A 56,820-nucleotide genomic window follows, 5' to 3' on the forward strand; every position below is an offset into this window, starting at 1 on the left:
TCTGTCGGGTGGCATTCGCCCTGATGAAAAATCAGAGCGAATACTTGTCAGCCTGAGAATTCAGGGTTGCGGGGCAACATAGAATCTCCCACAGGTACGGCGTGTACCGTGCGGCCTGCACTATCCCTGTAGGAGCGAGCCTGCTCGCGAAGAGGCCAGTCCAGTCAGCGCAAAGCCAGTAGACCCTGCACCAACGGTTCCAACTCCAGCGAGTTAACGGTTTTGACCTTGTCGATCATCGCCGCCGGCCAACTCTCAAGGCCCAGGCAGGCCCCGAGCATGGCGCCGAGAATCGCCGCGATGGTGTCGGTGTCGCCGCCAAGGCTGGCGGCCATGCACAGCGCTTCGAACGCGTTCATTTCACCGATAGCCACTTGCTGGGCCAGGGCAAACGAGACCACCACCGATTCCTGTGACGCCACCGAAGTGCCGATCACGTCGTACATCAAATCCGCCAGCAATGCCTTGTCGCTGTCGACACTGATGGTCCGCGCCCAGCTGATGCGCGAGGCGATGCGTCCGCCAGCCACCCAGTAACCGTGGCTTTCAGCTTGCTGAGCGATTTGCTGGCCGAGGTTCAACGCCTCGCCCAGGTCCATGCCGTTGATTCCGGCCGAAACCACCGCCGCCACCGCCGCCGCGCTGGAAATGCCCAGCGTGGTGTTGTGGGTGACTTGGCAAGCCTGCACGACAGCGTTGATGAAACGCTCAGGGTTGGCGACATCCGCCGCGATCCCCACCGGCGTGATGCGCATCGCCGCGCCATTGGTGGTGCCGTAGCGCCCCGCTTCTTCCGGCGAGTGGCCGGCGAGGATCATTTCGATGGCACGTTTGGTCGAAGGGCCGAGCAAGTCTTGCGACCCCTTGGCCTGCATGTCGGCTTCCCATTCGATCAACCGCTGGGCTAGCAGCGACGGTTCGATCCGGCCCTCGCCTTCAACCAGCAATTGGCCGACCAGAATCGCCTGTTCGGTGTCATCGGTGATCGAGCCTTTGAGCATGTTGGCGGCGATCGGTTGATCGGGACCTGCGTCTTCCAGATCAGTGATTTTGCCGAAGCGCACCTTGATCTCGGCGCGGCTCAGGGATTGGGTCGGCATGCCCAGCGCATCGCCCAGGGCCAGTCCGTAGAACGCGCCCAATGCACGATTGAGCGCGGTCACTTTGACTCTCCAAATTGCAGGTGCAGGCGAAAATGCACCGGGTCGAGCAGGCTTTCGACCTGTTCCATAAATCGGTTTTGCCGGTCGTAGGTGGTACGCAGGGCCTTGAGGAACACCGTGCCTTCCGGACGGCCGAGCAGTTTGGCGTCTTCGGCGTTCAAGGGTTCGGCGCCGATCCATTGATCGCCGCGCTCGCCGATATAGCCGTAGGCGGCCAGGGTAATGGTCAGGGAGTTGTCGATAAGGCCGACCCGCGGCAGGCTTTCCAGGCCTCCGGTGGCGGGCATCAATGAGCGTTCAAGGGAGACCAGCTTGCCTTCGTTGGAACGGCGGCGGCGGTCGAGGGTGATGAATTGGTCGGTGCCGAAACGCGGCAACAGGTCAGGACGGGTGACCGCCTCCAGCCGCAGCACTTCGGTATTGATCAGCGCCCCGCTGTCGGCCAGGGCCTGGGCCCAGCCGCTGCGTTGATCAAGCACCACGCCGTCGAAGGTGACGATGGAACCCACCCCGCTTTGCGTCGCGATGTAATTGCGCCGTTTCAATTCAGCCAGGGCTTCGCGCAGCGTGCCGCGGCTGACTTTGAATTCTTGAGCCAATTGATGCTCGCCCGGCAACAGAAAGCCGTCCTCCATGAGGCCGCTTTCGATGCGCCGGATGAGTTCGTCGACCACCCGTTGTTTCTTGTCAAATCGTACCTGTCTAATCATGTACAACGAAATACCTGAAACGGGGTTGGGCGGGCAAGGAATATTTCAGGGAAGTGACGGGAGGTGGGATGTTCGGAGGTGGGGTGTCAGGTGAATCCACCCCTCACCCCAACCCTCCCGAAACGTCGGACCGCCCCAGAGGGGAGAGGGGGAAAGGGAGCAGATCTTCAAGCCTTTCAAATCCTGAGTTCGACTTGCTATTTCAGGTCGCAGTAAATCCTCCAAACTCCTCGGTCAGCCCCTCTACCCCTTGGGGAGAGGGTTGGGGTGAGGGGTGGATCTTGATCTCAGCGCTGTTTCAGTCGGTCGATGACCACGGCCAACAGCAAAATCGAACCGCGAATCACGTACTGGTAGAAGGTATCGATATTCTTCAGGTTCATCGCATTCTCGATGATCGCCAGAATCAGCACCCCGGCAATCACATGCCGGATCATGCCGATCCCGCCGCTCAACGACACCCCGCCCAACACACAGGCAGAAATCACCGTCAACTCAAAACCCTGGCCAATCATCGGCTGGCCCGAAGTCATGCGCGAAGCCAGGATCACCCCGGCCAACGCCCCGATCAACCCGTGCACGGCAAAGATAATGATCTTGGTCCGGTCAACGTTTACCCCCGCCAGCAGCGCCGCTTCCTGGTTACCGCCGATGGCCATGGTGTTGCGCCCGTAGGTGGTGTAATTCAGCAGCCAGCCAAAAAACAGGAAGCAGACGATGGTGATCAGGATCGGCACCGGCACACCCAATAACTGGCCATTACCGAAGACAAAGAACTGCTCTTGCGACACGCCCACCGCTTTGCCGTTGGCGAAGATGTAAGCCAGGCCACGAACAATCTGCATGGTCGCCAGCGTGGTGATCAACGCATTGACCCGCAGCTTGGCGATCACGATGCCATTGATCAACCCGACGATCAGCCCCATGAACAGCGCCGCCACCACACCGAGAAACACGCTGTCGGTGTCGCGCATCACCACCGCTGCAACCACGCCGGCGCAGGCAATCACCGACCCCACCGACAAATCGAAGTGCCCGGACGCCAGGCAATACAACATGGTGCAAGCGGCAATCCCGGTCGTCGAAATCGCCAGGCCCAGGCCGCGCATGTTCAGCGGCGAGAGGAAGTTGTCGATCAGCAAGGTGCAGAGCACGAAGATCCCGACGGCCGCCAGCAGCATCACCCAGTCATCGAGAAAGCGCCGCAGGTCCAGAGGTTTGCGTTGGGTGGGCAAAGCATTGTTTTGAATTGTCATAGTCACCTCTCAGTTCGCCACGCCGTCAGCGCGTTGGCGCGGCAAAGCCAGTTGCAGCAGGTTGGATTCATTGGCCTCTGCGCGGGACAACTCGCCGCGCATCGCGCCTTCGCAGAGCACCAGGATGCGGTCGGAAATACCCATCACTTCCATCAGGTCGCTGGAGACCACGATCACCGCGATGCCGCTGGCGGCCAGGTTGTGGATGATCTGGTAGATCTCGGCTTTGGCGCCGATGTCGATGCCGCGAGTCGGCTCGTCGAGCAGCAGGACTTTCATCGGCATCGACAGCCAGCGGCCGAGAATGGCCTTCTGCTGATTGCCGCCGGACAGGTACATGATTTTCTGCGCCGCGTTGGGGGTCTTCACTTTCAGCGCCTTGATCTGCTTGTCGGCGTTGTCCTTCTCCCACAGGCCACGCAACAGGCAGCCGAAGGTGGAATGCGCGCCGCGGGCGCTGATGTTGATGTTCTCGGCGACGCTGGCAAGCGGCAGGATGCCCTCTTTCTTGCGGTCCTCGGGGCACAGCAGAATCCCGGCGGCAATCGCATCGCGGGGTGAACGCAACTTGAGTTCATGACCGCGCAACTCCAGGCGCCCGGCGGTGTTGCGCTCAAGGCCACTGAGCATGCGGAACAGCTCGGTGCGACCGGCACCGACCAAACCGAACAACCCAAGAATCTCGCCTTTGTGCACCTCGAAACTCACTGGCTCACGCAAACCCGGCCCCAGCAAACCGTCGACCTTGAGCGCCACCGCGCCACGCTGACGATGGCGGTAATCGTAGATGTCCTGAATGTCGCGACCGACCATGCAAGTCACCAACTGATCGTGAGTCAGTTCGCTCATGTCCTCGAAAGTACGCACAAAGCGACCGTCCTTGAACACCGTCACCGCGTTGCAGATGCGGAACACTTCTTCCATGCGGTGGGAGACGTAAAGCACCACTTTGCCTTCGTCCCGCAGGCGACCGATGATCGCCATCAAACGATCAATCTCCCGCGCCGACAGGCTGCTGGTCGGTTCGTCGAACGCGATCACATGCGCACCACGGGACAAGGCCTTGGCGATTTCCACCAGTTGCCGCTGGCCGAGGGACAAGCGCCCGACTTTCTCCTGCGGATCGATTTCATCGGCTAGGCCCTTGAGGCAGGCCAATGCCTGTTGCCGCAACGCGCCGCGATTGATCAGGCCGAAACTGGCCGGCAGATGCCCCAGGAACAGGTTCTCTGCCACGGTCATTTCCGGGACTAGGTGCAGCTCTTGATGGATCACGGCGACGCCACTGCCGATGCTGTCGGCGGTGGACTTGAAGACCATCGCTTGCTCGCCGATCTGCAGGTCGCCGCTGCTCGGGGTGTAAGCGCCGCCGAGGATTTTCAGCAGGGTCGATTTGCCGGCGCCGTTCTCGCCCATCAAGGCGTGAACCTGCCCCGGGTGGGCGACGAAGCTGATGCCATCCAGTGCCTTCACCCCGGGAAAGGTCTTGCCGATCCCGTTGAAGCGCAAGCTGCCGCCGGCATTGTGTTGTTGTGTTTTTGATTGCGCGTGCATAACCCACCTCTTCACACAGATCAGGCAGCCCCGTCGCCAGGGCCACCGATGAAATCAACCGTGCCTCAGTTCCAGAGGCCGATCTTTTCCAGTTCCTGCTTGAAGTTCTCGCGAGTGATCAGCGTCACGTCGTCCATCGCGGTGTACTTCGGCGGTTCTTTGCCGGTGGTGACCCACTCGTGCATCATGGCCGCGGTGTTGTAGCCCTCGATGTGTGGGCTCGGCAGCATCGAACCGAAGAAGCCGCTGTTGGCCTTCTTCAATTCGCCGATGGCGTCGGTGCCGTTGATGCCGATGCCGATCACATTGGCCGCGGCAAAACCGGCGCTCTCGGTGGCGCGCACGCCGCCCAGTACGGTGTTGTCGTTCATGCCGCCGATGATCAGGTTTTTCGCCGCGCTCGGCAGTTTCACCAGCGCCGAGTTGGTGGCGTCCATGCTGCCGGGTACGTCGAGGGTTTTCAGCGCCGAGAACAGAATGTGGTCTTTCGGCATGCCGGCGTCTTCCAGCGCTTTGACCGAACCGTCGGTGCGTTTCTTGCCGGTGTCGAGTTCGTTGAAGGTGTTGATCACCGCGTAGGTGTCTTTCCAGTCCCAGCCGCGTTTCTTCGCTTCGGTGGCCATGGCGCTGCCCTGCTTCTGGCCGACTTCGAACGCGGCCATGCCGAGGTACGGAACGTCTTCCATGAACTTGCCGCCGGCATCGACAAAGCGGTCATCGACAGCGATAACTTTCAAACCGTTGAGTTTGGCTTTGGCCATGATCGCCGGGCCGAGGGATACGTCTGGCGGGCAGATCACGAAGCCCTTGGCACCGTTGGCGGCGAGGCTGTCGATGGCCGAGAGGGTTTTCTCGCCGTCAGGCACGGCAATCTTGATGACGGTGAAGCCCTTCTCTTTCCCGGCCTTTTCGGCAAATGCCCATTCGGTCTGGAACCAGGGCTCTTCAGCCTGCTTGACCAGAAAGCCGATCTTCACTTCCTCGGCCGCCAGCAACGAACTGCTCAGGCTGACCGCGGTGACCGCCAAAGCGGCACAGCACAGGGAACGGATCCCACGACGACGATTCATAAGCTGACTCCTTGTTATTTTTTTGAGCGTTATTTGAAAGCCAATCAAACTGTGCAGCTAATAGTCATATCGTATGATGATTGAATTTCAGACGTAGTTCCGCGCCTGAAACCCGATTGACTCAGTCGTGATACATGACCGAGCGACCACCATCGATGGTGATGCACGAGGCATTGATGAACGGCGCTTCATCGCTGGCCAGGAAAACAGCGGTCATCGCCACTTCAATCGGCTGACCGATGCGACGTGGCGGATGCAGATCGAAAGCGCGCTGACGCTCGGCATACGGATCGGCAAAACCGTTCCAGTAATCGACGTTCAGTTGGGTTTCGATGTAACCCGGCGCGATGGCGTTGACGCGAATGCCCTTCGGCGCGTATTCGATGCCCAGGGCGCGGGTCAGGCCGAGCAAACCGTGCTTGGCCACCGGGTACGGGAAGCAACCGGGAATGATGTGAGTTGAATGGGTCGAGGCGATGTTGATGATGCTGCCGATGCCCTGCTCGATCATTTGCGGCAGCACCGCTTTGCAGCCATACCAGGCGCCGTCCAGATCGATGGCGAAGCAGCGGCGCCAGTCTTCCTCGGTCATTTCCAGTGGATCGCGGAACACATTGACCCCGGCGCAATTGACCAGCACATCGATGCGACCGTGCAGCTCGATCGCCAGTCTGGCCATGACGTGCAGGTCTTGCTGGTTGGAAACGTCTGTCTTGATTGCCTGAACGTCGAAGCCTTTGTCGCGCCAGTGAGCTGCGACTTTTTCGACTTTCTCTCCCTGGATATCGCTGATGATCAGCTTCGCCTGCTGGGAAGCAAAGGTCGCGACAATCGCCTCGCCAATACCCTGAGCGGCGCCGGTCAGCAGCACGACCTTGTTTTTCAGGCGCTCACCCTTCGGCGGTTCGGGCACCGGTGGCAAGGATAGAGGTTCAGCCATGGATCAAAACTCCTTTTTGAAGGCACGACAAAAACCGGGCATCTGTCGATGTCCGGTCAAAAGGCTTTTTGGAAAATCGCTGCATCACTTCACCTGTTTTGTTTTTTTAAGTGTGAGTGCGTGTAACTGATGGAGCCGACTATAAACCCGACCGCCAAATAATCTCAATATATAATTTTACATCCCATATTTTGGGATTTATCCCGCAAACCGAGTACAGGCCTTTCCGGGCACATCGACTTGAATCGACAACAACGCGCCGTCCAACGGATGGTTGAGCGGGCTCGCGGCGCTGGTGATGTACAGGGTTTTCAGGTCTTCCCCCCCGAATACGCAGCTGGTGGGGCGGCTGATGGGCAGCTCGATCACGCGATCAACCTGTCCGTCCGGGGTCAACCTGAACAGACAGCGGCCATCCCAGCGGGCGTTCCAGAGGTAACCTTCGGCATCCATCGCCGAGCCATCCGGCACGCCGCGTTCATGCGGTCCGAACCAGACCCGGGCCGGGTCGAGGTTGCCGTCGGTGCGGATGAAATACTGGTAGAGCGTGTTGTCGAGGCTGTCGGCGAAATACACGGTGGTCGCGTCGTCGCTCCACAGCAAGGTGTTCGGGATGCCCAATCCTAGAAGCAACGGCGTGACCCGAGCATCGCGATCGATGCGAAACAGGCCACCGGAACGCCGCACGATGGGCACGTCTTCTCCCTGCTCGCCGATGTTGTTCTGCATGGTGCCGAGCCAGAGCCGGCCCTGAGCATCGCAGCGGGCTTCATTGGCGCGATTGCCGGGTTGTGGATCGGCGACGCAGAGCAAAGTCAGGCGCGGTTCCAGGCCGGGGGAATCGAGATCGAGTCGATACACGCCGCTGTTCAACGTCACCAGCGCATCGCCGCTTTCGCAGGGGATGAAGGCAGACACATGCTCGGGCATCTGCCAGATCTGCACGTTGGCACCCATCAGCCGCAGCGCCTGCTGACCAGCGATATCAACCCAGTACAGCGCCTGGGTCGGCGCATCCCAGAAGGGGCCTTCACCCAGTCGTGCCCGGTGTTCGGTAACCGCAGTCCACGTCATGAAACCTCCTGCTTTCTTATTTGTTGTCAGCTGGCCTTCTTGTCGGCCATGACTTGCGGGTAGAAACGCTTGATGGCCAGGTCGGCGTTATCGATCAGGGTCATGCAGGCCCAGACACCCCGCGCGGCATCCCGGGCGGCGATGGCCTCGGCCATGTCTTTGTGTATCGGTAGCGTGCGGCGCAGTTCGTCCGGGTCGGCGGCGGACACTTCAAAAGACACCGCCAGCAGCGCGCCGAGGGCGGGGACCATTTGTTCGATGAATTGATTGTGACTGGCCGCGAGGATGCACTCGTGGAAGAACTGGTCGGCGCGGTTGTAATCAATGCCGCTGTCCACTGCCCGCTCCAATGCGTTGTAAGCCTGAAGGATGGCGTGAACCTGTTCGACGGTAGCGCGCTCACAAGCCCAGCGCACGGCCATGGGTTCGATGGTGCGGCGCAGGTCGAGCAAGTCGTCGACGAAGTTTTCCGGCAAGCCGCTGCGTGACAGCCAGCCTACGACTTGCGGATCGAAGAGGTTCCAGCGACGCACCGGCAACACTCGCGTGCCAACCTTCGGCCCGACTTCGAGCATGCCCTTGGCGACCAGGGTTTTGATGGCCTCGCGGATAACGGTGCGGCTGACACCGAGTTGCTCGCCCAGGTCGGCTTCGACCTTGAGCGTCTCGCCCGGTTTGACCTGCCCCGTGGCGATCCAGCAACCCAGCCAATCGACCGTCGACGCATGAAAACTGCTGGACATGGACACCTCGATTCAGGGACGGCCCAAAGCCGTTCGCGATGGATGCTTACGCTAATCATCATACTATTGGGTGTCAATTTGATTTTTCTGTCTGACGGCGTTCAGGCGAGCGATTTGAACGAACCTACGTTGTGACCTACGGTTAGCCGCGACAGATCAAGCGTAACTAAAGTCCGCTATCGACAGGTATAAGCATGAACATGGATGCGTCTACGCAATACCCGATTGTTTTGGTCCACGGCCTGTTTGGCTTCGATAAAATTGCCGGTTATCCCTACTTCTTCGAGATCAAGGAAGCGCTGGAACACGCTGGGGCCAAGGTGTTCGCCGTTAATATTCCATCTGTTAACGGAAACGAGGAGCGCGGTAAAAAACTGCTCGAACACGTCAATCGCATACTGCTGGAAACGGGAGCGGCCAAGGTCAACCTGATCGGCCACAGCCAAGGTCCATTGGCTGCACGCTACGTAGCGGCGCTACACCCGGAAAAGGTCGCGTCAGTCACTTCCGTCAGCTGCCCCAATCATGGCTCCGAGATTGCCGACCAATTGCATAAGGCGCTGACGCCTGGGGAGTTGCCCGAAGCGCTCGTACTGGTTCTGTTCAAAGCAGTCGGCACCTTGATTTCGTTGATCAGCGACCATCCGGAAAACCCTCAGGACGCTCAAGCGGCTTTCGAATCCCTGACCAGCGCAGGATTGGCCGCTTTCAATCTCAAGTACCCGCAAGGGCTACCGCAACATTGGGGCGGGGAAGGCAACGAAATTGAAAACGGCGTGTACTACTACTCCTGGAGCGGGATCCTGCAAAACTTTCAAAGTCTGCAACCGCTCGATCCGTCCCACTTGAGTTGTATCGTGCTGTCGAAGTTTTTTTATAAAGAGAAACACGCCAACGATGGGCTGGTCGGACAGTACAGCTCGCACCTGGGCAAAGTCATTCGTTCGGATTACCCGATGGACCATTTCGACGCAGTCAATCAAATGGCCGGGATCACGAGCTGGAACGTCAGCCCGGTCCACCTCTATCTTGAACATGCTGCCCGGCTCAAGGACAAAGGTTTGTAGGCAAAAAAATGGCCCGCTTGAATAGCGGGCCATTTTTCAGAACACAGCAACCTGGCGATTTACGGCTCAAGCCCGATGGGGAAGAACTCGCCAGCGCTCCACACGCCTAACCAGCGCTGCCCGTCGATCTCGCGGGTGACGGCCAGCTCCACCAGTTGGTAGAACACGTTGCGATGGATCAGGGCTTCAAGGTTGGTGCGCACATGCACGTAGGGCGCCGGCTCCTGCGTGACCGGGTCGATCACCACGCGCATGGGGTGTTCGGGGCCGGCCTCGGCGGTCTCGTCAACATTGGTGGTGAAGCGCAAGACCTGGGTTTCACCCTCGCCTTCAACCTCCACGGCAATCGCCACGAAGGGCGCGTCGTCGACCTTGATGCCAACCTTCTCGACCGGGGTGATGAGGAAGTAATCATCACCATCGCGACGAATGATGGTGGAGAACAGCTTGACCATCGGCTTGCGTCCGATCGGCGTGCCCAGGTAATACCAGGTGCCGTCACGGGCGATCCGCATGTCGATGTCGCCGCAGAAGTCGGGGTTCCACAGGTGAACCGGCGGCAAGCCTTTGGTTTTGGGGATTTGCCCCAACAGATCGTTGGCTTTTTGCGGGCCACTCATGGCGTTCTCCTTTTGAATTACTGGTCGCTGAGCCCCAGCAGGCTGCGCGCGTATTGTTCCAGCGGCGGGCCCATCAGGTCTTCTGGCTTTTTGTCGTGGAACGTCAGTAAACCGCCACGACCCTTGATGCGTGCAGTATCAATCAAATACTGGGTGCTGGTCTCGATCAACATGATTTGAATGACACCACCGTCGATACCGAGGCGATCCAGGGCTTCCTGATCGAGCCACTCGTCCGAGTTGCCGATACGGTCATCAGACTTGGCGAACCGGGTATAGAGCAGGTAATGGGCACCGGCGGCACGGGCTTCGCCCATGGCTTGATCAAGACCTTCCGGGGCACGGGCGCGGCGGACCATGGGGAAGTATTCGACAAAGCCATCGAAGGCGACTTCAGCAATCACGTTAGGTCGTGGGTAGACAGTACTGCCTGGCGGCACAAAAGCGCCCTGGGCGATATAGACGAATGAGTCCGGTTGAATGCGCAGGTTATTCACACGGCGGCTGTCGCTATGGTCGAGCAACCCCGCGTCGCTCATGTGGTAGCGAGTCCCTTCAGCCAGATCGCTGACATTCATGCAGCCACCAAGCGCCAAAACGGCCAGCAGCAAAACCAGGCTACGCATCCTACCCTCCAGAGGCCGGTGACGGAAAACCGGCGAATGGCCATGGGATGCAGCTTCCGCGCCAGCTCGGCGTGGCAGGATCGGAGTTTAGCCGCCGATGATTTTCATCACGGTAGCGCCACCGGAAAATGCCACTTCCTGCTTATCCCCCAAGGCTTTCACCAAGAGTCTTTGCAAGGCGGGCAACGCTTGATGACGGGGCTTGTCCAGCAGGTCGCCGACATAGTGGCGGTTGCTCGACGACAAACAGCCGTGCAGCCAGCCCGTGGAGGACAGACGCAGCCGCGAACAGGTGCGGCAGAAAGGAACGCTTTCGTTGGCGATAACGCCGAAGTAGCCCTGCCCCGGAATCTGGTAACGCACGGCGGTGGCGTCTACCGGCGCATCGGCCTGCAGGTATTCGTAGCGCTCGCCGATCAGGCTGAGCAACTGCTGGAGGCTGACAAACTGTTGCAGGAAAGCATTGGAGTCGCTGGCCAGGTGACCCATGCGCATCAACTCAATGAAGCGAAGCTCATAGCCGCGCTCCAGACAGTAATCGAGTAGCGGCATCACTTGATCGAGGTTCTGCCCACGCAGCGGCACCATATTGACCTTGATCTTCAGGCCGGCGGCGCTGGCCTGATCCATACCGTCGAGCACTGTTGCCAGATCGCCGCCACGGGCAATGCTGCGAAAGGCGCTGGCATCCAGGGTATCGAGGGAAACGTTGATGCGACGAATGCCGGCATCCACCAGCAGCGGCAGTTTCTTCGCCAGCAGCTGACCGTTGGTGGTCAGGCTGATGTCCGCCAGGCCCATCTGCCCGACGGCAGTCATGAAGGTTTCGAGTTTGGGGCTGACCAGCGGCTCGCCGCCGGTGATGCGCAAACGCTCGATGCCGGCGGCCTCGATCAGATAGGCCACGCCACGCGCCATGGCCTCGGCCGACAATTCATCCTGCGCAGCGACCAACCGCTTGCCGTTGGGCACGCAGTAGGTACAAGCGTAATTGCAGGCTGAAGTCAGACTGATTCGCAAATTGCGAAAACGCCTGCCTTGACGGTCAACGATCATGGACTACTCCGGCGGAAGAATATTCGGACCGCTAAAACTTGACTCACAAATCAAGTTTTAGCAAGTCCTATGCCTGAGTATATTCCTGCGGTACTGCACCACGTAGCGAAATCATGGCGCAATAAGGCAACTGAATGGTTCAGCTGCTCGGGGTGTCGGTATCGCGCTTGCGCTTGTTGCCCATGCGCACGCCGATGTCCATCAGGAACTGGAAGAAACCTTCCTGATCTTCCAGCACATTGCTCCAGAATGGCGAGTGGTACAGCGCCACGGCACCGTGCACCAGCGCCCAGGATGCGCAGTAATGGAAATAAGGCGGTACGTCTTCAAGTTTGCCTTCGCTGATCCGGCCCTTGATCAGCAGGGTCAGGCGTTCGAAGTTCGAGGCGCGAATCTTGTGCAGTTCCTCGACCATCTCCGGCACCTGATTGCCCTTGACCACCTTCTCTTCCAGGCGATCGAACAAGCGATAGCGTTGAGGGTCGCGCATGCGGAATTCGAAGTAGGCCCGGGACAGGGCTTCCTTGTCCTTGTCGACATCGGCCGAATGCAACAGCTCGTTCAAATCACGCTCGTAATCGAGCATCAGGCGCAGATAGATCTCGGCCTTGGATTTGAAGTGCTTGTAGATCGTGCCTTTGCCGATACCGACGGCATCAGCAATCATCTCGACGGTGACACTGTCTTCACCTTGATCGAGGAACAGCTTGAGCGCGGTATCGAGAATTTCTTGCTCGCGGCGACGAAACTCACGGACCTTACGAGGTTCTTTATGCATAAGAAAAGGTCTGTAGGGGTCAAAATTCGAAGCCGCGTATTATGCCTAACTTGCGCAAAAATGCACGGATCATCCGACCATATATGTGTTTCTTGATGAATTCCGGCAGCCTCGCAGATGAATGAGAACTCAACCGAAGCGCCCGTATTCCAAATTTGTTTAAAAACCGGCGCCGGTAAACTGGACTAGGCGCAATAGTGATCAATACTTCAACTGTCGGCGGGACATCTCCCCCAAGTGTTGCGCCGATATAGGTACCAACGGACCGCGTGCCTTTGTTTTACTCCTAATGGTCTTAACCCGGATTCACCCCCCAGAACCCGGGTTTTTTTTGCCTGCGATTTAACCTTTCACATGCGCCAGCGGAAACAGTCGCTTGAAATTCTCGGTGGTTTGCTCGGCAAACCGCTCGTAGGGCTCACCTCGCAACATTGCCAGAAATTCCGCTACGTCGCGCACGTACTGCGGCAGGTTCGGCTTGCCGCGATGAGGGATCGGCGCCAGGTAAGGCGAGTCGGTTTCCACCAGCAATCGATCAGCCGGCACTTTACTGGCCACGTCACGCAGAGCGTCGGCATTGCGGAAAGTGACAATCCCGGACAAGGAAATGTAATACCCCATGTCCAGTGCGGCTTTGGCCATGTCCCAGTCTTCGGTGAAACAATGCAGCACGCCAGCCTGGGGCAGCGCTGCTTCACGCAGGAGGTTCAACGTATCGGCGCGGGCACCACGGGTGTGAATGATCACTGGTTTGCCCGTCTGCTGCGCGGCGTGCAGATGCAGACGAAACGACTCCTGCTGCAACTCCGCCGCTTCCGGCTCGTAGTGGTAATCCAGACCGGTTTCACCGATCGCCACCACACGCGGGTGGTTGAGTTCGCGCAACAGCCAATCCAGTGCTGGCGCGGCACCCGGCTGCACATCCAGCGGATGCACGCCAACCGAACAGTCGACATCGTCGTAACGCTCGGCCAGGGCTTTGACGTCGGCGGCATTCTCGACGCTGACGCCGATACACAGAAAGTGCCCTACCCCGCGCAGACGGGCCGCATCGAGTGCGGCATCCAGGGAGCCGTCGTGGGCGGCGAGGTCGAGGCGATCAAGGTGGCAATGGGAATCTACGAGCATAAAAGGGCTGCAACTTACATCGTATGAGTGGGACGGTCGGACTTCAGGGCTCCGGCCAGATGGGTTTCGATTCGACTGCGCGCGGTATTGTCGCCGTCGTTGAATTGTACGCCGACCCCGGCGGCCCGGTTGCCCTGCGCACCTTTGGGGGTGATCCAGGTGACCTTGCCGGCCACCGGAATCTTCTCCGGCTCGTCCATCAGGTTCAACAGCATGAATACCTCATCGCCCAACTTGTAACTCTTGTTGGTCGGGATAAACAGGCCACCGTTCTTGATGAATGGCATGTAGGCCGCGTAAAGCACGGACTTGTCCTTGATCGTCAGGGACAAAATGCCGTTGCGCGGCCCCGGATTGACGAGTTCATTCATGCTGACCTCCGTTGCTGATGCTCAGAGTCTAGGCACAGACGGTCACTTCTGGGTAGGCAAACCCACCCATTGCACCAACAGCGCCTCCAGCAACAACACCCGATTGAGGTTGGCTTTGCTCATCACTTTCTGGCGCTGGGCGAGGATCCAGTCCTGAATATTCAGGACTTTGTCCTGGCCGGCTTTCTGCGCCAGGTACTGAATCACCTTGCGCATGTCCGTCAGTCCCAGGCCTTCTTCGTCCTGAGTCAGCTGATAGCGCAGGATCAGGCTCGACCAGTCGCAGAACCAATCGAACAGCAACAACAGCGGAATCGCATTCCAGCCTTCGGCCAGTTGCGTCGGTGACTGTTGCTGCTTGAGCAACTTTTTCACGCCATCGACCACCAGCGCCCGCTGCTCGCGCACGCCCTGGGCCTGCAAGTTGACGGCGGCCAGTGGCGAACCGGCGGCCAGGGTCAGCAACTCGACACGCTCTTCTTCCGAGCAGTCCGGCAAGGCTTTCGCCAGCCATGCAAGACTCATGGCTTCGCTCGGCAATGGACAAGCCTGCTGCACGCAACGGCTCTTGATGGTCGGCAACAGACGACTGGTCTGGTGGCTGACCAACAGCAAAACGGTATCGCCGGAAGGTTCTTCAAGGCTCTTGAGCAAAGCGTTGGCGGCGTTGATGTTCATCGACTCGACCGGCTCGATCAGCACCACTTTGCGGCCGCCCATCTGCGCGGTCTGAACCACGAAGCTGACCAGATCACGAACCTGATCGACCTTGATCGCCTTATCGGCTTCTTCCGGTTCCAGAATGTAGTTGTCAGGGTGACTGCCGGCCTTGAGCAGCAAGCAGGATTTGCATTCGCCGCAAGCATCGTGGGCGGCGCTCGGACGCTGGCACAGCAAACTGGCCATCAAGCGCTCGGCCAGCGCACGCTTGCCGATCCCGGCCGGACCATGCAACAGATAGGCGTGAGCATGTTGCTTGCGACCGGCCAAATGCTGCCAGAGACTGTCCTGCCACGGATAGGCTTCAGCCACGGGTCAACTCCAGCAGGCGCGGCAACAAGGCATCCAGTGACTGCTGAACCTGCGCCAACGGCTGGGCGGCATCGACCAGGACATAACGCGCAGGATCCGCTTCAGCACGCTTGAGGAAGGCACTGCGCACCGCATCAAAAAAGGTTCGGCCTTCGAGTTCGAAGCGATCCAGACGACCGCGAGCGCTGGCGCGGGCCAGGCCCACTTCCACCGGCAGATCGAAAATCAACGTCAGGTCCGGGCGCAGATCGCCCTGGACGAAGGTTTCCAGGGTCGCGATACGCTCCAGCGACAGGCCGCGACCGCCACCCTGATAGGCGTAGGTCGAATCGGTAAAGCGATCACACAAGACCACCGCGCCGCGGGCCAGCGCCGGGCGAATCACCTCGGCCAGATGCTGGGCTCGCGCGGCGAACACCAACAGCAACTCGGTGTCGGGGTTCATGACTTCGTCAACCGGCGCCAGTAGCACTTCGCGGATGCGCTCGGCCAATGGCGTGCCGCCTGGTTCGCGAGTCAGCACGACCTCGATACCGGCGGCGCGCAGGCGCTCGGCCAGGTATTCGCGATTGGTGCTCTTGCCGGCCCCTTCCGGGCCTTCCAGGGTAATAAACAAGCCAGTCACAGGCAGTCCTTAGTCAGAGTCATTGCGGGCTTTGCGGCGCGGTTGCATCCGGTTCGGGTGCGGCTGCGGGTTCTTGAGTGGGTTCTGGAGCAGACTCCGTTGAGGGCGACGGGTCAGGCGCTTGCGGCTCTGCTGGCGCCGCCTGAGCAGGCTCTTGCGGCGGCACTTGCGGCAAAGCTTCGGAGGCTGTGTCGGGCGATGCAGCCGGTATCGGTGCCTGCTCATCCGTCGCCTCTGGCGTCGTAGCCGGCGCCGGGCTGGAGCGGTAGTCGGCACGGCGCTTGATCTGGAACTCACGCACAGCGTTATTGTGCGCGTCCAGATCATCGGAGAACACGTGGCTGCCATCACCACGAGCAACGAAATAGAGGCTATTGCCGGCCACCGGATTCAGCGCTGCATGAATCGCTTCGCGGCCGACCATGGCGATCGGGGTCGGCGGCAGTCCTGAAATCATGTAGGTGTTGTACGGCGTCGCTTCCTTGAGATGGGCGCGAGTCAATTTGCCGTTGTAACGATCACCGAGGCCGTAGATCACGGTCGGATCAGTCTGCAACAACATGCCCATTTCCATGCGCCGTACAAACACGCCAGCGATTTGCCCACGCTCCTGCGGCACACCGGTTTCCTTCTCCACCAGCGAAGCCATGATCAACGCCTGATAGGGTTCGGTGTACGGCACATCAGCGGCGCGCTGGCTCCATTCCTTGGCCAGGACTTCGTCGAGGCGATCGTAGGCTTTTTTCAGCAGCTCGACATCGGTCATGCCACGCACGAAGCGATAGGTGTCAGGGAAGAACCGTCCTTCCGGAAAAATCCCGGTGTGGCCGAGTTTGTCCATCACCTCGCTATCACTCAAACCGTCGAGGGTCTTTTCGAGTTTTTCATCCTTGGCCAGAGCAGCGCGGACCTGATGGAAATTCCAGCCCTCGACCAGCGTCAGGCTGTACTGAACCATTTCCCCGCGCTTCCACAGGTCAATCAGGCCTTCGACGGTCATGCCGGGCACCATGCGGTACTCGCCTTTGTGCAACGGTTGTTTGGCGAGATTGAAGCGCCAATACACCCGCAACCAGAACGCGTCCTTGATGACGCCATCGGCTTCGAGTCGATAGAAGGTGCGCGTCGGTGTCGTGCCTTTGGGCACTTCCAGCAGCTCTTCCTGAGTGATGTTCAGCGGCTGTACCAGCGCCGAATGGATTTTCCAGGCGGAAGCGCCCAGACACAGCCCTGCCAGAACCAATCCGGTTTCCAGCAGCAGCAAGAATTTACGTCTCACGTATCAAGCATCCAGTAGCGCGCGGGCAATGGTTTGGAGTTTACGGGTGAGCGGACCAACCGGCCAGCTCAGTGCGGCATAGGCGCGCACCGGCCAAACGCCATACACGCTGTTGCAGACAAAAACTTCATCAGCCCATTGCAGCTGATCGAGGGTGATATCGGTGATTTGCGTGGGGATCCCCAATGTCTCGGCTTGAAACAATAATTCGGCACGCATCACGCCGGCCACGCCGCAGCGCTTCAAATCAGCGGTGATCAGCACGCCATCGCGAATCAGGAACAGATTGCTGAACACGCCTTCAATGACGCGCCCGGCCTGATCGAGCATCAAGCCTTCGGCATGATCGGTGTCTTGCCATTCGGAGCGGGCGATGACCTGCTCAAGACGGTTCAGGTGTTTGAGTCCGGCAAGCAGTGGCTGTTTGGAAAGCCGCGTCGCACAGGGGAACAGGCGAACGCCCTGCTCCGCATTGGCCGCAGGATAAACCGCAGGAGGGTTGCCCAGCATGATGCGGCGCGCCTGAGCCGAAGGATCGGGCGCATAGCCACGCGCGCTTTCGCCACGCGTGACGATGAGTTTGAGCACACCTTCGCCCAACGCTTGGGCATAGGTCAGCAACTCAGTGCACACAGCCGCATGATCGAGATTAATTGCCAACCGCTGGCAACCCTTGACCAAACGCACCAGATGCCGATCCAGCAGCACAGGACTGCCGTTGTGTACGGCGATGGTCTCGAACAGACCATCACCGTAAGCCAGGCCGCGATCCTTCAGCGACAAAGCGTCAGCCGGCTGACCGTCGACCCAGCTGTCCATCAGTCAGCGAACCGGCGGAACACCAGCGAGCCGTTGGTACCGCCAAACCCGAAGGAGTTGGAAAGCACCACATCGATATCCATATTGCGCGCGGTATGCGGTACGAAATCGAGGTCGCAACCTTCGTCCGGCTCATCAAGGTTGATGGTCGGCGGCGCTACCTGGCTGTTGATCGCCAGCACACTGAAGATCGCCTCGACCGCGCCCGCCGCACCCAACAGGTGACCGGTCATGGACTTGGTCGAACTGACCGCCAACTTGTAGGCGTGATCGCCGAACACCGACTTGATCGCACAGGCTTCGGCAAGATCGCCGGCCGACGTCGAGGTGCCGTGGGCGTTAACGTACTGGACCTGGTCGCCATTGATCTTGGCATCGCGCAGCGCATTGGTGATGCAACGTGCAGCACCCGCGCCGTCGGCCGGTGGCGAAGTCATGTGGTAAGCATCGCCACTGGTGCCAAAGCCGATCAGCTCGGCATAGATGGTCGCGCCGCGGGCTTTGGCGTGCTCCAGTTCTTCGAGAACCAGAGCGCCGGCACCGTCGGACAGCACGAAGCCATCACGGCCCTTGTCCCATGGACGGCTGGCGCGGGTCGGTTCGTCGTTGCGGGTCGACAGTGCGCGGGAGGCACCGAAGCCACCCATGCCCAGACCGCAAGCCGCCATTTCAGCGCCGCCGGCAATCATCACGTCGGCTTCGTCGTACATGATGTTGCGTGCCGCCATGCCGATGCAGTGCGTACCGGTGGTACATGCGGTGGCGATGGCGTAGTTAGGTCCCTGTGCGCCCAGATGGATGGACAGGAAACCGGAAATCATATTGATGATCGAGCCAGGCACGAAAAACGGAGAAATCCGTCGTGGGCCGGAATCATGCAGGGTGCGGCTGGTTTCTTCGATATTGGTCAATCCGCCAATACCCGAGCCCATGGCCACGCCGATGCGCTCACGGTTGGCGTCGGTGACTTCCAGACCGGAGTTACGAACGGCCTGAAAACCTGCGGCCAGACCATATTGAATGAACAGGTCGAGCTTGCGAGCTTCCTTGACCGACAGGTATTCCTCGACATTGAAGCCCTTTACCGAGCCGCCAAAACGGGTGGAATAGGCAGAAAGGTCGGTGTGTTCGATCAGACCAATGCCACTGCGGCCAGCCAGAATGCCCTGCCAACTGCTCGGCACATCCGTGCCCAGTGGCGACAACATACCCATACCGGTGACTACGACGCGTCTACGCGACACAGCACTCTCCTTTTTCAAATGACGACTTTGCATCAGGCCTAAAGAAAAAACCGCACGCCGTGATGGCAGTGCGGTTTTTCCATGACAGCAAGCAACGATTACAAGCTATTAAGCCTGGTGGTTAGTAACGTAATCGATTGCGGCTTGTACAGTAGTGATCTTCTCAGCTTCTTCGTCAGGGATTTCGGTCTCGAATTCCTCTTCCAGAGCCATCACCAGCTCAACGGTGTCAAGGGAGTCGGCACCCAGGTCTTCAACGAAGGAAGCAGTGTTGACCACTTCTTCTTCTTTAACGCCCAGTTGCTCAGCAACGATTTTCTTGACGCGCTCTTCGATGGTGCTCATACCTTGTTTTCACTCCTAATGGACAAATTCAGGCAGCTGGCCAGTGGGTAAGTGTATAGAAAGACTTTTCAGTTTTTCAACTGAAAGCTTCACTCCTCAAACCCGACGACCCTCTGCCTATAAATAGATTGCAGCTTTATAACGGATTTTAGACAGCTCGTATGACATTTTTTTGAAGCGATCCGTCACATTTAACTCATGTACATCCCGCCGTTCACCGGGATTGTAGCCCCAGTAACGTAAGCCGCACCGTCGGATGCAAGAAAAGCGACCACAGACGCGATCTCTTGAGCTTGTCCCAAACGGCCCAGCGGAATCTGCGTCTGCAAGGCTTCACGCTGTGCCTCGGGCAGTTCGCGGGTCATATCGGTGTCGATGAACCCAGGGGCCACCGAGTTTACCGTAATCGAACGCGAACCGACTTCACGCGCCAATGAACGGCTGAAACCTTCCAGACCGGCCTTGGCGGCTGCGTAGTTTACTTGGCCTGCGTTGCCCATGGCACCCACAACCGAGCCAATACTGATAATTCGTCCCCAACGGGCTTTGGTCATACCGCGCAAAACGCCCTTGGACAGGCGGAACAGACTGTTCAGGTTGGTATCGACGACGTCATGCCATTCGTCATTTTTCATGCGCATCATCAGATTATCGCGGGTGATACCGGCATTGTTGACCAGGATCGCCGGCGCACCGAACTGCGATGTAATGCTCGCCAGTACTGCAGCAACGGATTCGTCGCTGGTGACATTGAGTTCCAGGCCAGTGCCTTGAATCCCGTTTTCCGTCAGGGTTGCCGCAATGCGCTCGGCACCCGAGGCAGATGTCGCGGTGCCGATAACGATGGCGCCCTGACGGCCCAGTTCCAGGGCGATAGCCTGGCCGATACCGCGGCTCGCGCCAGTGACCAGTGCAACTTTACCTTGCAGACTCATGCAGGCTTCTCCTGATTCAGGCCAGCGCTGCGCGAGCGGCAGCGAAGGCGTCGGGGGTATTGAGGTTGGATGTCGACACGCCTTCGGCGCAACGCTTGTTCAAGCCAGCCAGCACTTTACCTGGGCCGCATTCGACCAACTGGGTAGCACCTTTGGCGGCCAGCGCCTGAACCGATTCGACCCAGCGTACAGGCTTGTAAAGCTGCTCAAGCAGATCGCGCTTGAGGGTTTCCAGATCGGCCGGCACGCTGGCGCTGACGTTCTGAACCACCGGAATCTGCGGCGCCTGCCAGTCGATCGCTGCGATCGACTCGGCGAAACGCTCGGCCGCCGGACGCATCAGCTCGCAATGGGACGGCACGCTGACCGGCAATGGCATGGCGCGCTTGGCACCACGGGCCTTGCAGCCTTCGATGGCGCGCTCGACCGCTGCCTTGGCACCGGCGATGACCACCTGGCCAGGGGAGTTGAAGTTGACCGCACTGACCACTTCGCCTTGTGCCGCTTCGGCACAGGCAGCCAGCACATCAGCATCGTCCAGACCGAGAATGGCGGCCATGCCACCTTGCCCGGCCGGAACAGCTTCCTGCATTAACTGACCACGGCGCTCAACCAGCTTCACCGCGTCGCCCAGGCTCAGGCTGCCCGCAGCGACCAGAGCGCTGTATTCGCCCAGGCTGTGACCGGCAACATAAGCCGGACGCGCGCCGCCTTCAGCCAGCCACAGACGCCACAAGGCAATCGAGGCGGTCAGAATGGCCGGCTGGGTTTTATCGGTTTGATTGAGTTGCTCTTCCGGCCCTTGCTGGGTCAGTGCCCACAGGTCGTAACCCAGAGCATCGGAAGCTTCTTTGAATGTTTCGAGGACAATCGGATGTTGCGCGCCCAACTCGGCCAGCATGCCGAGGGACTGCGAACCCTGTCCCGGAAAGACGAATGCGAGGGAAGCAGACATGTAACAAGCCCCTAATGATCTTGTCGTCGGAGAATTGACGTCCCGCTGGGGGGACGCAAGAAACTGACAGTTGGATGGCAAATTGAACTGAGCGGTCACATTTAAGCATTGTCCGACGAAAACGCCTAAAGCAACAAATCCTCCAGGCGACCGTGAATACGTTCCGGCAGGTTTTCCTGGATCTCGATCAAGGCACGCTGAATCGCGCTCTGGAAGCCCTGAACCCCCGCCGAACCATGGCTTTTCACCACAATCCCCTGCAACCCGAGGAAGCTTGCGCCGTTATGCCGAGCAGGCGCCAGATCAGCTTGCAAGCGCTTCATCAGCGGCAGCGCCAGAGCACCGACCACTTTAGACGCGAGGTTTTTCTTGAACAAGGCTTCGATGCGCCCGGCAATCATGGTCGCCAGGCCTTCGCTGGACTTGAGCAGGATATTGCCGACAAAACCGTCACATACCACCACATCCGCCTCGCCACGGTACACACCGTCACCTTCGACAAAACCGATGTAATTGATGCCGCGAGCACTCTGCAACAAGGTGGCCGCCAGCTTGACCTGCTGGTTGCCCTTGATGTCTTCAGTACCGATGTTCAGCAGCGCCACCCGCGGACGAACGATGCCCAGGGTTTCCGCCGCCACCGAGCCCATCACAGCGAACTGCAACAGGTGCTCGGCGCTGCAATCGACATTGGCGCCCAGGTCGAGCAACTGACAATAACCCTTCTGCGTCGGAATCGCCGCCACCATCGCCGGCCGATCAATGCCCGGCAAGGTCTTGAGCACGAAGCGCGACAACGCCATCAGCGCACCGGTATTGCCGGCACTGACGCAAGCCTGGACCTTGCCATCGCGCAGCAACTCGAGCGCCACACGCATCGACGAGTCGGGCTTGCCGCGCAGGGCCTGTGCAGGTTTTTCGTCCATGGTGATGACTTCGGACGCCGGAGCAATCGACAGGCGCGAGCGATCCACAGCCGATTGGCCAGAGAGCAATTCTTCAAGAAGGGAGGGTTGACCGACGAGGGTCAGGTGCAGCGAGGGCGTAGCAGACAGACAAGCAAGGCTGGCCTGAACAATGCTGCGGGGACCGAAGTCCCCGCCCATTGCGTCAATCGCGATGACTTGAGCAGACAAGTGATTACTCGTCAGCGCCCTTGTCGATCACTTTACGGCCACGGTATACGCCTTCTGGCGATACGTGGTGACGCAGGTGAATTTCACCGGTGGTTTTTTCTACAGACAGAGTGCTTGCCGTCAGGGCGTCGTGCGAACGACGCATGTCACGGGCAGAGCGGGATTTTTTGTTCTGCTGAACAGCCATAATTGATTAACTCCTAAACGTTTGGGTCACGCTTTAACTGCGCCAATACACTGAACGGGTTGGACCGCGTTACCTCGTCCTCGCTCGGTTCGGGCTCATCGAGACCCGCCGGCTGCTGGCATTCTTCCGGATGATGAGCAGGCACAATGGGCAAGGCGAGCAGAAGCTCCTCCTCGATCAGTGACTGCAGATCCAAAGGATCTTCGCCCAGTTCCAGCACGTCATAACCTTTCGGCAACGACTGGGTATTCGCACCCTCCTTCACCACAGCATAACTGCATTCGCTATGGATCGGCAGGGTGACCAGCTCAAGACAACGCTGGCAAACCATTTTGACTTCGGTGTCGATAAAGCTGTGGATTACCACAGACTTACGTTCATCTCGTTCAAAAACGAATTTAGCCTGCACCGTACCGACAGTGTCGGAAAGCGGGTCGCAGAGTCTCTCCAAATCGGCCAGCAGCAGTTCACCTTGAAGGGTGGTGCCACGATCAGCCAATTTGCGCGGGTCAACGTGAGGTGGAATCGGGTCATTCAACATAGGCGCAGCATTATAGGGATGCCCCCAGCCATGTCAAAGGAAATTCAGCCCTGTCCGTCACTTGCAAGCCTCCGCTAGAATTCGCGCCTGTCTTCTGGAGATGCGCATGCTGCCTTTATTACTCGCTTCAAGCTCGGTTTATCGCCGGGAATTGCTGGCCCGCTTGCAGCTGCCGTTTATCTGCAGCTCACCGGATATCGACGAAAGCCATCGTCCGGGCGAGTCCGCCATCGAGCTGGTCAAGCGCCTCGCCGAGGAAAAAGCACGTGCGCTGGCCGGCAGCCACCCCGCTCATCTGATCATTGGCTCCGATCAGGTCGCAGTGCTTGGCGAGCGGATTATCGGCAAACCCCACACCTTCGAAAAGGCCCGCGAACAATTGCTGGCTTCGAGCGGTGCCAGCGTGACCTTCCTCACCGGCCTGGCCCTGCTCAACAGCCAGACCGGTGAATGCCAGGTCGACTGCGTGCCGTTCACCGTACACATGCGCACACTCGATCAGGCGCGCATCGAACGCTACCTGCGCGCCGAACAGCCCTACGACTGCGCTGGCAGCTTCAAGGCCGAAGGTTTGGGGGTGAGCCTGTTTCAAAGCACCGAAGGCCCTGACGCCACCAGCCTGATCGGCCTGCCATTGATTCGCCTGGTAGACATGTTGCTGGCCGAAGGCGTGCCAATCCCCTGAAGACAAAAAACCGGCCACGAAGGCCGGTTTTTGATGCCACCAGGAGTATCAGCGCAACGAAGGTCCCTGGAAGCCCATCCACATTGCCAGATGCTCAGCCACGCTGGCACCGAGCTTTTTCGAGAAGCGATCGAAAGGCGACTCCTGAACAGTGAAATCCACCAACTCTTTCTCGCCGATCACGTCACGCGCCACCGAACTGGCATTACCCAGACCATCGATCAGACCCAGCGGCAGCGACTGCTCGCCGGACCAGACCAACCCGGAGAACAGCTCTGGATGCTCCTTGTCCTTGAGGCGGTCGCCACGACCTTTCTTGACGCTGTTGATGAATTGCTGATGAGTGGTGTCGAGCACACCCTGCCAGAACTGAGTTTCTTCAGGCTTCTGCGGCTGGAACGGATCGAGGAACGATTTATGCTCGCCGGAGGTGTAAGTGCGACGCTCGACACCCAGCTTTTCCATCGTCCCGACAAAGCCATAACCGGCCGCCGTCACACCAATGGAGCCCACCAGGCTCGCCTTGTCGGCGTAGATCTGATCCGCCGCACTGGCGATGTAGTAAGCACCGGAAGCGCCCAAATCCGAGATCACCGCGTAAAGCTTGGTGTCCGGATGCAGGCCGCGCAAACGCCGGATCTCGTCATAGACATAACCCGACTGCACCGGACTGCCGCCCGGACTGTTGATTCGCAGGATGACACCTTTGACCTTCTCATCCTCGAACGCCGCACGCAGACTGCCGACGATGTTGTCAGCGCTGGCAGGCTCCTTGTCGGCGATCATGCCGGTCACGTCGATCAGCGCGGTGTAGTTGCCACTGCGGGTGGCCGCTTTTTCCATGTCCATCAGCGGCGTGAACAGGACCAACGCGCCAAACAGGTACACAAAGGTCAGCAGCTTGAAGAAAATCCCCCAGCGACGGGACCGGCGCTGCTCCTGCACGCTGGCCAGCAGGGTCTTTTCCAGCAGCTTCCAGCTTTTCTCGTCACCGCTCTCCGCGCTTGCCTTGGCGGGCGCTTTCCATTCGTCGGTCATGACATCTACCCCAGCAAAAACCTATTAAGCCCGCTGACTCAGCCAGGCATGCAGTTCTGAAAAACGATCAATGGCCAGTGCCGGCTCGAACACCTTCAACGCTTCTATCGATTGCGCGCCATAACTGACGGCCACCGAATCCATGCCAGCATTGCGCGCCATCTGCAAATCAAAGGACGAATCGCCCACCATCAGCGCTTGTTCCGGGCGAACCCCGCAGTGAGCGAGGATCTGCTCGAGCATCAGCGGATGGGGTTTGCTGGCGGTTTCGTCGGCTGCACGGGTGATGTCGAAATAATCTTCCCAACCGTGAGACTTCAGCACCCGATCCAGCCCGCGACGAGCCTTGCCGGTCGCGACCGCCAAGTGATAACCGTCGGCACGAAACGCTTCCATCGACTCGACAACGCCTTCGAACAACGGCGAAGGCACGGCTTCTGACGCAATGTAGTGATCCGCATAATGCTCACGGAATGCGATCAGTTCGGCATCGCTGATTTGCGGATACAAGGTACGAATCGCTTCCGGCAGGCCCAGGCCGATGATGCCCTTGACGGCACAATCATCGCGCAACTGAAATCCAGAGCGCTCGGACGCGACATGCATGGCCTCGACAATCCGACCAATGGAATCAGCCAGCGTGCCGTCCCAATCGAAAATCAGCAGCTTGTAATCAGATGGGCGCACTCAATCGCTCCACGGTTTTAGCCCACATCTCGTCGACCGGTGCCTGCAACTTCAGCTCACTACCATCCGGCAGCGGCACGGTCAGCATGTAGGCGTGCAGGAACAGGCGCTTGCCGCCCAGATCACGAATTTCCTTACTGAAATCGTCATCGCCGTACTTGGTGTCGCCAGCGATGCAATGCCCGGCGTGCAAGGTGTGGACGCGGATCTGGTGAGTCCGGCCGGTGATCGGCTTGGCTTCGATCAGGGTGGCAAAGTCGCCAAAACGACGCAGGACCTTGAACACGGTCACAGACTCCTTGCCCTCCTCCTCATCGACCTCGACCATACGCTCGCCGGAGCGCAGATTGCTCTTGCCCAGCGACGCCCGGACTTGCTTGATCGAGGCCGCCCAGTTGCCGCGAACCAGCGCCATGTAGCGCTTATCGACGCCATCGCCGCGCAATGCCGTGTGCAAGTGACGCAGCATGCTGCGCTTCTTGGCGATCATCAGCAGGCCGGAGGTGTCACGGTCGAGACGGTGAACCAGCTCGAGCTCCTTGCAATCGGGCCGCAACTGACGAAAGGCTTCGATCACCCCGTAAGTCAAGCCGCTGCCACCGTGAACCGCGATGCCGCAAGGCTTGTTGATCACGATCAACGCCTTGTCCTCGAACACAATCGAGGCTTCGAGGCGTTGGAGCAGGCCTTGTGCCAGTGGCACCGGCTCGTCGCGCTCAGGCACGCGAACCGGCGGCACGCGCACGATATCGCCCGCCTGCAGCTTGTATTCGGGCTTGATCCGACCTTTGTTCACTCGTACTTCGCCTTTGCGCAAAATGCGGTAAATCAAGGTCTTGGGCACGCCTTTGAGCCGAGCGAGAAGGAAGTTATCAATACGTTGGCCGGCATATTCCGGCGAGACCTCCAGCAGTTGTACGGCTGGGGTCGAAGGGGCAGTAGTCGTCATGGTGCGGATGATAACAATTTTTTATGGAATTGAAGCACTTAATCATTGCTGCTATAGTCGCGAACGCCGCCAAAAGTGGCCTGGACAGCGGACTAACGGTCAAAAACCGGCCCTGACCAACGCAATTCACGAGGACGAGAGGCCGTCCTACGGGGCTTTCGCTACGAAACGGTAGAGTTTGCAGTTGTAACGAGCGCAGGTGACATGAGGCCTGAAGCATGCCGCAAAGCAGAGTTTTCACTCGCCTTGCGAGCAAATATTCACGGCCAGTTCACAAAGTGCAGTCAGCTACGAGCAACCCCGAGCGAACGCTTCGGAAACAACGCCTAAATTAGCCATGATGCGTGACCTCCCCTTTCGGAGCTCACGGTAAATGCCAACCCGCTGCGGATTCTGCGCGCGGCAGCACCCGAATTATCAGGGATACGTGTAGGGTGGAGATGCACAACCGCTGGACTGTGTAGCAATAGGCTTTATCAAGACGCTTCATCTCGTCCACAGCCGCTGGTTGATTCCTCCTCCTGACTGAGTGCTTAAGTAGCCACAGCAAGCAGGACGCGTACGTCGCGACGCCGGCCCAATTGGTCGGGGTTCGCTAGACACTGGAGTGTCCAACCACTCCTGACGCACCTGACACCGACCATGAGAAGTCGTGTGTGCCGAACGCCGTTTCCGGCAGCCCGGAAACCGACGGTACTACATGAAAAGAATGCTGATTAACGCAACTCAACCCGAAGAGTTGCGTGTTGCACTGGTAGATGGCCAACGCCTCTACGACCTGGACATCGAATCCGGTGCACGCGAGCAGAAAAAGGCCAACATCTATAAAGGCCGGATTACTCGCATCGAACCAAGCCTTGAGGCTGCCTTTGTCGATTTCGGCTCTGAGCGCCACGGCTTCCTGCCCCTCAAAGAAATCTCCCGCGAATACTTCAAGAAAGCCCCAGAAGGCCGCGTCAACATCAAGGACGTCCTGAGCGAAGGCCAGGAAGTCATCGTTCAGGTCGAAAAAGAAGAACGTGGCAACAAGGGCGCAGCCCTGACCACCTTCATCAGCCTGGCCGGTCGTTACCTGGTTCTGATGCCGAACAACCCGCGTGCCGGCGGTATTTCCCGTCGTATCGAAGGTGAAGAGCGCAACGAACTGCGTGAAGCCCTGAACGGTCTGGTTGCACCAGCCGACATGGGTCTGATCGTTCGCACTGCCGGCCTTGGCCGCAGCAGCGAAGAAATGCAGTGGGACCTCGACTACCTGCTGCAACTCTGGACCGCCATCAAAGAAGCCTCGCTGGATCGCTCCGCGCCGTTCCTGATCTACCAGGAAAGCAACGTGATCATCCGCGCCATCCGCGATTACCTGCGCCAGGACATCGGCGAAGTGCTGATCGACAGCGTTGAAGCCCAGGACGAAGCCCTGACTTTCATTCGCCAGGTAATGCCGCAGTACGCCAGCAAGATCAAGCTGTACGAAGACAGCGTTCCGCTGTTCAACCGTTTCCAGATCGAAAGCCAGATCGAGACCGCTTTCCAGCGCGTCGTTGAACTGCCTTCCGGCGGCTCCATCGTTATCGATCCGACCGAAGCCCTGGTGTCCATCGACATCAACTCGGCGCGCGCCACCAAAGGCAGCGACATCGAAGAAACCGCCCTGCAGACCAACCTTGAAGCCGCCGAAGAAATCGCCCGTCAGTTGCGCCTGCGCGACATCGGCGGCCTGATCGTCATCGACTTCATCGACATGACCCCTGCCAAGAACCAGCGCGCCGTGGAAGAGAAAGTCCGCGAATGCCTGGAAGCCGACCGCGCTCGCGTGCAAGTCGGTCGCATCTCGCGCTTCGGCCTGCTGGAAATGTCCCGTCAGCGCCTGCGTCCATCGCTGGGCGAAAGCAGCGGCATCGTTTGCCCGCGTTGCAACGGCACCGGCATCATCCGTGACGTTGAATCGCTGTCGCTGGCGATTCTGCGCCTGATCGAAGAAGAAGCCCTGAAAGACCGCACAGCCGAAGTTCGCGCACAAGTGCCGATCCCGGTTGCCGCGTTCCTGCTCAACGAAAAACGCAACTCGATCACCAAGATCGAACTGCGCACCCGTGCCCGCATCGTCATTCTGCCGAACGATCACCTCGAAACGCCGCACTTCGAAGTTCAGCGTCTGCGCGATGACAGCCCGGAAGCCGCGGTCGGCCAGTCCAGCTACGAAATCGCCGCTGCCGCTGCCGAAGTCGAAGAAGTCCAGCCAGCCGCTGCGACCCGCACCCTGGTTCGCCAGGAAGCCGCGGTCAAGACTGCTCCGGCCCGCGCCAACGCTCCGGTTCCGACCGAAGTCGTCGCTCCCGCACCGGTTGCCGCACCGGCCGCCGCGCCAGAGCCAAGCCTGTTCAAAGGCCTGGTGAAGTCGCTGGTCAGCCTGTTCGCGAGCAAAGAAGAGCCTGCTGCCCCGGTTGTGGTTGAAAAGCCAGCAACCACCGAGCGTCCGGCCCGCAACGAAGAGCGTCGCAACGGTCGTCAGCAGAGCCGCAACCGTAATGGTCGCCGCGATGAAGAACGCAAGCCTCGTGAAGAACGTGCACCGCGTGAAGAGCGCGCACCACGTGAGCCACGCGAAGCCCGCGAAGAAACCCCAGCAGTCGCCCGCGAAGAACGCGCTCCACGTGAAGAGCGCGCACCACGCGCCCCTCGCGAAGAACGTGCACCGCGCGCTCCTCGCGAAGATCGCAAGCCACGTGGCGATCGTGAAGAGCGTCCGGTTCGTGAACTGCGCGAGCCTCTTGATGCTGCTCCGGCCGCTGCCGCTACTGCAGCGACTACTGCTGAAGAGCGTCCAGCCCGTCAGCCACGTGAAGAACGCGCTCCACGCCCACCGCGTGAAGAACGTCAGCCACGTGCCGAGCAAGCCGCTGCTGCGGTAGCTGAAGAAGAGCTGGTGACCAACGAAGAGCAACTGCAGGAAGACGGTCAGGAAGGCGCCGAAGGCGATCGTCCACGCCGCCGCTCCCGTGGCCAGCGTCGTCGCAGCAACCGTCGTGAGCGTCAGCGCGATGCCAACGGTAATGTGATCGAAGGTTCGGAAGAATCCGACTCCGCCGAAGGTAACGAAGCTGCCGAAACCAACGAAGCGCCAAGCGCTGCCGATCTGGCCGCCGGCCTGGCTGTTACCGCAGCCGTTGCCAGCACCGTGATCAGCGCTCCAGCCGAAGCACAGGCTAACGAGCAAGCTGAACGCGCGACTGCCGCCACCCTGGAAACTGCTCCAGTGGAAGCGCCAGTGGTTGAAGCAACGACTCCGGTCGAAGCCACCGCCGCTCCGGAAATCGAAGTCGCCCCGGTTCGTGAAGCACAGCCTGTCGTTGAAGCTGTCGCTGAGCCCGTGGTTGCCGCAGAACCGGTTGTCGAAACATCCAGCGAAACAGTGACTGAAGCTGTCCGTGAAGTTCGCGAAGAGCAAACCGCGTTCAACTGGGTTGCCGAGCCAGCCGCCGCCGAAGCGCCAGTAGCCGAGGACATGGTGTCCGAGCCACTGGTTGCTGCCGCCGAGCCTGCTCCGGTGGTTGAAGCTCCGGTTGTTGCCGAAGTGGCTGCACCGGAAGTCGAAGCCGCCCCTGCCAGCGCCCTGACGCCAAGTGGCCGTGCGCCGAACGACCCACGTGAAGTGCGTCGTCGCAAGCGTGAAGAAGAGCGTCTGCAGAAGGAAGCCGAACTGGCTGCCGCTGCTGCTCCGGCTGTTGTCGAAGCGGCACCGGTTGTCGCTGAAGTCGTCGAGGCAGCACCTGCCCCGGCTGCTGAAGTCGCTGCTGCCGAACCCGCTGAATCGGTGATCAACGAAGCACCGCGCTCCGTTCAGGAAGCGGTAGAGCAACATGAGCAAGCCCTGGAAAAAGAACACGAGCCTAAACCTCTCGTCTGATTCCATCGGCCACTAAAAAGCCCCGCCTGGTGATCCAGGCGGGGCTTTTTTATGTCTGCGGCGAAGCAGCGAGACCGCGTTATCGTTCATCGCGGGCAAGCCACGCTCCCACAGGTTTTGTGTGGCTCATTTAATCAGCAAACGACACAGAACCTGTGGGAGCGTGGCTTGCCCGCGATAGCAATCGTTCAGGCAAAAACTAACGCAGCAGGCACATCCACATCCCACAACACCCCGGGATCGTCCACCGCCACCTCGACCACCCTTCCCTGCGCAAACAACGCCTTGGCCCCTCGATCACCGGACAACGCCATCAACGCAGTACCAAAGCTGCGCCCAAATCCCACCGGATGCCCAAACTCACCTTGATGCACCGGAACACTGACGGCGTCATCAGCAATCCCCGCCACCACACGCTCAATACTCGCTGGAAGGATGAACGGCATATCCCCCAGCACAATCAGCCAGCCACCGAGCTGCGGACACGCCGCCACCCCGACCGCGATGGTGTCGCCCATGCCGGTCGATTCGACCAGCACAATCTCGCAACCATAAGCCTTGGCCATGCGGATCACTTGCGGTCGATCCACAGTGGTCACCAGGACGCGCTTCTCAAGCGAGGCCGGCAAATTCACCAGCACTTGCTCGATCATCGAATGAACAGCACCCTCGCGTCCCTTACAATCCGCCACCAGTTTGTCCTTCTCGGGACCGGCCTCCTGTCGAAACCGACTGCCCTGCCCCGCTGCCAAAACGATGACGCCGATGGGTTCGCTCATACGACCTCCTGCAGCGGCTTCTTCTGCTTCAGTTCGACGCCATTCTTGATCGCCACGATTTCGGCCAGTAGCGACAAGGCGATTTCCGCCGGTGTGTGACTGCCAATGTGCAAACCGATCGGGCCGTGCAACCGCTCGATTGCCTCTTGTGACAAGCCTAGCTGAGCGAGGTTGTCCCGGCGCTTCAAGCTGTTGACCCGCGACCCCAGCGCACCGACATAAAACGCCTTGGAGTCCAGCGCCGTCAGCAGCGCCATGTCATCCAGTCGCGGATCGTGGGTCAGCGCGACGATGGCCGTACGCTCGTCGGTCTGTATGGTGAGTACCGCTTCATCGGGCATGCCCGAGACAAACCGCCCGTGCTGCTCTTCCCAGCCGTAAACGAACTCGGTGCGCGGATCGCAGATAAGCACTTCGAAATCCAGCAAACGCGCCATCTCGGCGACATACCGGGACAACTGCCCCGCACCGATCAGCAGCAGCCGCCAACGCGGACCGTAAATGGCACGCAGGGTTTTGCCGTCAAAACTCAGCGTATCGGTCTTGTTTGCCGATTGCAGAACCACTTCACCAGTCGTGAGATCAAGCGAGCGGGCCAAGATTTCATGCGCCTCGCAGCGCGCCAGCAACTCAGCGACCCAAGCCGGATCGCCGACCCGCTCCTCAGTCAGGCGCAAGGTGCCGCCGCACGGCAAACCGAAGCGCGCAGCCTCCTCACGGGTGACGCCGTAAGTGATCAATTGCACCGGCGGCCCATCAGCCGGAATACGACCGTCGTGCAGCCGGGCAATCAAATCGTCTTCGACACACCCGCCGGACACCGAGCCAATCACCACGCCATCTTCACGCAAGGCCAGCATGGCGCCAGGTGCCCGAGGCGCGGTGCCCCAGGTCTGGACCACGCTGTACAACACCACCCGCTGACCGGCACGGCGCCATTCGAGCACGCTGCGCAGGACGTTCAGATCGACGCTGTCCATCAGGCCTGCGCCTTCTGCCAGCCTTGCAGCTGATAGCGAACCGGCAGGTTGCGGATGCGCTTGCCGGTGGCGGCAAAAATGGCGTTGCACAGTGCTGGCGCAATCGGTGGCACGCCGGGTTCACCGACACCGCCCAGTGGCACATTGCCGGGCGGTGTGACCAGATGAACCGCCACTTCCTTCGGCGCCAGCGACATGCGCGCCACTTCGTACATGTGGAAGTTGTCCTGCTGGACCTTGCCGTCCTTGAAGCTGATTTCCCCCAACACCGCGTTGCCCAGACCCATGACACAGGCGCCTTCGAACTGCGCACGAATCCGCTCGGGGTTGATCTGCGGACCGCAATCCACCGCGATGTCGGCCTTGTGCACGATCAGCGTGCCGTCGTCTTTGACTTCAACCTCGATCACTGCCGCCACATAGGTCACAAAGCTGTAATGCACCGCCAGACCCAGGCCTCGGCCCTTGGGCAACTCGCGACCCCAACCGGCAGCTTTCGCAGCGGTTTCCAGCACCGTGCGCAGACGCGCCGTGTCGATCGGATAACGCTCGGGCGATTCGCCGTAGTTCCACTCTTCACTCAACGTGCGCGGATCGATCTGCCGGTCCGGGCCGAGCAATTTGATCTGGTACTTGAGCGGATCCTGGCCGGCCTTGTGCGCCAGTTCATCGACAAAGCTCTGAATCGCAAAACCGTGAGGAATGTTCGATACCGAGCGATACCAGCCGACGCGGGTATGGACCGTCGCTTCCGGGTTTTCCAGGCGCACGTTAGGAATCGCGTAAGCCATGTTGGTAAAGCCCATGCCCAGCTCGAAGGCCGCCTCATGGTTCATGCCCGGCGCAAACAGCGCGGTGATGCTCGGCGCCACGGTGCGGTGCAACCAGCCGGACGGCAGGCCGTCATTGTTCAGGCTGGCTTTCAGGTACTCGGCCGACACCGTGTGGAAATAGGAACAGTGGATGTCGTCTTCACGGGTCCATTGCACCCGCACTGCCTTGCCGGGGAATTCCTTGGCAAGGATGGCCGCTTCGATAATGAAGTCAGGCTTGGATTTACGACCGAAACCGCCGCCCAGCAAAGTGACATTGAAGGTGACGTTATCGAACGGAATGCCGAGGCGTTCGCCAATACGTTCGCGGGTGACTTGAGGAGCCTGGCTTGGGGCCCAGGCTTCGCACACGCCGTCCTTGAAACGGGCGATGGCGACCATCGGTTCCATTGGCGCTTGCGTCAGGTGCGGCAGGTAATAGGAGGCTTCGAGCGTGCTGTCGGCGCTGCCCATGGCCTCGTCGATGTTGCCGGTATTGCGCACCACTTTGCCCGGCTTGAGGGACGCGGCTTCCAGCTCCTTGCGATAGGCGATCGAGTCGTAACTGGCGTTAGGGCCATCGTCCCACTCGATTTTCAGCGCTTCGCGGCCCTTGATCGCCGCCCAGGTATTACTGGCGACCACGGCCACGCCGCCCAACGGCTGAAACTCCGATGGCAGAGGATGGCCTTCGATCTGCACAACCTTGATCACGCCCGGGACTTTCATCGCCGCGCTGGAGTCGACGGACTTGACCTTGCCGCCGTACACCGCAGGACGCGCAATGGTGGCGTAGAGCATGCCGTCGAAATGCACGTCTGCACCGTAAATGGCGCGGCCATTGACGATGTCGGCACCGTCGATGGCCTTGGTGCCTTCCTTGCCGATGTAGCGAAATTCCGACGGTTGCTTGAGCCGCAGGCTGTCACGCGCCGGTACCGCCAGCGCACCGGCCGCGGCGGCCAAGGCGCCGTAACCCAGCTCACGACCGGTCGGTTGGTGAATGACTTTATGCAGTTGCGCGCGGCATTCGCTGACCGGCACTTTCCACTGCTCGGCTGCGGCTTGTTCGAGCATGGTCCGCGCGGCAGCACCGCAGCGACGCATCGGCTCGAACCAGTGGCGCATGCTGCGCGAACCATCGGTGTCCTGGTTGCCGAAGCGCACTTCGTCGCCCGGCGCCTGCTGCACCTTCATCATCGCCCAGTCGGCTTCCAGCTCATCAGCCACCACCATCGTCAGGCTGGTGCGCACACCCTGGCCCATTTCCGAACGGTTGCAGACCACGGTCACCGTGCCGTCAGTGGCGATGCTGACGTACACCTTGGGATCGTCGATCCAGCCGTTGGGCATGCCATCGGCGCCAAATTTCTTGTCTTTCTCGGCAGCGAAAGCGTCTTGCCAGCCCCAGCTCGCCACCAGAACCAACGCACTGGTGGCACCGACACCCTTGAGGAACCCACGGCGACTGAGGTTGCTCAGCGCGAAATCATTCGGCAACTGGCTCATGCCTTGGCCTCCTTCAGGTGAGTGGATGCCTGGCGGATGGCGGTCTTGATGCGGTTGTAAGTGCCACAACGGCAAATGTTGCCGACCATCGCCTCTTCAATCTGTTCGTCGCTGGGGTTCGGGTTGGTCTTGAGCAGCGCCGTGGCGGACATGATCTGCCCGCCCTGACAGAAACCGCACTGGGCCACGGCGGTGTCGAGCCATGCTTGCTGGACGATTTGCCCGACAGGGTCGACGTGCAGGTTGTCGATGGTGGTGACGTCCTGGCCGACCACGGAACCGATCGGCGTGATGCAACTGCGCGCCGGGGCGCCGTCGATATGAATGGTGCAGGCGCCGCACAGGCCCATGCCGCAGCCGAATTTGGTGCCGTTGTAACCGGCCACGTCACGGATCGCCCAGAGCAGCGGCATGTCCTCGGTGACATCGAGTTGATGGTCTTGACCATTGAGCTTCAGGGTAATCATGGGCACTCCCGCATAGTTATTGGTTATGGGGTCGAGCAATCTGCCGCCTGGGGTTGGCGGTTGGCATCACGCAGATCGGCTCAGGCTAATGGGGCTCTCTTATGCGGACGGTAGCGTCTGCATCGGGCCTTTGATGGAGCAAACGTTTGCATCGTTAGGTGGCTAAGTTAACCCAGCATTAACAAAAAAGCCCTGCACCGTTAAACGAGTGCAGGGCTTTGAAATCAGTCTTGAAAGCGTAGCCTCAATACCGATTGGGCTCCATTTCCAGGTCGACATGGAAACGTTCTGAAATGTCTTTCTGGATGCGTTGCGCCAGGTCCAGCAATTGCAGACCCGTCGCGTTGCCATAGTTGACCAGCACCAGCGCCTGCAATTTATGCACGCCGGCGTCGGCGTCACGGAAACCTTTCCAGCCGGCTCGCTCGATCAGCCAGCCCGCCGCCAGTTTCATCTGCCCGTCAGGTTGCGCGTAGGCCACCAGATCCGGGTATTCACCTTTGAGTTGCGCGACCAGCGCCGCTGGCACCAAAGGATTCTTGAAGAAGCTGCCGGCATTGCCGAGCACTGCCGGGTCCGGAAGCTTTTCGTTGCGGATGCTGCAAATCGCCTGGCTGACATCGGTGGCGGTCGGGTGATCGATGCCTTGCTCGGTCAGGCGCTGACGCACCGGGCCGTACTCCAGATGCAGGTGCGCGGCGCGGTCCAGGATGAAACGTACCCGCAGGATCAACCAACGCCCCGGTTCCTGCTTGAACAGGCTGTCGCGGTAGGCGAAGTTGCATTCTTCCAGGGTGAAGTCCCGCAGTTCGCCGGTCTGGCGATCCAGCGCGGTCAGGCCGGCGAACACGTCCTTGATCTCCACGCCATAGGCGCCGATGTTCTGCATCGGTGCCGCGCCGACCGTGCCGGGAATCAGGCTGAGGTTTTCCAGGCCCGACAAACCTTGCGCCAAGGTGTGCTGCACGAACGGGTGCCAAGGCTCGCCGGCCTCGGCTTCGATCACGACCTTGCTGCCGTCATCGCTCAGGATGCGAATCCCGCGCGTGGCCATGCGCAGCACCAGCGACTGGATATCGGCCGTCAGCAGCAAATTGCTGCCACCGCCAATCACCAGCAGCGGCACGTCATGTTCCACCGCATAGGCCAGGGCTTCACGCACGTCGGCATCGCTGTGGGCCTCGGCAAACAGCCGGGCCTGAACGTCAACGCCGAAGGTGTTGAACGGTTTGAGCGAAACCCGGGGTTGAACCTGCAAACTCATAACCGTCCCTTCAATTCGATCACCAGCAAATCACTGGCGCGCTCGATCAGGTCCAGCACCTGCTCAAAGCCTTGGTCGCCGTCGTAGTACGGATCCGGTACTTCATCGATTTCCGACTGGTAGCGACGCAGGAACAGGTCCAGCTCGGCCTTGCCCCTGGCCGGTTGCATGGCCTCGAGATTGCGCAGGTTGCTGTGGTCCATCGCCAGAATCAGGTCGTAGGTGGCGAAATCGGCGCGGGACACTTGCTGGGCGCGCTGAGCGGACAGGTCATAACCGCGCCGCTTGGCCGCCGCCTGACTGCGCTTGTCCGGGGCCTTGCCGACGTGCCAGTCACCGGTGCCGGCGGAGGCAACTTCGATTTGATCGGCCAGCCCCGCTTCGCGCAGTTTGTGTCGTAGCACGCCTTCGGCCGTCGGAGAACGGCAGATGTTGCCCAGGCAGACAAACAAAACCCGCATCAGGCCTCCAGCAGGCGACGAACGCGCTCAAGGTCTTCAACGGTGTCGACACCGGTTGGCGGTGCGATCAGTGCATCGGCGACGTGAATCCGCACGCCGTGCCACAGGGCACGCAGCTGTTCCAGGGATTCGGTATTTTCCAGCCAGCATGGGCCCCAGCTGACGAAGTCATGCAGGAAACCGGCGCGGTAGGCATAGATGCCGATATGGCGGCGATACGGCACGCCTTCCGGCAATTGCTCGCGGCTTTTGGCGAACGCGTCCCGGGCCCACGGCAACGTGGCGCGACTGAAAGTCAGCGCCAGGCCATTAAGGTCGCTGACGACCTTGACCACGTTGGGATTGAACAGGGTTTCCACGTCTTCGATCGGCTCGGCCAGCGTGGCCATGCGCGCTTCGGTGTGGGCGGCCAGGTTGGCGGCAACCTGATCGATCACACTCGGCGGGATCAGCGGTTCGTCACCCTGAACGTTGACCACAATGGCGTCGGGCGCCAGGCCCAGCTTCGCGGCGACTTCCGCCAGACGGTCGGTGCCGGAATTGTGATCTTCGCGGGTCAGCACCACTTCAGCGCCAAACCCGTTGCAGGCCTCGACGATGCGCGCATCGTCAGTGGCAACCACCACGCGCTGGGCGCTGCTTTTGCTCGCCTGTTCCCAGACGTGCTGGATCATCGGCTTGCCGGCGATCAGTAGCAGCGGTTTGCCCGGCAAGCGGGTGGAGGCGTAACGCGATGGAATGACAACGGTAAAGGCTGTGGTCATTTATCCAGGCGCTCGTCGGTGGTCAGGGTGCGGGCTTCGGTCTCGAGCATCACCGGGATGCCGTCGCGAATCGGGTAAGCCAGGCCTGCGCCCTTGCTGATCAGCTCGGTTTTGTCGGCACTGAGCTTGAGCGGGCCTTTGCAGACCGGGCAAGCGAGGATATCGAGCAATTTGGTGTCCATGAGCATTCCCTGGATAAAAACGGATTTAAGGCAAAAGACGAGCCGGCAACAGGCGCATCAGCTGCGTATCGAACCAGGCCACGAAGGCCGGCGATGGTGCAGCATCGACCGCCAGGTACCACCAATCGGCGGCAGCGAAGGCACGGCACTTCACCGCGTCCTTTTCGGTCATCACCAACGGCAATGACGGTGTGAAATTCAAGGCCTGCACGCTGTATTCGGCGTGGTCGGCAAACGCATGCGGCACTGGCTGCCAGTGTAGCGTTTCGAGGGTTGTGAAGAAACGCTGCGGATTGCCGATCCCGGCCACGGCGTGCAGTGCCTGGCCTGCGGGGAAGTGATCGAGGGGACGCCGCTCTCCGCTTTGCAGATTGATCAATTCGGTGGGTTGAAGCTGGAAGGCAAAACCGCCGTCGCGATCGGCATCGGCACCGTTGTACAGCACCGCGTCGACACTTTGCAGACGCTCGACCGGTTCGCGCAACGGCCCGGCGGGCAGGCAACGCTGGTTACCCAGGCCGCGTGCGGCGTCGATCAGCACTAGTTCAAGGTCGCGGGCCAGACGGTAATGCTGCATGCCGTCATCGGACAGGATCAGGTCCAATGGCTCGCTCGCCAGCAGGGCTTTGACGGCGCTGCTGCGGTCCGGGTCGATCATCAACGGAACGCCGGTGCGCTGGACGATCAACAGCGGTTCGTCGCCTGCGATATCGGCGCTTTGATCCGCCTCAACCCGCCACGGCAGTTGCGGCGGTTTGGCGCCGTAACCGCGGCTGACCACGCCGACCCGCAGGCCGCTGCGCTGGCAGTGCTGGATCATCCACAGAATCAGCGGCGTCTTGCCGGTGCCGCCGACGGTGATGTTACCGACTACGATCAGCGGCACCGGCGGTTGATAGATCTCGCCCTCGCCCGCCAGAAAACGCTTGCGCTTGTTATTGACCACGCGCCGATACAGCCACTCCAGTGGCTGCAACAGCTTCAGGGCCGGATGACCTTGGTACCACGCGGCGAGCAAGCGGTCGGACATGGCCATCAGGGCGCGGGCGGCGCCGCCTCGACAGTGGTCATGCGCAGGTGACTGAAACCGAGTTTGCCGGCGGCGTCCATGGCGGTGATGACGGACTGATGCTGAGTCTTGCCGTCAGCGCTGATAGACAGCGGCAGGTTGGTGTCGCCACTGGATTCTTTTTGCAGCGCGTCCATCAACGAGGCCAGGTCGTTTTTCGGCAACAATTGATTGTTCACCGAGAATACGCCCTCGGCACTGATGGCAACGTCCAGATGCTTGACCTGCTGGTCTTCGGCAGGTGAACCGCTGACCGCTTCCGGCAGATCGACACGCAATTGGGTTTCACGGGTAAAGGTGGTGGTCACGACGAAAAACAGCAGCAGGATAAACACCACGTCGATCAGCGACGCGAGGTTGATGTCTACCGTTTCCCGCGGTTTGCGGCGGAATTTCACGCTTTGCCCCCATTCAGGTCAACATCGCGGTCACCCTGCACCACCTCGACCAGTTTGATCGCTTCCTGCTCCATGCCCACCACCAGCTCATCGATCCGGCGTTGCAGGAACCGGTGGAAGAACACCGCCGGGATGCCGACCATGAGGCCTGCGGCTGTGGTTATCAGCGCCTTGGAGATACCACCGGCCAATACGGCGGCGTTGGTGGTCATGCCCGAACCCATGAATGCGCTGAAGATATCGATCATGCCCAACACCGTCCCCAACAGACCCAGCAACGGGGCCATGGCGGCGATAGTGCCCAGCGCATTGATGTAGCGCTCGAGTTCGTGAACCACTCGCGCGGCGGCTTCTTCTATGCACTCTTTCATGATCTCGCGACCATGCCTGGAGTTGGCCAGGCCGGCAGCCAGGATCTCGCCCAACGGCGAGTTGGCACGCAGTTCCTTGAGTTTGTCTTTATTGAGTTGTTTGTCCTTGATCCAGACCCAGACCTGCCCGAGCAAATGCTCCGGGGTCACACGGCTGGCTCGCAGGGTCCAGAGACGTTCGGCGACGATCGCCATGGCTGCGATGGAACTCAGAATGATCGGTATCATCATCCATCCGCCGGATTTGACCAATTCCCACACAGTGACAGTCCCCTCGAAAAAGTGCGCCACTCTAACATAGGGGGTGAGCGCACCGAAGACCGTGATGTCGCATCCAGTCGGTCTTTGATCACTCCGGGTTACTGCGCAGAGCGCCAGAAACGCCGTTCTTGACGCATCGTCCATGGCGGCTTGAAGCGTCCCAGTTGCAGACGGATGGCACCCTGCTCGGCGCTGTCATGGATCGATAGGCCGCGCTTTCGATAGCGCGCCATGATCGTGGGATGGGGATGACCGAATGAATTGCCCTGACCGCGGGAGATCAGCACTGCTTTGGGTTGCAGCCCGGCAAGCAACGCCATGGAAGATGAACTGCGACTGCCGTGGTGCGGCGCCTGCAACCAATCGGTGGTGACGGCCAGTGGACTGTCGAGCAAAGCTTGCTCGGCTGCGGCGTCTATATCACCGGTCAGTAACAGACGCTCACCGTTGGCCTCGATCTGCAGGACGCAGGATTTTTGATTGCTGTCGCTGGCCGAAGACCATTGCCAGAGCTGGAACCTCACATCATCCCAGACCCATTGCTTACCGCTCTCGCAGCCTTCTGCCTGCAACTCGGCCGGCAGCGCCGGGGGATCGCCACTGACCACCCGTTTCACCGGCAGGCCATTGGCAACGGCCCGGGCGCCGCCCGCATGATCGGCGTCAGCATGGCTGATCAGCATCAAATCGAGCCCATTCACACCCAGTTTGCGTAATGTCGGCAGTACCACCCGCTCACCCAGGTCGAAATCGCCGAAACGTGGCCCGGTGTCATACAACAGTGTGTGATGGCGGGTGCGCACCAGGATGGCCAAACCCTGGCCGACATCCAGCTGCCAGACTTCGGCGATGCCTTCAGGCAAGACCTGCCGGGGTGGAAAAACCAGCAACAGCAGCATCGGCCAACCCAGCGAGCGAAACGGCACACCTCGAGGCATCAATAGTAGAAAGGCACCGAGTGTGCCGAGTGCCCAGATCCACAACGGGATGGCCACCGGCACCCACGCGGGCAAGTACCCGGCCATCAGCGTCAGGCCGTTGAACAAGAGGTCGATCAAACCTCCCGCCAACCACAGCAACCCTTCGCCCACGTAAGGAAGGGGTAAAAGCAACGTACCCAGCAATGCCGGAGGCAGCACCACCAGGCTGATCCACGGCACCGCGAGCAAATTGGCCACCGGCCCGCTGAGACTGATCGGCAACCCGAGCACCAGCAGCAACGGGCACAGACCGATCGCGATCAGCCATTGGGCGCGGGTCCACGTTTGCCACCAACGCCATGGGCCCAGCCGACCACCGAAGGTGAAGATCAACACCGCCACCGCCGCGAACGACAGCCAGAAACCCGGTTGCAGACTCGCCAGTGGATCCAGCAGCAAAACACCGTCGAGCGCCAGCAACAGCGGCCACCAGGCGCCGAGGTGACGAAATCGCAGGCGCCACAACAGCACCAGACCGATCATCACGCAGGCCCGCCGCACTGGCACCTCGAAACCGGCCAGCAGCCCATAACCGAGAGCGGCCGCGAACGCGAGTCCACAGGCCCACGGCAGCCAAGGCAAGCGTTTTGGCCACAGGCCATAACGGGCCAGCCCGGCGATCAGCAGATACACCAGCCCTGCCAACAACCCGATGTGTTGTCCGGAAATCACCAACAGATGGACGGTGCCGGTGTCTTGCAGCACCTGCCAATCTTCGCGACTCAGTCCGGCGCCGTCCCCCAGCACCAACGCCGTCAGCGCGCCTGTTCGCCCTTGGGCATCCACGGCCTGCAAGCGCTGACGGATGCCGTCGCGCCAGGCCCATTGGGCTTCCTTGAGCCGCTCGCCAGCCTTGACCGTCCCGGTAGCGCCGATGCGTTGCGCCAGCAGCCAGGCGTCGTAATCGAAAGCATGGGGATTGAGCAGCCCCGCAGGACGCTTCAACTTGACCGCCAGTCGCCAATGTTCGCCGCTGTTGACCGGCGGCCCGTCATACCAGGCCAGGCGCATCCGTTGCGGCACCTTGCCATGCCTCGACCAGGCGTCCGCCAACTCGAAACGCACGACGGCCTCATTGTTCTGGGGCAATCCCGTCACCCGCCCTTCGACCCAACGGGTTTCGCCATCGAGGCTCATCGGCAGCCGATCATCCAGCGCCCACTGTGCATTCGCGCCTGCCCAACTGAAGCCGAACAGGAAAAATGCCAGTGGATAGCTGCGAAACGGCAGCACCATCAAACCGATTACCGGCAGCAACATCCATAACCAGACCGGCGGTAATACCGGTAAAAAACGCAGGATCAACAGACCCAACGCCAGCGCCATCATCCCTGTGCGCATACGCCCGTCCTTGAGAGTCCCCTCCTAGGCATAGCCGGCTAATCGCACGGGCATCGTTATTAATTGTCACAAAGTCTGAATGGGCGGGTCATAGAATCCAGACATACTTGCCGCCTTAACCGACCGAGAAGCCTTATGCCCCGGCGCTTATTCAAACGTTACATGCCAGACCCGACCAGCATCAGGGAACACAAGTCCTTACGCTTTCTCGGCACCCTGCTGCATGACCCGAACCTCTGGCACCTCAACCGCCATTCCGTCGCACGGGCCATGGCATGCCGATTGCGGTCAGCCTGGTCTGGCTGACCAATCCGATCACCATGCCGGCGGTGTTCTTCTGCACTTACCAGACCGGTGCCTGGCTGATGGACGTTCCCACCCGCCATTTACCGGACGAGCTGACCTGGGAATGGATCAGCGGCGAACTATCGACTCTTTGGCAGCCGTTTTTACTCGGTTCGGTGGTGACGGGACTGGTGCTCGGCGCGCTCGCCTATTGCCTGACCATGATGTACTGGCGCTGGTGGGTCGGACGGCAGTGGCGGCGGCGCCAGAAAAGACGAATGCAAGAATAAAAAAACGGCACCCTGAGGTGCCGTTTCTGATTAAGCAGTGCGCGATTACGTGCGCATCCCGCGACCACTGACCAGCAGCCGTGCGCAACCGATGTACAACACCACGGTCGCCACCAGCATGAAGGTGATCGCCACGCTGATCCGGATGTCAGAAACGCCAAGAATGCCGTAACGGAAAGCGTTGACCATGTGCAGCACCGGGTTGGCCAGGGACACGGTCTGCCAGAACGGCGGCAGCAACGAAATCGAGTAGAACACCCCGCCCAGGTAGGTCAGCGGTGTCAGCACAAACGTCGGGATGATCGAGATGTCATCGAAGTTGCGCGCAAACACGGCGTTGATGAAGCCCAGCAGCGAGAAGATCGTCGCCGTCAGCACCACCACCAGAACGGTCACGCCCAGGTGATGCACCTGCAACTTGGTGAAGAACAGCGAAAGGAGGGTCACGATGAGCCCGACCATCAAGCCACGCAGCACGCCGCCCAGGGTGTAGCCGATCAGAATCGTATGCGGCGACACGGGCGACACCATCAATTCTTCGATGGAACGCTGGAACTTGCTGCCGAAGAAACTGGAGACCACGTTGCCGTAGGAGTTGGTGATCACCGACATCATGATCAGCCCCGGCACGATGTACTCCATGTAAGTGAAGCCACCCATGTCACCGATCTGCCGGCCGATCAGATTGCCGAAGATCACGAAGTACAGAACCATGGTGATGGCCGGCGGCAGCAGTGTCTGCGGCCAGATCCGGGTAAAGCGCTTGACCTCTCGGTAAACGATGGTGTTGAGGGCAACGAGGTTGGGTTGCAGCTCGGAACTCATACCGCCACCTTCGACAGATTTTTCTCCACCAGGGACACGAACAACTCCTCGAGGCGATTGGTTTTGTTACGCAGGCTCAACACTTCGATGTTCTGCTGCGCCAATTGGGTGAACAGCGCAGTGATGCCCATGGCCTTGTCGACCTGAACTTCAAGGGTGTGGCTGTCGAGCAACTTGGTCGGGTAACCGAGCAACTGCGGCGCGGTTTGCACAGTGTTTTTGAGGTCGAGCAGGAACGTTTCAACATGCAGTTGGCCGAGCAACTGTTTCATGCTGGTGTTCTCGACGATGGTGCCGTGGTCGATGATGCCGATGTTGCGGCACAACTGCTCAGCCTCTTCCAGGTAGTGGGTGGTGAGAATGATGGTGATGCCTTTCTTGTTCAACTCGGTGAGGAACGTCCACATCGAGCGACGCAGTTCGATGTCCACACCCGCCGTCGGTTCGTCGAGGATCAGCAGACGCGGTTCGTGAACCAGCGCACGGGCGATCATCAGTCGACGCTTCATGCCGCCGGACAGTGAACGCGATGGCGTATCGCGCTTGTCCCACAGGCCCAGTTGGGTCAGGTACTGCTCGGCGCGTTCCTTGGCGATTTTCGGCGGGATGCCGTAATAACCGGCCTGGGTCACGACGATGTCGAAGGTTTTTTCGAACTGGTTGAAGTTGAATTCCTGAGGAACCACGCCGATGGAGCGCTTGAGTTGCGCAGGATTCTTGTCCAGGTCGTGACCGAAGATATTCACCGTCCCGCTGGTCTTGTTCACCAGGGTCGAGAGAATGCCGATGGTCGTGGATTTGCCGGCGCCGTTAGGGCCGAGCAAGGCGAAAAAGTCACCTTCGGCGACGTCCAGATCGATACCACTCAGGGCCTGGAAACCGTTGCCGTAGGTTTTGGTTAGCTGCCGGATGGACAGAGCGGAACTCATATCGGATTTACGCACCAAGAAGGGAAGAAAGGGACAAATCAGGGCGGGCGGCGACTAATACAACCGCGGCGCACGAGCGCAATGGTGCTTGTCGCCGCCACACAAGTACAGTCAAGTGTGTCGATAGTGAGTATTAAGTCAACGCGGTCATAACCGCTTTCTGATACGCCGGACGCTGTTTCAGTCGCGCATACCAGGCTTGCAGATGAGGCTGCGGTGCGCGCTCGATCGGCATCTCGAACCAGGCATAAATGAAGCTGCCCAGAGGAATGTCGCCCATGCCGATCTCATCGCCGGACAGGTACGGTTGGGTCGCCAGCGCCTGATCAGCCATGGACAGCAGGCCATCGCACTCCTTGATCGCAGCGTTGATGGCCGGCCAGTCCTGCTGGTCTTCCGGGGTGCGCAATACGCCCCAGAACACCGTGCGGAACGGCCCGGCAAAACTTGAAGTGGCCCAGTCCATCCACTTGTCGGCAGAGGCCCGGGCTTGCAGATCCTCTGGATACCAGGCGGTGCCGTTGGCGTGGCGAGCCATCAGGTAACGCACGATGGCGTTGGATTCCCACAACACGAAACCATCGTCGTCAATCACCGGCACGCGACCATTGGGGTTCATCGCGCGGTACTGAGGCGTATCGACTACACCAAAGGCGCCGCCCGCATCGATGGCTTCATAAGCCAGGCCCAGCTCCTCGGCGGCCCACAAAGATTTTCTGACATTCGACGAGTTTTTCCGACCCCAGATCTTCAGCATGACCGCCTCTTTATGGATGAATGCGCAGGCAGCATACGCCGGATCAGGCGTGACTCAAATCGCTCTGCATGTCACCCAGCAGCACGGGCAGTGTGTCGCTGAACAGATGCGGATAGCACTTCTCCAGATGCTCGAAAAAGAACGCTTCAGGCACGTCGGTGAACTGGCCGTGATCGATCAGGTACTCCATCAATTGCTCGCCGTCGCGATTGAACGGATGGAAAACGCTGTCGTTGATTCCGTCGAATTCCAGGGGGGCGACATTGAACAATTCGCACAAGCCTTGGTTGAACGCTGGCGTGGCTTTGACCCAACGACCATTCAGATACAGCTCCGTATAGCCGTGCATGGCGAACACATCGCTCTTGAGCAATTCAAGCAAACGTGGCGTCGATAAATGATTGCGCACATCCGCCAGGCCGATCCGTGCAGGGATCCCGCAATGACGGGCCGCACCTGCCAGCAGCGTGGCTTTGGGCACGCAATAACTCTCCCCCGCCGCCAACGCATAACTACCGCGCAAGGTGCCCGGGTCGCGACTGAAGGTGTAAGGGTTGTAACGCACGGCTTCGCGCACGGCGTAATAGAGATTGATCGCCTGCTCTAGAGGATCGCGATGACTGCCGCGATGTTTTTCGGCGAACTCCACCACCGACGGGTGGTCACTATCGATGAAGCGGCCGGGACTCAGATACTCGTGCATGAGAACAATCTCCTGGGGAAGCCACGAGTCTAGCGACACGCTCAGCACAGAGATAACGACGTTTCGGCCAAACATGGACGCTTTGCCGCCCGCCCAACGAACGATTTCCGAGGCCTGTTGCCCGCAAGGCCTACAAAACTCATCCATGGTTTCCCACGAATTCAATCACATCGCTCTGACCAACCTGTTTTGCGGATGCCGTCTAAGCTCTGAAAGTTGGTTTTGCCCTGGTTTCACGGAGGATTAAATATGCTGCTGTTGTGGATACTGGTTCTGGTTGTCGGGATTGCCTATTTAGCCCACCGACGCATCGCGCCACTGCCTGCCCTGTGCGTCGTTGCCGTTTACGTGGTGGTGATGGGCGCTTTCAGCCACGCGCCAGGCTGGCTGTTGCTGATTTTCTGGGTGCTGATCGCGGCCGTGGCTGCGCCTTTGTTGTTGCCCGACCTGCGCCGCAAATTTTTCAGCGCACCGCTGTTCAGCTGGTTCCAGAAAACCCTGCCGCCGATGTCGCAAACCGAACGCGATGCAATCGATGCGGGCACGGTGTGGTGGGACGGCGAACTGTTCAGCGGTCGCCCGGACTGGAAAAAACTGCTGTCCTATCCAAAAGCGCAGCTGAGCGAAGAGGAACAGGCCTTCATCGACGGCCCGACCGAAGAACTCTGCGCCATGGTCAGCGACTGGCAGATCGGTCAAGACATGGACCTCCCTCCCGAAGCCTGGGCCTACATCAAGGAAAACGGCTTCTTCGCCCTGATCATTCCCAAGGAGTTTGGCGGCAAAGGTTTCTCCGCCTACGCCCACTCTCAGGTGGCGATGAAACTGGCAACCCGCAGCGGCGACCTCGCGTCCACCGTGATGGTCCCCAACTCCCTCGGTCCGGCCGAACTGCTGCTGCATTACGGCACTGACGAGCAACGCAACCACTACCTGCCACGACTGGCGCGCGGCGATGACATCCCGTGCTTCGCACTGACCGGGCCACTGGCCGGCTCCGATGCCGGCTCCATGCCCGACACCGGGGTGATCTGCAAAGGTGAATGGGAAGGCAAGGAAACCTTGGGCCTGCGCCTGAACTGGGAAAAGCGTTACATCACGCTGGGACCAGTCGCCACCCTGCTCGGCCTCGCGTTCAAGGCCTACGACCCGGACCACCTGCTGGGTGAGGAGGAAGACCTGGGGATCAGTCTGGCGTTGATCCCGACCGATACCGCCGGTGTTGAAATCGGCCGCCGTCACTTGCCGTTGGGCGCTTCATTCATGAACGGCCCGAACTCCGGCAAAGACGTCTTCGTACCGTTGGAGTTCCTCATCGGCGGCCAGGAAATGATCGGCAAAGGCTGGATGATGCTGATGAACTGCCTGTCGGTCGGGCGTTCGATTTCGTTGCCAGCGGTCGGCACCGGCGCCGCCAAGTTCACCAGCCTGGTGACCGGCCAGTACGCTCAGGTCCGTGAACAGTTCAACGTTCCACTGTCGGCCTTCGAAGGGATTCAGGAAGCGATGGCCCGTATCGGCGGCAACGCCTGGATGATGGACGCGGCGCGGATGCTCACGGCCAATGCGGTGGATTTGGGCGAGAAGCCGTCGGTGCTGTCGGCGATTCTCAAGTACCACCTCACTGAACGCGGCCGCGAGTGCATCAGCCACGCCATGGATGTTCATGGCGGCAAGGCAATCATCATGGGGCCGAACAACTACCTCGGTCGCAGCTGGAACGGCGCGCCGATTTTCATCACCGTGGAAGGCGCGAACATTCTCTCGCGCAACCTGATGATCTTCGGTCAGGGCGCGATTCGCTGCCATCCATTCGTGCTCAAGGAAATGGCCCTCGCCAGTCGTGAAGACAAGGACCAGGCCCTCACAGAGTTTGATGGCCTGCTGCTCAAGCACATCGGTTTCGCCGTGAGTAACGCCGCCAGCACGCTGGTGCTGAACCTTGGTTTCGGTCACTTCGAACACGCGCCAGGCGACAAGCTCAGCCAGGGTTACTTCCGTGCCCTCAATCGCCAGGCTGCTGCGTTCGCCCTGCTCGCCGACCTGAGCATGATGCTGCTGGGCGGCGAATTGAAACGACGCGAGCGTCTGTCGGCGCGTCTTGGGGATGTGCTCAGCAACATGTACCTCGCCTCCGCCGCACTCAAGCGTTACCACGACCTCGATTCGCCGGAGCACATGGCACCGCTGTTTACCTGGGCCATGGAAGAAAGTCTGGGTCAGTCGGAACGAGCGATGGATGAACTGCTGACCAACTTCCCGAACAAGGTGTTGGGTTGCCTGTTGCGGGTGATCGTGTTCCCGTTCGGTCGTCGCCACAAAGGGCCATCGGACAAACTCGGCGCCGAAGTGGCGGCGGTGATCGGTCGCGCCAAGGGCGATCCAACCCTGGAAGAGTTGCTCGGCGGTTGCTACCGGCCGCAATCCACTGATGACCCGGTCGGCGCCCTGCAACATGCGTGTAACCTGCTGAGTGCCGCGCAACCGTTGCGTAAAAAGCTTCATGTCGCGCTCAAAAGCGGACAGGTCAAACCGGTCGCCGGAGAAAACGTCATCGATACAGCGCTTGAGGCGGGCGTGTTGCAGCCCGTGGAGGCGCAGACCCTGCGTGACGCCGAAGCGGCGCGGCGCAAGGTGATCGATGTCGATGATTTCGACAAAGACGAACTCGCGCTGGCCGACGGAAAGGTCCGCTGATCCTGTAAAAATGGGCGCGAGAGCTTTATACTCCCGCGCCCGTTTTGCTCTTGAGGACTTATCTCGTGTCCAATGTCGTTGCCGATCATCTTGTCTTGCTCGACCACCTGCGCAGCATCCTGGTCGCCGTAGGTGAGGCCGAACAGGTTCCCGAAGAAAGCCATGCCTTGTTCCTGGAGCGCTTCGACGAACTGCGTGCGTTGCTGCCGGTCGACCCGATCGAAAGCCAGTACCTGGGCCAGGACATTCTGTGCCAGGTGATCACCCGCTACCCGCAAATCGCCCACCTGGTCCCGCGCGACCTGCTGTGGTACTTCGCCGGTGACTGCCTGCATTACATGCCCGACGATGAAATCGACTTGTACCAGGCGTTGGAGGAACGTCGTTTCGAAGCTGAACAAAACGACGAACCTTTCGACTGGAACCAGGAAAAACAGCTGCTGGCGATGTCGAAAGACGACAGCAAGCACTGATCCTCGGTCAGAAATGCAAAAGGCCCGCATGGTTGAACATGCGGGCCTTTTTTTTACGGAATGATTGGCAGTGACTGGGCGGACGCCTTCGCGGGCAAGCCTCGCTCCTACAGATGTATGTCGTTCGCGCAATTACGTACGGCACTAACCTGTAGGAGCGAGGCTTGCCCGCGAAGGGGCCCGTCAAAGCAATCCATCACTCTCGGGCAACTCATAATGCGCAGCGACTTTTCCCAACGCACTGGGCTTGCCCGGCTTGCTCAGGGTCGGTTCTTTTTCCAGGCACTCCACCAGATAGTCGATCAGCACCCGTAACTTCGGTGGCAGATAACGGGTTGGCGAATGCAGCAGCCAGGCACCGCCGTGGTATGACGCCAGAAAGGTCCAGTCTGGCAACACCTGCACGATCAGCCCCTGCTCCAGCGCATAACGTGCGGTGAAGTACGGCAGGCTGCCAATCCCGATGTGCTGCAACACTGCGCCCAAGCGCACGCCGGTGTGATTGGCCGCATAACGTCCGCGCACGCCGACGGTGACAGCCTTGGTGCCTTTCTTGAACTTCCAGCGGGCATCGCTCGGGGTTTCGCCCAGATAGATGCAGCTGTGGTTGAGCAAGTCGTGGGGATGGGTCGGTGTGCCGTGTTCGGCCAGGTATTGCGGCGTTGCACAGAGCATATGATCGATGGTGAGCAATTGCCGGCCGACCAGTCCAGGGGGCGGCCGATCTGTAATTCGAATCGCCAGATCAACGTTGTCGTCGATCAAATCCACCTGGCGGTCTTCAAGCAACAGCTCCACATCCACTTTGGGATAACGACGCAAAAATTCCGGCATATGCGGATGAATCACGAAACGCCCCACCGCCTTCGGCACACTGACCCGCACCAGTCCTTCCGCTTCCTGGGTGAACTGACCGCTGATCTCCATCACCGACTTGGCTGCGCTGACCATCTCCTGGCATCGCGTGAACACCTCTTCACCACCGTCGCTCAAGCGCAACTTGCGCGTGGTTCGTTGCAGCAAACGGGTGGCGAGTGCCTTCTCCAGGCGCGAAATGCTTCGACTGACCGCCGAAGGGGAAGAGCCCAACTGGCGAGCGGCCTCGGAGAAGCTGCCGGTCTCGACAACCTTGACGAAAATCGCCATTTCACCAAGCAGCGGTAGTGGAAGATTTATGCTCACAGCGCAACAGTCCTTTGATGTTTGAACGGATTATCACGCAATTCCACGCTCCATATAATAAAAAATAGAATTTTTAATAAGGGCATGGAATATGACGCTTCGCCTCTTTTTCCATAGTGATGACCTCAAGGCCAATGTGGAAGTCCTGGATTGCACGCCCCACGAGAACGAATTTGCCGTGGTGTTGCGCGCCACGTTGTTTCATCCCCAAGGCGGTGGACAGCCCTTCGACACCGGCTGGATCGGCGAAAGCCAGGTGCTGCGCGTGGTTCAGGATCCGGACCGGATCATTCATTTTGTCGACCATCCGATAAAACCGGGCATGACTCAGATTCGGGTCGACGAACAACGCCGCCAGTTCAATTCACGCATGCATTCCGCCGGCCACCTGATCGGCCACTTCGTCCAGGCCATGGGCTGGATGCCGATCAAGGCTCATCACTGGCCCGGCGAAGGACGCGTGCAATTCAAACCGGCAGAGTCGGCAAAAGAGGTAGATGCCGAGATGATTCAACTCGGCATCGAGCAGTGGATCGCTGAAGATCTGCCGCGCCTCTCGTCGATGCGTGAAGGCGCCCGGGAAATCGGTTTCGGTGAACTGCCCGCCTACGGCTGCGGCGGCACCCATGTACGTAGCCTGAAGGATTTGGGCACGGTCACGATCGCTTCCCTTTCACTGAAGAAGGGAACGCTGTCAGTCCACTACAGCGTGGATTGAGCATTTGGGCGATGCCGTTCCTGTCATCGCCTGACGCCGGGGGAACCTGCGGTCGCGGGTTCTGTTGACTATTTGTTAGATGGACCTAAGACATGATGCTTGACGTCGAGCGTCTCGATGAGACGTGCATAAAAAAACTGGCCAACGAAGAAGTCCTCGCCATCCGCGTCAAAGGCTTGTTGCCCAAGCCACTGGCGATTCAGATTGGCGACAAGATCCTTGCCCCTGGCTTCGAAGGCTATATCAATGCGCCGAGCATCGGTCGCATCGGCATGGCGTTTTATGAAGCGGAAAACCAGCCGCTGCTGATCGAAGATTATTTCGAACGCGCCACCCGCAACATTGCGGAATTGCGCAACCGGTGTGCGCCCTATTCGTCCCCCGTCGACACCCTGCGCTGCATGCTCGACGAGTCCTGGCCGGCGGGTGCGCACCTGGAAAATCTCTACGGTCGCAAGATGTATGTCGGGCTGTCCCGGGTTGTGAAACCCGGGATCTGTTTTCTGGCCCACCACGACATTTTCGCCAAGGACGCCCCGGACAGTTACCAGGCCAAGAGCCTTGAAGCGCAGTTCGCCTGCAATGTTTACCTGAACATGCCCACCGAGGGCGGGGCACTGCAGATGTGGGACCACGACATCTCCCCGGACCAGTTCGACGAAATGCGTGGCGACAGTTACGGCATCGATCCGGCGCTGCTCGGGACTCCGACCCTGGAGATTCTTCCCGAGCCGGGTGATTTCATCATGTTCAATTCGCGCTGCATGCACTCGGTGACCCCGGGTGTGGCTGATCCGCGCTTGAGCCTTTCGTTCTTTGTCGGCTATCGCGGCAATGCTTCACCCCTTACTTTCTGGAGTTGAAATGCTTTCGAATTACCTGGGCGAGTTTCTGGCGCTGGCAACGATCCACTTTCTGGCCGTGGTTGCACCCGGACCGGACTTCGCAGTGACCATCCGTCAAAGTGTGCGCTTCGGTCGACTGGTCGGGATTTGCACGGCGCTGGGCATCGGTGCGGGCATTTCCGTGCACGTGCTTTACACCTTGCTCGGGGTCGGCGCGTTGATGCACACGACGCCTTGGCTGCTGACGGTGGCCAAGGTTGTGGGTGGCGCTTACATTTTGTACCTCGGCGTCAGCCTGCTGCGCAGCAAGCCCAAGACCGTACTGGAAGGCGACAAGCCTGACGAACCGGTCGTAGAACAGACATTGCTGAAGGCATTTACCACCGGTTTCCTGACCAACGCGACCAACCCGAAAGCCACACTGTTTTTCCTGGCGATCTTCACCACCATCATCAGCGCCACAACGCCACTGAAGATCCAGGCGCTTTACGGAATCTGGATGTGTTTTGTGAATGCGCTGTGGTTTGTAATCGTCGCGCTGTTCTTTTCCAGTGCCCGGGTACGGCTGCTGTTTATGCGCATGGGGCACTGGTTTGAACGCACCATGGGGGTGATTCTGATCCTGTTCGCCGGGCGCCTGATTCTGTCGATGTAAAACCTGCGCCCATGCAAAAGGCCCGCTCAGTCGGCTGACGGGCCTTTTTCGTTTCTGCGTCGCTTTTGCATTTCTGTGCGACAGATCTCACTTCTGGTACTCCCGTACTGCTCACTCGTGGTGTTAGTTTGGGAACGTTTTTTTGTCCCATCGATCAGAAACTTCTCATAAACGCCTGCAAAGGAATGCCCCCAACAATGAATTTTTCTCTCAAGCACCTGGCCGCGACCACCCTGGTACTGGCCGGCCTTTCGTCGCTCACCACGCTCGCGCACGCCAACATCAGCCCGCAACAGAGCGCGACTATCCTCAAGACCTTCAGCGACGCATCGGTAACGGATTTCAGACAGTTCCTGGTAGGCCTGGCCAAAAGCGACCTTGGCAAAACCACCAACCTCGGCCCGGCCATCAGTGCCTTTCTCGACAACAAAACCCTGTCTGCCGAACAGCAGAACGAGATCAATCGCCTGCTGGGTATTTATGCCCGGGTGAAATATGGCAGCGCGGCCACCGAGACCCTGCGTGAACTGGTGGAAATACCGACCTTCCAAGTGGACGGTGTAGCCCAGCACGACAACCCTGAATTCATCAAGATCGCCGACAAGATCAAGGGCCTGGCCCAGGCCTTCAATCTGAACTTTCGCAACATCGATAACCGCGTCTACGAAATCTCCCTGGAAGGCAGTGGCGATGAAGTCGTGGGCATCCACGCCCATGCCGATGTGGTGCCCGTGACGCCGGAGAACTGGGTCCTGAAGGACGGCACCAAACTCGATCCGTTCAAGGTCACTCTGATCGGCGACCGCATGTATGGCCGGGGCACCGAGGATGATAAAAACGGCATCGTGGTGGCGATGTACGCCATGAAGATCATCAAGGAAGAGAAGCTGCCGCTGGCCAGGAACTTCAAGCTGTTAGTCGACACCACCGAAGAAACCACCGGCGACGCGATCCCTTATTACTTCGAACACAACCCGACACCCAACTACAACCTGGCGCTGGATGGCGGCTATCCGGTGGTGATTGCCGAGAAAGGCTACGGCACAGTCATGGCCAACTTCCCGCGACGTAATGGTCAAGGCAAGGGCGCCGAAATCATCTCGATGACAGGCGGGATGGCCACCAACCAGATTCCTTCTGCTTCGGTGGCCACCCTTGTCACCGACAAGCCCGCCGAACTGGCCGCCAGCCTGCAGAAAGCCGGTTCGGATTATGCCAAGCGCAATGGCGGTAACTTCGAGGTAAACGCCAAGGTCGACGGCAAGGACGTCAAGCTGACCGTCACCGGCGTTTCCGCTCACTCCTCCGAGCCCGAGTCCGGTGTTAACCCAGTGGCCAGGATGCTGGGCTTCATCCATAGCGTTGATGGAAAAGTCGCGCTGAAGCACAACCACATCACTGACGCTGCCCGCTACGCCGCCGACAACTGGGGCCTGGATTACCTGGGTGGCAAATTGGGGGTCGGCTTCTCCGATGCCTTCATGGGTCCGCTGACCACTTCCCTGACCTTTGTCGGGATGGATGACAAAGCCTTCAAGCTCGCGGTCAACCTGCGCGTGCCGAAGGGCGAGTCCCCGGAAGCGCTCAAGGCGAAAATTGCTGAAAAGATTGGCGCCTGGAGCAAGAAGTCCCACGTAGCGGCGACCTTCACCTACTCGATCGCCGAGCCGATGTACCGCAACCCTGAGGGTGAATGGGTCAAGGCCTTGCTGGCGGTGTCCACTGAAAACCTGGATATGGAACACAAGTTCGGCAGCTCCGCCGGCGCAACGTCGGTTCATGAGCTGCCCAATGGCGTGCAATTCGGCCTGGCCAGGCCCGAGGTCAAGTACACCGGCCACACCGACAACGAGTTCAAGACCGTCGACCAGTTCCTGCTGGACCTGCAGATCGTGACCGAGATGATGGGGCGCATCGGGCAGTTGCCGAAGCTCTGATCCCTTTCGGACCCGCCATTTTTGGCGGGTCCAACGCTTTGATCGTCTTGATTCCAACTCAAACAAAAAAAGGACCTTAAGGTCCTTTTTCATGGATGACGCACAAACAAAAACGCCGCTCATTGCTGAGCGGCGTTTTTGTTAAATATGGAGCGGGAAACGAGACTCGAACTCGCGACCCCGACCTTGGCAAGGTCGTGCTCTACCAACTGAGCTATTCCCGCAAATGGCGTCCCCTAGGGGACTCGAACCCCTGTTACCGCCGTGAAAGGGCGGTGTCCTAGGCCACTAGACGAAGGGGACACGCTAACTGAAACACATGGTGTGTATTTCAGTGCCCAAATCCGCATCCGAAGATGCTGGTTCTGGTTTCACTCAGCCCTGCCCGAAAGCAACGCTGTTTAAAATTGGAGCGGGAAACGAGACTCGAACTCGCGACCCCGACCTTGGCAAGGTCGTGCTCTACCAACTGAGCTATTCCCGCATTGGCGTCCCCTAGGGGACTCGAACCCCTGTTACCGCCGTGAAAGGGCGGTGTCCTAGGCCACTAGACGAAGGGGACACACGTACAACATTCACTCCCTACCGCGTTTCGCTGTGTGCTTTACGCTGTAAGTGGCGCGCATTCTATGGATGGATTGAGGGGTCGTCAACCCCCAGATATAAATTTATTTAAATCAATGACTTCGCCCTGCTTTGAGACACTAATCCGGCCTTTCCGTCGTCCGGCGTTTGACGCCTATATTCTGACACCCGCCAAGACGTTATAGTCCACCCACGCCAAAGATGATGGCAATGTGCGCCTAGCACGCTATTACTTATATAAGCAGGAACGCGGCCGATACAGGCAGTGCAGTAGCTGATTCAACTCGCTGAGCGGCGCTATGCGTCCCAATGCCAAGCCACTACACTCGCACGCGAACCCCATAAAGAGGTCTTACCGGTGACACCACTCATGATCACCCTGCTAGTCGTAGCCGGGATCGCACTATTGATCGCCATTGGCTACATGAACCATGTGGTGGAAAACAATAAGCTGGAAAAGGCCCGCGCCAAAGTTGAGCTCAACGATCGTCTGCGTCGTTGCGGCGAAATCACCGAGACCTTCCCCGGCCAATTGATGACACCGTCACTCAAGCTGCTGTTGACCCGTCTGGAACTGAACGTCTGCCAACGCCTGCTCAACCTGGAAAAAACCAGCTCCAACCTCAAGGCACGAATTGGCGAACTGAGCGCTTTGGTCGGCCAAGGCGAATCGATCCCGGTCAACAACCCGCCGGCACCGATCCAGACCGAAGCCAAAGCCAAGGACGTACGTTTCCTGCTCGAAGCCCTGCACGGCCAAATCACCCGCGCCGCACAGGACGGCTTCCTGCCGACCAACGAAGCCAAACGCTGGATCCGCGAAGTTCGCCACATCCTGGTCCTGCTGCACATCGAATTCTTCAACAACCTCGGCCAGCACGCCCTGCAACAAAACCAGCCCGGCCAGGCCCGCCTGGCATTCGAACGCGGCGTGCAATACCTGCGCAAACAACAGGAACCGCAGGTCTACGCCGAACAACTGGAATACCTGGAAAAACTCCTGGCCCGCGCCAACGCACAAGTCATGGACAACATCGCCCCGGTAGAAGGCGAAGTGAACCAGCTGACCGAAGGCCTCAAAGACGTCGAGGCCGATGCGGACTGGAAGAAAAAAGTGATCTACGACTGATCAGAGAAAGCAGAAAAGCCACCGAAAGGTGGCTTTTTTTTGCGTTGAGTTTGATGGGCGGGTACAGCCAGGACAGAAAGGTCGACTATCAGGCCGCCATCGCAGGCAAGCCAGCTCCCACAGGGGATCGGTGTTCGCCTTTCGCCTTTCGCTTCTCATCACTCAACAGGCCGAGCGTTAGCTCGCCTGCAGCTCTTGATCTTGATCCTCCCGCCCCGTCGGGAGGCTGAGTGGAGGTGTTCATCCGGGGAGTGGCGCGCAGCGCCGTTCGACGCAGTCGAACACGCTGCATGTAGGTCGTCGCGAAGCAGACCGGAGGGCAGTGTCCCCGGATGGATACCGGAACGAAGGAACGCCGAGCCTAAGCGAGGGGCCGGACGCTTGGGGCGAAGCGTTTTGGTTCCTTTTGGGCGTCTGCAAAAGGGACTCGCTGTAAGAGCGAAACCATTAGCGGCCGTTACCGCAGCAACGGATATGTACACAGAAAAGAATCAAAGCCGAAAGTGCCCCACCATCCCCTTCAACTCAACCCCCAACTGCGCCAACTCAATACTGGAAGCCGCATTCCCCTGCATCGCCAACGAAGACTGATCCGCACTGGCCCGAATACTCGTGACACTGCGGTTAATCTCCTCAGCCACCGAACTCTGCTCCT

The 56,820-nt window shown here is 59.5% G+C and carries 56 protein-coding genes, 4 tRNA genes and 1 pseudogene (1 of these 61 only partly in view); 11 read left to right on the forward strand and 50 right to left on the reverse strand.

Going from position 1 to position 56,820, the window contains the following annotated elements; all coding sequences use genetic code 11:
• Positions 1 to 164 precede the first annotated feature (164 nt).
• The 8 genes from QF010_RS24255 to QF010_RS24290 form a co-directional block, all read right to left on the reverse strand.
• Positions 165 to 1,163, reverse strand: coding sequence for an ADP-ribosylglycohydrolase family protein (locus tag QF010_RS24255; RefSeq protein WP_429534100.1), 999 nt, complete (start codon positions 1,161 to 1,163; stop codon positions 165 to 167).
• Positions 1,160 to 1,873 carry a GntR family transcriptional regulator gene (locus QF010_RS24260; protein ID WP_033056978.1) on the reverse strand — a complete coding sequence of 238 codons (714 nt, stop codon included), beginning with the start codon at positions 1,871 to 1,873 and terminating at the stop codon, positions 1,160 to 1,162. Before QF010_RS24260 ends, QF010_RS24255 begins: the two co-directional genes overlap by 4 nt.
• Before the next feature lie 287 nt (positions 1,874 to 2,160).
• Positions 2,161 to 3,129, reverse strand: a complete 969-nt coding sequence (araH, locus tag QF010_RS24265) for an L-arabinose ABC transporter permease AraH (protein ID WP_033056977.1) — start codon at positions 3,127 to 3,129, stop codon at positions 2,161 to 2,163.
• Positions 3,130 to 3,138: 9 nt separating this feature from the next.
• A complete protein-coding gene (gene araG / locus QF010_RS24270; protein ID WP_033056976.1) occupies positions 3,139 to 4,683 on the reverse strand; it encodes an L-arabinose ABC transporter ATP-binding protein AraG in 1,545 nt (514 codons plus the stop codon).
• Positions 4,684 to 4,748: 65 nt separating this feature from the next.
• Positions 4,749 to 5,753 (reverse strand): substrate-binding domain-containing protein, encoded by a 1,005-nt coding sequence (locus QF010_RS24275; RefSeq protein WP_429534101.1) that lies wholly within the window; start codon positions 5,751 to 5,753, stop codon positions 4,749 to 4,751.
• 121 nt (positions 5,754 to 5,874) lie between these two features.
• On the reverse strand, positions 5,875 to 6,693 hold the full coding sequence (locus QF010_RS24280) for an SDR family oxidoreductase (RefSeq protein WP_429534102.1): 819 nt from the start codon (positions 6,691 to 6,693) through the stop codon (positions 5,875 to 5,877).
• Positions 6,694 to 6,891: 198 nt separating this feature from the next.
• The gene (locus QF010_RS24285; RefSeq protein ID WP_429534103.1) at positions 6,892 to 7,767 is read right to left on the reverse strand and encodes an SMP-30/gluconolactonase/LRE family protein; all 876 of its coding nucleotides are present in this window, start codon (positions 7,765 to 7,767) and stop codon (positions 6,892 to 6,894) included.
• Between the two features lie 26 nt (positions 7,768 to 7,793).
• Complete coding sequence (locus tag QF010_RS24290) at positions 7,794 to 8,510, reverse strand: FadR/GntR family transcriptional regulator (protein WP_008152308.1); 717 nt, start codon at positions 8,508 to 8,510, stop codon at positions 7,794 to 7,796.
• Between the two features lie 194 nt (positions 8,511 to 8,704).
• Between QF010_RS24290 and QF010_RS24295 the strand changes: the two genes are divergently transcribed.
• On the forward strand, positions 8,705 to 9,577 hold the full coding sequence (locus QF010_RS24295) for an esterase/lipase family protein (RefSeq protein ID WP_429510801.1): 873 nt from the start codon (positions 8,705 to 8,707) through the stop codon (positions 9,575 to 9,577).
• A 59-nt stretch (positions 9,578 to 9,636) separates the two neighbouring features.
• Here the strand turns inward: QF010_RS24295 and QF010_RS24300 are convergent, their stop codons facing one another.
• From QF010_RS24300 to QF010_RS24380, 17 genes are all read right to left on the reverse strand, one after another.
• Positions 9,637 to 10,197, reverse strand: a complete 561-nt coding sequence (locus QF010_RS24300) for a DUF1285 domain-containing protein (protein ID WP_046056103.1) — start codon at positions 10,195 to 10,197, stop codon at positions 9,637 to 9,639.
• Between the two features lie 17 nt (positions 10,198 to 10,214).
• Positions 10,215 to 10,823 carry a DUF4823 domain-containing protein gene (locus QF010_RS24305; RefSeq protein WP_033056964.1) on the reverse strand — a complete coding sequence of 203 codons (609 nt, stop codon included), beginning with the start codon at positions 10,821 to 10,823 and terminating at the stop codon, positions 10,215 to 10,217.
• Positions 10,824 to 10,910: 87 nt separating this feature from the next.
• Positions 10,911 to 11,879 (reverse strand): GTP 3',8-cyclase MoaA, encoded by a 969-nt coding sequence (locus QF010_RS24310; protein ID WP_033056961.1) that lies wholly within the window; start codon positions 11,877 to 11,879, stop codon positions 10,911 to 10,913.
• Between the two features lie 139 nt (positions 11,880 to 12,018).
• The gene (locus QF010_RS24315; protein WP_008152317.1) at positions 12,019 to 12,657 is read right to left on the reverse strand and encodes a TetR/AcrR family transcriptional regulator; all 639 of its coding nucleotides are present in this window, start codon (positions 12,655 to 12,657) and stop codon (positions 12,019 to 12,021) included.
• Positions 12,658 to 12,999: 342 nt separating this feature from the next.
• Entirely contained in the window at positions 13,000 to 13,785 is a 786-nt protein-coding gene (locus QF010_RS24320) for a TatD family hydrolase (protein ID WP_429510802.1), read from the reverse strand.
• Positions 13,786 to 13,799: 14 nt separating this feature from the next.
• Positions 13,800 to 14,156, reverse strand: a complete 357-nt coding sequence (locus tag QF010_RS24325) for a PilZ domain-containing protein (RefSeq protein WP_033056958.1) — start codon at positions 14,154 to 14,156, stop codon at positions 13,800 to 13,802.
• A 42-nt stretch (positions 14,157 to 14,198) separates the two neighbouring features.
• Positions 14,199 to 15,188: a DNA polymerase III subunit delta' gene (locus QF010_RS24330; protein ID WP_033056957.1), complete on the reverse strand. Its 990-nt coding sequence runs from the start codon at positions 15,186 to 15,188 to the stop codon at positions 14,199 to 14,201.
• The gene (gene tmk / locus QF010_RS24335) at positions 15,181 to 15,813 is read right to left on the reverse strand and encodes a dTMP kinase (RefSeq protein WP_008152325.1); all 633 of its coding nucleotides are present in this window, start codon (positions 15,811 to 15,813) and stop codon (positions 15,181 to 15,183) included. Before tmk ends, QF010_RS24330 begins: the two co-directional genes overlap by 8 nt.
• A gap of 19 nt (positions 15,814 to 15,832) precedes the next feature.
• Positions 15,833 to 17,092: an endolytic transglycosylase MltG gene (mltG, locus tag QF010_RS24340; protein WP_429534104.1), complete on the reverse strand. Its 1,260-nt coding sequence runs from the start codon at positions 17,090 to 17,092 to the stop codon at positions 15,833 to 15,835.
• A 3-nt stretch (positions 17,093 to 17,095) separates the two neighbouring features.
• Positions 17,096 to 17,911 (reverse strand): aminodeoxychorismate lyase, encoded by an 816-nt coding sequence (gene pabC / locus QF010_RS24345; RefSeq protein ID WP_429534105.1) that lies wholly within the window; start codon positions 17,909 to 17,911, stop codon positions 17,096 to 17,098.
• Positions 17,911 to 19,155 carry a beta-ketoacyl-ACP synthase II gene (fabF, locus tag QF010_RS24350; RefSeq protein WP_033056953.1) on the reverse strand — a complete coding sequence of 415 codons (1,245 nt, stop codon included), beginning with the start codon at positions 19,153 to 19,155 and terminating at the stop codon, positions 17,911 to 17,913. Before fabF ends, pabC begins: the two co-directional genes overlap by 1 nt.
• Before the next feature lie 108 nt (positions 19,156 to 19,263).
• Positions 19,264 to 19,500, reverse strand: coding sequence for an acyl carrier protein (gene acpP / locus QF010_RS24355; protein WP_003442511.1), 237 nt, complete (start codon positions 19,498 to 19,500; stop codon positions 19,264 to 19,266).
• A gap of 191 nt (positions 19,501 to 19,691) precedes the next feature.
• Positions 19,692 to 20,435, reverse strand: coding sequence for a 3-oxoacyl-ACP reductase FabG (fabG, locus tag QF010_RS24360; protein WP_033056950.1), 744 nt, complete (start codon positions 20,433 to 20,435; stop codon positions 19,692 to 19,694).
• 16 nt (positions 20,436 to 20,451) lie between these two features.
• A complete protein-coding gene (gene fabD / locus QF010_RS24365; RefSeq protein ID WP_090186768.1) occupies positions 20,452 to 21,390 on the reverse strand; it encodes an ACP S-malonyltransferase in 939 nt (312 codons plus the stop codon).
• Positions 21,391 to 21,515: 125 nt separating this feature from the next.
• Entirely contained in the window at positions 21,516 to 22,526 is a 1,011-nt protein-coding gene (plsX, locus tag QF010_RS24370; RefSeq protein WP_082459097.1) for a phosphate acyltransferase PlsX, read from the reverse strand.
• Positions 22,527 to 22,530: 4 nt separating this feature from the next.
• Positions 22,531 to 22,713 carry a 50S ribosomal protein L32 gene (gene rpmF / locus QF010_RS24375; protein WP_008152339.1) on the reverse strand — a complete coding sequence of 61 codons (183 nt, stop codon included), beginning with the start codon at positions 22,711 to 22,713 and terminating at the stop codon, positions 22,531 to 22,533.
• A 13-nt stretch (positions 22,714 to 22,726) separates the two neighbouring features.
• Complete coding sequence (locus tag QF010_RS24380) at positions 22,727 to 23,254, reverse strand: YceD family protein (RefSeq protein WP_004371317.1); 528 nt, start codon at positions 23,252 to 23,254, stop codon at positions 22,727 to 22,729.
• A 106-nt stretch (positions 23,255 to 23,360) separates the two neighbouring features.
• Between QF010_RS24380 and QF010_RS24385 the strand changes: the two genes are divergently transcribed.
• Positions 23,361 to 23,939, forward strand: coding sequence for a Maf family protein (locus tag QF010_RS24385; RefSeq protein ID WP_429534106.1), 579 nt, complete (start codon positions 23,361 to 23,363; stop codon positions 23,937 to 23,939).
• Positions 23,940 to 23,987: 48 nt separating this feature from the next.
• Here QF010_RS24385 and QF010_RS24390 read toward each other — a convergent pair whose 3' ends face one another.
• From QF010_RS24390 to rluC, 3 genes are read right to left on the reverse strand one after another with little or no spacing between them, the layout of a single operon-like run.
• Positions 23,988 to 24,977: a S49 family peptidase gene (locus QF010_RS24390; RefSeq protein WP_429534107.1), complete on the reverse strand. Its 990-nt coding sequence runs from the start codon at positions 24,975 to 24,977 to the stop codon at positions 23,988 to 23,990.
• 24 nt (positions 24,978 to 25,001) lie between these two features.
• On the reverse strand, positions 25,002 to 25,664 hold the full coding sequence (locus QF010_RS24395) for an HAD-IA family hydrolase (RefSeq protein WP_033056942.1): 663 nt from the start codon (positions 25,662 to 25,664) through the stop codon (positions 25,002 to 25,004).
• On the reverse strand, positions 25,651 to 26,613 hold the full coding sequence (gene rluC, locus QF010_RS24400) for a 23S rRNA pseudouridine(955/2504/2580) synthase RluC (RefSeq protein ID WP_033056940.1): 963 nt from the start codon (positions 26,611 to 26,613) through the stop codon (positions 25,651 to 25,653). The genes QF010_RS24395 and rluC overlap by 14 nt, the downstream gene beginning before the upstream one ends.
• A gap of 700 nt (positions 26,614 to 27,313) precedes the next feature.
• On the opposite strand from rluC, the gene rne reads away from it, so the two are divergent.
• The gene (rne, locus tag QF010_RS24405) at positions 27,314 to 30,517 is read left to right on the forward strand and encodes a ribonuclease E (RefSeq protein WP_429534108.1); all 3,204 of its coding nucleotides are present in this window, start codon (positions 27,314 to 27,316) and stop codon (positions 30,515 to 30,517) included.
• A 188-nt stretch (positions 30,518 to 30,705) separates the two neighbouring features.
• Here the strand turns inward: rne and QF010_RS24410 are convergent, their stop codons facing one another.
• The 12 genes from QF010_RS24410 to QF010_RS24465 form a co-directional block, all read right to left on the reverse strand.
• Positions 30,706 to 31,296 carry a nucleotidyltransferase family protein gene (locus QF010_RS24410; protein WP_429534109.1) on the reverse strand — a complete coding sequence of 197 codons (591 nt, stop codon included), beginning with the start codon at positions 31,294 to 31,296 and terminating at the stop codon, positions 30,706 to 30,708.
• Entirely contained in the window at positions 31,293 to 32,276 is a 984-nt protein-coding gene (locus QF010_RS24415; RefSeq protein WP_429534110.1) for an XdhC family protein, read from the reverse strand. Before QF010_RS24415 ends, QF010_RS24410 begins: the two co-directional genes overlap by 4 nt.
• Entirely contained in the window at positions 32,276 to 34,597 is a 2,322-nt protein-coding gene (locus tag QF010_RS24420; protein WP_429534111.1) for a xanthine dehydrogenase family protein molybdopterin-binding subunit, read from the reverse strand. Before QF010_RS24420 ends, QF010_RS24415 begins: the two co-directional genes overlap by 1 nt.
• Positions 34,594 to 35,064, reverse strand: a complete 471-nt coding sequence (locus QF010_RS24425; protein WP_429534112.1) for a (2Fe-2S)-binding protein — start codon at positions 35,062 to 35,064, stop codon at positions 34,594 to 34,596. Before QF010_RS24425 ends, QF010_RS24420 begins: the two co-directional genes overlap by 4 nt.
• Before the next feature lie 244 nt (positions 35,065 to 35,308).
• Positions 35,309 to 36,328, reverse strand: coding sequence for a UDP-N-acetylmuramate dehydrogenase (murB, locus tag QF010_RS24430; RefSeq protein WP_429534113.1), 1,020 nt, complete (start codon positions 36,326 to 36,328; stop codon positions 35,309 to 35,311).
• Positions 36,325 to 36,789, reverse strand: a complete 465-nt coding sequence (locus QF010_RS24435; protein WP_033056931.1) for a low molecular weight protein-tyrosine-phosphatase — start codon at positions 36,787 to 36,789, stop codon at positions 36,325 to 36,327. Before QF010_RS24435 ends, murB begins: the two co-directional genes overlap by 4 nt.
• A complete protein-coding gene (gene kdsB, locus QF010_RS24440) occupies positions 36,789 to 37,553 on the reverse strand; it encodes a 3-deoxy-manno-octulosonate cytidylyltransferase (RefSeq protein WP_046049062.1) in 765 nt (254 codons plus the stop codon). Before kdsB ends, QF010_RS24435 begins: the two co-directional genes overlap by 1 nt.
• Positions 37,550 to 37,735 (reverse strand): Trm112 family protein, encoded by a 186-nt coding sequence (locus tag QF010_RS24445; RefSeq protein WP_007945752.1) that lies wholly within the window; start codon positions 37,733 to 37,735, stop codon positions 37,550 to 37,552. Before QF010_RS24445 ends, kdsB begins: the two co-directional genes overlap by 4 nt.
• A 25-nt stretch (positions 37,736 to 37,760) precedes the next feature.
• Entirely contained in the window at positions 37,761 to 38,771 is a 1,011-nt protein-coding gene (gene lpxK / locus QF010_RS24450; protein ID WP_033056927.1) for a tetraacyldisaccharide 4'-kinase, read from the reverse strand.
• Complete coding sequence (locus QF010_RS24455) at positions 38,771 to 39,202, reverse strand: ExbD/TolR family protein (RefSeq protein WP_033056926.1); 432 nt, start codon at positions 39,200 to 39,202, stop codon at positions 38,771 to 38,773. The genes lpxK and QF010_RS24455 overlap by 1 nt, the downstream gene beginning before the upstream one ends.
• Positions 39,199 to 39,834 (reverse strand): MotA/TolQ/ExbB proton channel family protein, encoded by a 636-nt coding sequence (locus tag QF010_RS24460; protein ID WP_033056924.1) that lies wholly within the window; start codon positions 39,832 to 39,834, stop codon positions 39,199 to 39,201. The genes QF010_RS24455 and QF010_RS24460 overlap by 4 nt, the downstream gene beginning before the upstream one ends.
• 98 nt (positions 39,835 to 39,932) lie before the next feature.
• Positions 39,933 to 42,155: a DNA internalization-related competence protein ComEC/Rec2 gene (locus QF010_RS24465; RefSeq protein WP_429534114.1), complete on the reverse strand. Its 2,223-nt coding sequence runs from the start codon at positions 42,153 to 42,155 to the stop codon at positions 39,933 to 39,935.
• A gap of 135 nt (positions 42,156 to 42,290) precedes the next feature.
• Here QF010_RS24465 and QF010_RS24470 point away from each other — a divergent pair.
• Positions 42,291 to 42,730 (forward strand): annotated as a pseudogene (locus tag QF010_RS24470) (DUF2062 domain-containing protein).
• Positions 42,731 to 42,775: 45 nt separating this feature from the next.
• On the opposite strand, the gene QF010_RS24475 reads toward QF010_RS24470, so the two are convergent.
• The 4 genes from QF010_RS24475 to QF010_RS24490 form a co-directional block, all read right to left on the reverse strand.
• Positions 42,776 to 43,555, reverse strand: a complete 780-nt coding sequence (locus QF010_RS24475) for an ABC transporter permease (RefSeq protein ID WP_429534115.1) — start codon at positions 43,553 to 43,555, stop codon at positions 42,776 to 42,778.
• On the reverse strand, positions 43,552 to 44,484 hold the full coding sequence (locus tag QF010_RS24480) for an ABC transporter ATP-binding protein (protein WP_008152392.1): 933 nt from the start codon (positions 44,482 to 44,484) through the stop codon (positions 43,552 to 43,554). The genes QF010_RS24475 and QF010_RS24480 overlap by 4 nt, the downstream gene beginning before the upstream one ends.
• Positions 44,485 to 44,617: 133 nt before the next feature.
• Positions 44,618 to 45,241 (reverse strand): glutathione S-transferase family protein, encoded by a 624-nt coding sequence (locus QF010_RS24485; RefSeq protein WP_429534116.1) that lies wholly within the window; start codon positions 45,239 to 45,241, stop codon positions 44,618 to 44,620.
• Positions 45,242 to 45,284: 43 nt separating this feature from the next.
• Entirely contained in the window at positions 45,285 to 45,944 is a 660-nt protein-coding gene (locus QF010_RS24490; RefSeq protein WP_033056916.1) for a transglutaminase-like domain-containing protein, read from the reverse strand.
• Between the two features lie 249 nt (positions 45,945 to 46,193).
• On the opposite strand from QF010_RS24490, the gene QF010_RS24495 reads away from it, so the two are divergent.
• Positions 46,194 to 48,641: an acyl-CoA dehydrogenase gene (locus QF010_RS24495; protein WP_033056914.1), complete on the forward strand. Its 2,448-nt coding sequence runs from the start codon at positions 46,194 to 46,196 to the stop codon at positions 48,639 to 48,641.
• A gap of 65 nt (positions 48,642 to 48,706) precedes the next feature.
• Complete coding sequence (locus QF010_RS24500; protein WP_008152400.1) at positions 48,707 to 49,114, forward strand: PA2817 family protein; 408 nt, start codon at positions 48,707 to 48,709, stop codon at positions 49,112 to 49,114.
• A gap of 183 nt (positions 49,115 to 49,297) precedes the next feature.
• Here QF010_RS24500 and QF010_RS24505 read toward each other — a convergent pair whose 3' ends face one another.
• Positions 49,298 to 50,296 carry a LysR family transcriptional regulator gene (locus QF010_RS24505; RefSeq protein WP_429510816.1) on the reverse strand — a complete coding sequence of 333 codons (999 nt, stop codon included), beginning with the start codon at positions 50,294 to 50,296 and terminating at the stop codon, positions 49,298 to 49,300.
• A gap of 91 nt (positions 50,297 to 50,387) precedes the next feature.
• On the opposite strand from QF010_RS24505, the gene QF010_RS24510 reads away from it, so the two are divergent.
• From QF010_RS24510 to QF010_RS24525, 4 genes are all read left to right on the forward strand, one after another.
• On the forward strand, positions 50,388 to 51,014 hold the full coding sequence (locus QF010_RS24510) for an alanyl-tRNA editing protein (RefSeq protein WP_429510817.1): 627 nt from the start codon (positions 50,388 to 50,390) through the stop codon (positions 51,012 to 51,014).
• A 92-nt stretch (positions 51,015 to 51,106) separates the two neighbouring features.
• Positions 51,107 to 51,877, forward strand: coding sequence for a 2OG-Fe(II)-dependent halogenase WelO5 family protein (locus QF010_RS24515; RefSeq protein WP_033056908.1), 771 nt, complete (start codon positions 51,107 to 51,109; stop codon positions 51,875 to 51,877).
• Position 51,878: 1 nt separating this feature from the next.
• Positions 51,879 to 52,514 carry a LysE family translocator gene (locus tag QF010_RS24520; RefSeq protein ID WP_033056907.1) on the forward strand — a complete coding sequence of 212 codons (636 nt, stop codon included), beginning with the start codon at positions 51,879 to 51,881 and terminating at the stop codon, positions 52,512 to 52,514.
• Positions 52,515 to 52,711: 197 nt separating this feature from the next.
• On the forward strand, positions 52,712 to 54,451 hold the full coding sequence (locus QF010_RS24525; RefSeq protein ID WP_429534117.1) for a dipeptidase: 1,740 nt from the start codon (positions 52,712 to 52,714) through the stop codon (positions 54,449 to 54,451).
• Positions 54,452 to 54,599: 148 nt separating this feature from the next.
• Here QF010_RS24525 and QF010_RS24530 read toward each other — a convergent pair.
• From QF010_RS24530 to QF010_RS24545, 4 genes are all read right to left on the reverse strand, one after another.
• Positions 54,600 to 54,675: transfer RNA gene (locus QF010_RS24530), tRNA-Gly, on the reverse strand.
• A gap of 3 nt (positions 54,676 to 54,678) precedes the next feature.
• A tRNA-Glu gene (locus QF010_RS24535) sits at positions 54,679 to 54,754 on the reverse strand.
• A gap of 105 nt (positions 54,755 to 54,859) precedes the next feature.
• Positions 54,860 to 54,935, reverse strand: a tRNA-Gly gene (locus tag QF010_RS24540).
• 2 nt (positions 54,936 to 54,937) lie between these two features.
• Positions 54,938 to 55,013 (reverse strand) — tRNA-Glu (locus QF010_RS24545).
• Positions 55,014 to 55,406: 393 nt separating this feature from the next.
• On the opposite strand from QF010_RS24545, the gene QF010_RS24550 reads away from it, so the two are divergent.
• Positions 55,407 to 56,165 (forward strand): hypothetical protein, encoded by a 759-nt coding sequence (locus tag QF010_RS24550; protein WP_429510818.1) that lies wholly within the window; start codon positions 55,407 to 55,409, stop codon positions 56,163 to 56,165.
• A 491-nt stretch (positions 56,166 to 56,656) separates the two neighbouring features.
• Here QF010_RS24550 and QF010_RS24555 read toward each other — a convergent pair whose 3' ends face one another.
• Positions 56,657 to 56,820, reverse strand: partial view of a methyl-accepting chemotaxis protein gene (locus QF010_RS24555; protein ID WP_429513097.1) — the 3' portion only. It continues 718 nt past the right edge of the window; only the last 164 of its 882 coding nucleotides appear in the window; its start codon lies beyond the right edge, outside the window; the stop codon is at positions 56,657 to 56,659.

This window comes from Pseudomonas silensiensis, from assembly GCF_050434865.1.
Classification (GTDB): Bacteria; Pseudomonadota; Gammaproteobacteria; order Pseudomonadales; family Pseudomonadaceae; genus Aquipseudomonas; species Aquipseudomonas fluorescens_W.

Bases quoted from the DNA above. Each gene is read 5' to 3' on its own strand.
- QF010_RS24480 (WP_008152392.1), bottom strand. From the start codon at position 44,484: ATGAGTTCCGCTCTGTCCATCCGGCAGCTAACCAAAACCTACGGCAAC.
- QF010_RS24315 (WP_008152317.1), bottom strand. From the start codon at position 12,657: ATGCATAAAGAACCTCGTAAGGTCCGTGAGTTTCGTCGCCGCGAGCAA.
- lpxK (WP_033056927.1), bottom strand. From the start codon at position 38,771: ATGGCCATGTCCGACCGCTTGCTCGCCGCGTGGTACCAAGGTCATCCG.
- QF010_RS24285 (WP_429534103.1), bottom strand. From the start codon at position 7,767: ATGACGTGGACTGCGGTTACCGAACACCGGGCACGACTGGGTGAAGGC.
- rluC (WP_033056940.1), bottom strand. From the start codon at position 26,613: ATGACGACTACTGCCCCTTCGACCCCAGCCGTACAACTGCTGGAGGTC.
- QF010_RS24445 (WP_007945752.1), bottom strand. From the start codon at position 37,735: ATGGACACCAAATTGCTCGATATCCTCGCTTGCCCGGTCTGCAAAGGC.
- QF010_RS24410 (WP_429534109.1), bottom strand. From the start codon at position 31,296: ATGAGCGAACCCATCGGCGTCATCGTTTTGGCAGCGGGGCAGGGCAGT.
- QF010_RS24485 (WP_429534116.1), bottom strand. From the start codon at position 45,241: ATGCTGAAGATCTGGGGTCGGAAAAACTCGTCGAATGTCAGAAAATCT.
- QF010_RS24475 (WP_429534115.1), bottom strand. From the start codon at position 43,555: ATGAGTTCCGAGCTGCAACCCAACCTCGTTGCCCTCAACACCATCGTT.
- QF010_RS24420 (WP_429534111.1), bottom strand. From the start codon at position 34,597: ATGAGCCAGTTGCCGAATGATTTCGCGCTGAGCAACCTCAGTCGCCGT.
- QF010_RS24275 (WP_429534101.1), bottom strand. From the start codon at position 5,753: ATGAATCGTCGTCGTGGGATCCGTTCCCTGTGCTGTGCCGCTTTGGCG.
- araH (WP_033056977.1), bottom strand. From the start codon at position 3,129: ATGACAATTCAAAACAATGCTTTGCCCACCCAACGCAAACCTCTGGAC.
- QF010_RS24385 (WP_429534106.1), top strand. From the start codon at position 23,361: ATGCTGCCTTTATTACTCGCTTCAAGCTCGGTTTATCGCCGGGAATTG.
- QF010_RS24380 (WP_004371317.1), bottom strand. From the start codon at position 23,254: ATGTTGAATGACCCGATTCCACCTCACGTTGACCCGCGCAAATTGGCT.
- QF010_RS24525 (WP_429534117.1), top strand. From the start codon at position 52,712: ATGAATTTTTCTCTCAAGCACCTGGCCGCGACCACCCTGGTACTGGCC.
- fabG (WP_033056950.1), bottom strand. From the start codon at position 20,435: ATGAGTCTGCAAGGTAAAGTTGCACTGGTCACTGGCGCGAGCCGCGGT.
- QF010_RS24295 (WP_429510801.1), top strand. From the start codon at position 8,705: ATGAACATGGATGCGTCTACGCAATACCCGATTGTTTTGGTCCACGGC.
- kdsB (WP_046049062.1), bottom strand. From the start codon at position 37,553: ATGACCACAGCCTTTACCGTTGTCATTCCATCGCGTTACGCCTCCACC.
- QF010_RS24325 (WP_033056958.1), bottom strand. From the start codon at position 14,156: ATGAATGAACTCGTCAATCCGGGGCCGCGCAACGGCATTTTGTCCCTG.
- QF010_RS24490 (WP_033056916.1), bottom strand. From the start codon at position 45,944: ATGCACGAGTATCTGAGTCCCGGCCGCTTCATCGATAGTGACCACCCG.
- QF010_RS24415 (WP_429534110.1), bottom strand. From the start codon at position 32,276: ATGGACAGCGTCGATCTGAACGTCCTGCGCAGCGTGCTCGAATGGCGC.
- rne (WP_429534108.1), top strand. From the start codon at position 27,314: ATGAAAAGAATGCTGATTAACGCAACTCAACCCGAAGAGTTGCGTGTT.
- QF010_RS24390 (WP_429534107.1), bottom strand. From the start codon at position 24,977: ATGACCGACGAATGGAAAGCGCCCGCCAAGGCAAGCGCGGAGAGCGGT.
- QF010_RS24425 (WP_429534112.1), bottom strand. From the start codon at position 35,064: ATGATTACCCTGAAGCTCAATGGTCAAGACCATCAACTCGATGTCACC.
- QF010_RS24290 (WP_008152308.1), bottom strand. From the start codon at position 8,510: ATGTCCAGCAGTTTTCATGCGTCGACGGTCGATTGGCTGGGTTGCTGG.
- QF010_RS24305 (WP_033056964.1), bottom strand. From the start codon at position 10,823: ATGCGTAGCCTGGTTTTGCTGCTGGCCGTTTTGGCGCTTGGTGGCTGC.
- QF010_RS24260 (WP_033056978.1), bottom strand. From the start codon at position 1,873: ATGATTAGACAGGTACGATTTGACAAGAAACAACGGGTGGTCGACGAA.
- QF010_RS24495 (WP_033056914.1), top strand. From the start codon at position 46,194: ATGCTGCTGTTGTGGATACTGGTTCTGGTTGTCGGGATTGCCTATTTA.
- QF010_RS24465 (WP_429534114.1), bottom strand. From the start codon at position 42,155: ATGCGCACAGGGATGATGGCGCTGGCGTTGGGTCTGTTGATCCTGCGT.
- QF010_RS24550 (WP_429510818.1), top strand. From the start codon at position 55,407: ATGATCACCCTGCTAGTCGTAGCCGGGATCGCACTATTGATCGCCATT.
- QF010_RS24310 (WP_033056961.1), bottom strand. From the start codon at position 11,879: ATGATCGTTGACCGTCAAGGCAGGCGTTTTCGCAATTTGCGAATCAGT.
- QF010_RS24510 (WP_429510817.1), top strand. From the start codon at position 50,388: ATGACGCTTCGCCTCTTTTTCCATAGTGATGACCTCAAGGCCAATGTG.
- QF010_RS24520 (WP_033056907.1), top strand. From the start codon at position 51,879: ATGCTTTCGAATTACCTGGGCGAGTTTCTGGCGCTGGCAACGATCCAC.
- QF010_RS24300 (WP_046056103.1), bottom strand. From the start codon at position 10,197: ATGAGTGGCCCGCAAAAAGCCAACGATCTGTTGGGGCAAATCCCCAAA.
- QF010_RS24515 (WP_033056908.1), top strand. From the start codon at position 51,107: ATGATGCTTGACGTCGAGCGTCTCGATGAGACGTGCATAAAAAAACTG.
- murB (WP_429534113.1), bottom strand. From the start codon at position 36,328: ATGAGTTTGCAGGTTCAACCCCGGGTTTCGCTCAAACCGTTCAACACC.
- araG (WP_033056976.1), bottom strand. From the start codon at position 4,683: ATGCACGCGCAATCAAAAACACAACAACACAATGCCGGCGGCAGCTTG.
- acpP (WP_003442511.1), bottom strand. From the start codon at position 19,500: ATGAGCACCATCGAAGAGCGCGTCAAGAAAATCGTTGCTGAGCAACTG.
- pabC (WP_429534105.1), bottom strand. From the start codon at position 17,911: ATGGACAGCTGGGTCGACGGTCAGCCGGCTGACGCTTTGTCGCTGAAG.
- rpmF (WP_008152339.1), bottom strand. From the start codon at position 22,713: ATGGCTGTTCAGCAGAACAAAAAATCCCGCTCTGCCCGTGACATGCGT.
- QF010_RS24320 (WP_429510802.1), bottom strand. From the start codon at position 13,785: ATGCTCGTAGATTCCCATTGCCACCTTGATCGCCTCGACCTCGCCGCC.
- QF010_RS24280 (WP_429534102.1), bottom strand. From the start codon at position 6,693: ATGGCTGAACCTCTATCCTTGCCACCGGTGCCCGAACCGCCGAAGGGT.
- fabD (WP_090186768.1), bottom strand. From the start codon at position 21,390: ATGTCTGCTTCCCTCGCATTCGTCTTTCCGGGACAGGGTTCGCAGTCC.
- QF010_RS24435 (WP_033056931.1), bottom strand. From the start codon at position 36,789: ATGCGGGTTTTGTTTGTCTGCCTGGGCAACATCTGCCGTTCTCCGACG.